General features: G+C 50.6%; 54 protein-coding genes, 2 tRNA genes and 5 pseudogenes (1 of these 61 running past the window's edge). 43 read left to right on the top strand and 18 right to left on the bottom strand.

Annotated features, from left to right (window positions below; translation table 11 throughout):
* A protein-coding gene (locus tag NWF35_RS00410) for a multidrug effflux MFS transporter (RefSeq protein ID WP_301237136.1) crosses the window boundary here: on the bottom strand, positions 1-548 show its beginning. It extends 658 nt beyond the left edge of the window; only the first 548 of its 1,206 coding nucleotides appear in the window; its start codon is at positions 546-548; the stop codon falls past the left edge of the window.
* A 258-nt stretch (positions 549-806) separates the two neighbouring features.
* Between NWF35_RS00410 and NWF35_RS00405 the strand changes: the two are divergent.
* Positions 807-1,402, top strand: a pseudogene (locus tag NWF35_RS00405) (DsbA family oxidoreductase).
* A 762-nt stretch (positions 1,403-2,164) separates the two neighbouring features.
* Positions 2,165-4,213 (top strand): thioredoxin domain-containing protein, encoded by a 2,049-nt coding sequence (locus NWF35_RS00400; RefSeq protein ID WP_301237135.1) that lies wholly within the window; start codon positions 2,165-2,167, stop codon positions 4,211-4,213.
* A 185-nt stretch (positions 4,214-4,398) separates the two neighbouring features.
* On the opposite strand, the gene NWF35_RS00395 is transcribed toward NWF35_RS00400, so the two are convergent.
* The gene (locus NWF35_RS00395) at positions 4,399-5,103 is read right to left on the bottom strand and encodes a glycoside hydrolase family 25 protein (RefSeq protein ID WP_301237134.1); all 705 of its coding nucleotides are present in this window, start codon (positions 5,101-5,103) and stop codon (positions 4,399-4,401) included.
* 195 nt (positions 5,104-5,298) lie between these two features.
* Positions 5,299-5,499, bottom strand: coding sequence for a YhzD family protein (locus tag NWF35_RS00390; RefSeq protein WP_301237133.1), 201 nt, complete (start codon positions 5,497-5,499; stop codon positions 5,299-5,301).
* Positions 5,500-5,705: 206 nt separating this feature from the next.
* Here NWF35_RS00390 and NWF35_RS00385 point away from each other — a divergent pair, with 206 nt between their 5' ends.
* The 5 genes from NWF35_RS00385 to NWF35_RS00365 all read left to right on the top strand — a co-directional run bounded on the left by NWF35_RS00385 (position 5,706) and on the right by NWF35_RS00365 (position 12,311).
* The gene (locus NWF35_RS00385) at positions 5,706-7,016 is read left to right on the top strand and encodes a multicopper oxidase family protein (protein ID WP_301237132.1); all 1,311 of its coding nucleotides are present in this window, start codon (positions 5,706-5,708) and stop codon (positions 7,014-7,016) included.
* Positions 7,017-7,791: 775 nt separating this feature from the next.
* Entirely contained in the window at positions 7,792-7,992 is a 201-nt protein-coding gene (locus tag NWF35_RS00380; RefSeq protein ID WP_301237131.1) for a hypothetical protein, read from the top strand.
* A 160-nt stretch (positions 7,993-8,152) separates the two neighbouring features.
* Positions 8,153-9,457 carry an NCS2 family permease gene (locus NWF35_RS00375; protein WP_301237130.1) on the top strand — a complete coding sequence of 435 codons (1,305 nt, stop codon included), beginning with the start codon at positions 8,153-8,155 and terminating at the stop codon, positions 9,455-9,457.
* A 242-nt stretch (positions 9,458-9,699) separates the two neighbouring features.
* Positions 9,700-10,881 (top strand): MFS transporter, encoded by a 1,182-nt coding sequence (locus NWF35_RS00370; protein WP_363321516.1) that lies wholly within the window; start codon positions 9,700-9,702, stop codon positions 10,879-10,881.
* A 221-nt stretch (positions 10,882-11,102) separates the two neighbouring features.
* On the top strand, positions 11,103-12,311 hold the full coding sequence (locus NWF35_RS00365) for an MFS transporter (RefSeq protein WP_301237129.1): 1,209 nt from the start codon (positions 11,103-11,105) through the stop codon (positions 12,309-12,311).
* On the opposite strand, the gene NWF35_RS00360 is transcribed toward NWF35_RS00365, so the two are convergent.
* Entirely contained in the window at positions 12,297-13,532 is a 1,236-nt protein-coding gene (locus NWF35_RS00360) for an ATP-binding protein (RefSeq protein ID WP_301237128.1), read from the bottom strand. The genes NWF35_RS00365 and NWF35_RS00360 overlap by 15 nt on opposite strands.
* Before the next feature lie 550 nt (positions 13,533-14,082).
* Here NWF35_RS00360 and NWF35_RS00355 point away from each other — a divergent pair.
* The 16 genes from NWF35_RS00355 to NWF35_RS00280 all read left to right on the top strand — a co-directional run bounded on the left by NWF35_RS00355 (position 14,083) and on the right by NWF35_RS00280 (position 26,729).
* A complete protein-coding gene (locus NWF35_RS00355) occupies positions 14,083-14,259 on the top strand; it encodes an H-type small acid-soluble spore protein (protein WP_301237127.1) in 177 nt (58 codons plus the stop codon).
* A 148-nt stretch (positions 14,260-14,407) separates the two neighbouring features.
* On the top strand, positions 14,408-14,554 hold the full coding sequence (locus tag NWF35_RS00350; RefSeq protein WP_301237126.1) for a hypothetical protein: 147 nt from the start codon (positions 14,408-14,410) through the stop codon (positions 14,552-14,554).
* Between the two features lie 160 nt (positions 14,555-14,714).
* Positions 14,715-15,320, top strand: coding sequence for a TetR/AcrR family transcriptional regulator (locus tag NWF35_RS00345; protein WP_301237125.1), 606 nt, complete (start codon positions 14,715-14,717; stop codon positions 15,318-15,320).
* Entirely contained in the window at positions 15,304-16,245 is a 942-nt protein-coding gene (gene paaA, locus NWF35_RS00340) for a 1,2-phenylacetyl-CoA epoxidase subunit PaaA (protein WP_301237124.1), read from the top strand. The genes NWF35_RS00345 and paaA overlap by 17 nt, the downstream gene beginning before the upstream one ends.
* A 250-nt stretch (positions 16,246-16,495) precedes the next feature.
* A complete protein-coding gene (locus NWF35_RS00335) occupies positions 16,496-16,870 on the top strand; it encodes a phenylacetic acid degradation protein (RefSeq protein ID WP_301237123.1) in 375 nt (124 codons plus the stop codon).
* A gap of 15 nt (positions 16,871-16,885) precedes the next feature.
* Positions 16,886-17,680, top strand: coding sequence for a 1,2-phenylacetyl-CoA epoxidase subunit PaaC (gene paaC / locus NWF35_RS00330; protein ID WP_301237122.1), 795 nt, complete (start codon positions 16,886-16,888; stop codon positions 17,678-17,680).
* A 14-nt stretch (positions 17,681-17,694) separates the two neighbouring features.
* Positions 17,695-18,165 carry a 1,2-phenylacetyl-CoA epoxidase subunit PaaD gene (paaD, locus tag NWF35_RS00325; RefSeq protein WP_301237121.1) on the top strand — a complete coding sequence of 157 codons (471 nt, stop codon included), beginning with the start codon at positions 17,695-17,697 and terminating at the stop codon, positions 18,163-18,165.
* 124 nt (positions 18,166-18,289) lie between these two features.
* Entirely contained in the window at positions 18,290-19,618 is a 1,329-nt protein-coding gene (locus NWF35_RS00320; protein WP_301237120.1) for a phenylacetate--CoA ligase family protein, read from the top strand.
* Between the two features lie 42 nt (positions 19,619-19,660).
* Complete coding sequence (locus NWF35_RS00315) at positions 19,661-19,978, top strand: EthD family reductase (protein ID WP_301237119.1); 318 nt, start codon at positions 19,661-19,663, stop codon at positions 19,976-19,978.
* The gene (locus NWF35_RS00310) at positions 19,975-20,835 is read left to right on the top strand and encodes a 3-hydroxyacyl-CoA dehydrogenase family protein (RefSeq protein WP_301237118.1); all 861 of its coding nucleotides are present in this window, start codon (positions 19,975-19,977) and stop codon (positions 20,833-20,835) included. The genes NWF35_RS00315 and NWF35_RS00310 overlap by 4 nt, the downstream gene beginning before the upstream one ends.
* The gene (locus tag NWF35_RS00305) at positions 20,828-21,595 is read left to right on the top strand and encodes a 3-hydroxyacyl-CoA dehydrogenase family protein (protein ID WP_301237117.1); all 768 of its coding nucleotides are present in this window, start codon (positions 20,828-20,830) and stop codon (positions 21,593-21,595) included. Before NWF35_RS00310 ends, NWF35_RS00305 begins: the two co-directional genes overlap by 8 nt.
* 141 nt (positions 21,596-21,736) lie before the next feature.
* The gene (gene pcaF, locus NWF35_RS00300; protein ID WP_301237116.1) at positions 21,737-22,963 is read left to right on the top strand and encodes a 3-oxoadipyl-CoA thiolase; all 1,227 of its coding nucleotides are present in this window, start codon (positions 21,737-21,739) and stop codon (positions 22,961-22,963) included.
* A 47-nt stretch (positions 22,964-23,010) separates the two neighbouring features.
* On the top strand, positions 23,011-24,510 hold the full coding sequence (locus NWF35_RS00295; RefSeq protein WP_301237115.1) for an aldehyde dehydrogenase family protein: 1,500 nt from the start codon (positions 23,011-23,013) through the stop codon (positions 24,508-24,510).
* 11 nt (positions 24,511-24,521) lie between these two features.
* Positions 24,522-24,914, top strand: a complete 393-nt coding sequence (locus NWF35_RS00290; RefSeq protein ID WP_301237114.1) for a thioesterase family protein — start codon at positions 24,522-24,524, stop codon at positions 24,912-24,914.
* A 151-nt stretch (positions 24,915-25,065) separates the two neighbouring features.
* Complete coding sequence (locus NWF35_RS00285; RefSeq protein WP_301237113.1) at positions 25,066-25,893, top strand: Gmad2 immunoglobulin-like domain-containing protein; 828 nt, start codon at positions 25,066-25,068, stop codon at positions 25,891-25,893.
* Between the two features lie 173 nt (positions 25,894-26,066).
* Positions 26,067-26,729: an NUDIX hydrolase gene (locus tag NWF35_RS00280; RefSeq protein WP_301237112.1), complete on the top strand. Its 663-nt coding sequence runs from the start codon at positions 26,067-26,069 to the stop codon at positions 26,727-26,729.
* A 52-nt stretch (positions 26,730-26,781) separates the two neighbouring features.
* On the opposite strand, the gene corA is transcribed toward NWF35_RS00280, so the two are convergent.
* Positions 26,782-27,729 carry a magnesium/cobalt transporter CorA gene (gene corA / locus NWF35_RS00275; RefSeq protein ID WP_301237111.1) on the bottom strand — a complete coding sequence of 316 codons (948 nt, stop codon included), beginning with the start codon at positions 27,727-27,729 and terminating at the stop codon, positions 26,782-26,784.
* Positions 27,730-27,953: 224 nt separating this feature from the next.
* On the opposite strand from corA, the gene NWF35_RS00270 reads away from it, so the two are divergent.
* Both NWF35_RS00270 and NWF35_RS00265 read left to right on the top strand, forming a co-directional pair.
* Positions 27,954-28,039 (top strand) — tRNA-Leu (locus NWF35_RS00270).
* Between the two features lie 792 nt (positions 28,040-28,831).
* Positions 28,832-28,908, top strand: a tRNA-Pro gene (locus NWF35_RS00265).
* Positions 28,909-28,964: 56 nt separating this feature from the next.
* On the opposite strand, the pseudogene NWF35_RS00260 reads toward NWF35_RS00265, so the two are convergent.
* Positions 28,965-29,181 (bottom strand): annotated as a pseudogene (locus NWF35_RS00260) (tyrosine-type recombinase/integrase); the annotation flags it as partial.
* On the opposite strand from NWF35_RS00260, the gene NWF35_RS00255 reads away from it, so the two are divergent.
* Complete coding sequence (locus NWF35_RS00255; RefSeq protein ID WP_301237143.1) at positions 29,136-29,450, top strand: hypothetical protein; 315 nt, start codon at positions 29,136-29,138, stop codon at positions 29,448-29,450. The pseudogene NWF35_RS00260 and the gene NWF35_RS00255 sit on opposite strands and share 46 nt — an antisense overlap.
* 329 nt (positions 29,451-29,779) lie before the next feature.
* On the opposite strand, the gene NWF35_RS00250 is transcribed toward NWF35_RS00255, so the two are convergent.
* From NWF35_RS00250 to NWF35_RS00225, 6 genes are all read right to left on the bottom strand, one after another.
* Complete coding sequence (locus NWF35_RS00250) at positions 29,780-29,971, bottom strand: hypothetical protein (protein ID WP_301237110.1); 192 nt, start codon at positions 29,969-29,971, stop codon at positions 29,780-29,782.
* 17 nt (positions 29,972-29,988) lie between these two features.
* Positions 29,989-31,980: a ferrous iron transport protein B gene (gene feoB, locus NWF35_RS00245; protein ID WP_301237109.1), complete on the bottom strand. Its 1,992-nt coding sequence runs from the start codon at positions 31,978-31,980 to the stop codon at positions 29,989-29,991.
* Between the two features lie 23 nt (positions 31,981-32,003).
* A complete protein-coding gene (locus tag NWF35_RS00240; protein ID WP_301237108.1) occupies positions 32,004-32,231 on the bottom strand; it encodes a FeoA family protein in 228 nt (75 codons plus the stop codon).
* A 570-nt stretch (positions 32,232-32,801) separates the two neighbouring features.
* Positions 32,802-32,933 (bottom strand): hypothetical protein, encoded by a 132-nt coding sequence (locus NWF35_RS00235; RefSeq protein ID WP_301237107.1) that lies wholly within the window; start codon positions 32,931-32,933, stop codon positions 32,802-32,804.
* Positions 32,934-33,141: 208 nt separating this feature from the next.
* Positions 33,142-33,780 (bottom strand): YcnI family copper-binding membrane protein, encoded by a 639-nt coding sequence (locus NWF35_RS00230; RefSeq protein WP_301237106.1) that lies wholly within the window; start codon positions 33,778-33,780, stop codon positions 33,142-33,144.
* On the bottom strand, positions 33,777-35,366 hold the full coding sequence (locus NWF35_RS00225) for a copper resistance CopC/CopD family protein (protein WP_301237105.1): 1,590 nt from the start codon (positions 35,364-35,366) through the stop codon (positions 33,777-33,779). Before NWF35_RS00225 ends, NWF35_RS00230 begins: the two co-directional genes overlap by 4 nt.
* A 272-nt stretch (positions 35,367-35,638) precedes the next feature.
* On the opposite strand from NWF35_RS00225, the gene NWF35_RS00220 reads away from it, so the two are divergent.
* Positions 35,639-36,463 carry a sensor histidine kinase gene (locus NWF35_RS00220; RefSeq protein WP_301237104.1) on the top strand — a complete coding sequence of 275 codons (825 nt, stop codon included), beginning with the start codon at positions 35,639-35,641 and terminating at the stop codon, positions 36,461-36,463.
* Positions 36,464-37,108 (top strand): response regulator, encoded by a 645-nt coding sequence (locus NWF35_RS00215; protein ID WP_301237103.1) that lies wholly within the window; start codon positions 36,464-36,466, stop codon positions 37,106-37,108.
* 247 nt (positions 37,109-37,355) lie between these two features.
* Here NWF35_RS00215 and NWF35_RS00210 read toward each other — a convergent pair whose 3' ends face one another.
* Entirely contained in the window at positions 37,356-37,832 is a 477-nt protein-coding gene (locus NWF35_RS00210) for a hypothetical protein (protein WP_301237102.1), read from the bottom strand.
* 378 nt (positions 37,833-38,210) lie between these two features.
* Here NWF35_RS00210 and NWF35_RS00205 point away from each other — a divergent pair.
* Positions 38,211-38,378: pseudogene (locus NWF35_RS00205) on the top strand (DeoR family transcriptional regulator); the annotation flags it as partial.
* A gap of 66 nt (positions 38,379-38,444) precedes the next feature.
* On the opposite strand, the gene NWF35_RS00200 reads toward NWF35_RS00205, so the two are convergent.
* From NWF35_RS00200 to NWF35_RS00190, 3 genes and pseudogenes are all read right to left on the bottom strand, one after another.
* Positions 38,445-38,636 carry a hypothetical protein gene (locus NWF35_RS00200; protein WP_301237142.1) on the bottom strand — a complete coding sequence of 64 codons (192 nt, stop codon included), beginning with the start codon at positions 38,634-38,636 and terminating at the stop codon, positions 38,445-38,447.
* Positions 38,637-39,333: 697 nt separating this feature from the next.
* Entirely contained in the window at positions 39,334-39,819 is a 486-nt protein-coding gene (locus NWF35_RS00195) for an Hsp20/alpha crystallin family protein (RefSeq protein ID WP_301237101.1), read from the bottom strand.
* An 80-nt stretch (positions 39,820-39,899) separates the two neighbouring features.
* A pseudogene (locus NWF35_RS00190) lies at positions 39,900-40,880 on the bottom strand (glycerophosphodiester phosphodiesterase family protein).
* 183 nt (positions 40,881-41,063) lie between these two features.
* On the opposite strand from NWF35_RS00190, the gene NWF35_RS00185 reads away from it, so the two are divergent.
* The gene (locus tag NWF35_RS00185; protein ID WP_301237100.1) at positions 41,064-41,357 is read left to right on the top strand and encodes a hypothetical protein; all 294 of its coding nucleotides are present in this window, start codon (positions 41,064-41,066) and stop codon (positions 41,355-41,357) included.
* Complete coding sequence (locus NWF35_RS00180) at positions 41,341-42,765, top strand: FMN-binding glutamate synthase family protein (protein ID WP_301237099.1); 1,425 nt, start codon at positions 41,341-41,343, stop codon at positions 42,763-42,765. The genes NWF35_RS00185 and NWF35_RS00180 overlap by 17 nt, the downstream gene beginning before the upstream one ends.
* A gap of 149 nt (positions 42,766-42,914) precedes the next feature.
* Here NWF35_RS00180 and NWF35_RS00175 read toward each other — a convergent pair whose 3' ends face one another.
* The gene (locus tag NWF35_RS00175; RefSeq protein ID WP_301237098.1) at positions 42,915-43,751 is read right to left on the bottom strand and encodes an HAD family hydrolase; all 837 of its coding nucleotides are present in this window, start codon (positions 43,749-43,751) and stop codon (positions 42,915-42,917) included.
* Between the two features lie 538 nt (positions 43,752-44,289).
* The gene (locus NWF35_RS00170) at positions 44,290-44,952 is read right to left on the bottom strand and encodes a B3/B4 domain-containing protein (RefSeq protein WP_301237097.1); all 663 of its coding nucleotides are present in this window, start codon (positions 44,950-44,952) and stop codon (positions 44,290-44,292) included.
* Between the two features lie 110 nt (positions 44,953-45,062).
* Between NWF35_RS00170 and NWF35_RS00165 the strand changes: the two genes are divergently transcribed.
* From NWF35_RS00165 to NWF35_RS00110, 12 genes and pseudogenes are all read left to right on the top strand, one after another.
* On the top strand, positions 45,063-46,766 hold the full coding sequence (locus NWF35_RS00165) for an ABC-ATPase domain-containing protein (RefSeq protein WP_301237096.1): 1,704 nt from the start codon (positions 45,063-45,065) through the stop codon (positions 46,764-46,766).
* Between the two features lie 15 nt (positions 46,767-46,781).
* Positions 46,782-47,216, top strand: coding sequence for a ribonuclease HI (gene rnhA, locus NWF35_RS00160; RefSeq protein WP_212774295.1), 435 nt, complete (start codon positions 46,782-46,784; stop codon positions 47,214-47,216).
* A 350-nt stretch (positions 47,217-47,566) separates the two neighbouring features.
* Entirely contained in the window at positions 47,567-48,706 is a 1,140-nt protein-coding gene (queG, locus tag NWF35_RS00155) for a tRNA epoxyqueuosine(34) reductase QueG (RefSeq protein ID WP_301237095.1), read from the top strand.
* 68 nt (positions 48,707-48,774) lie between these two features.
* Positions 48,775-49,320 carry a methylated-DNA--[protein]-cysteine S-methyltransferase gene (locus tag NWF35_RS00150; RefSeq protein ID WP_301237094.1) on the top strand — a complete coding sequence of 182 codons (546 nt, stop codon included), beginning with the start codon at positions 48,775-48,777 and terminating at the stop codon, positions 49,318-49,320.
* 133 nt (positions 49,321-49,453) lie between these two features.
* Positions 49,454-50,398, top strand: a complete 945-nt coding sequence (locus tag NWF35_RS00145; RefSeq protein WP_301237093.1) for an amidase domain-containing protein — start codon at positions 49,454-49,456, stop codon at positions 50,396-50,398.
* A gap of 67 nt (positions 50,399-50,465) precedes the next feature.
* Entirely contained in the window at positions 50,466-50,930 is a 465-nt protein-coding gene (trmL, locus tag NWF35_RS00140) for a tRNA (uridine(34)/cytosine(34)/5-carboxymethylaminomethyluridine(34)-2'-O)-methyltransferase TrmL (RefSeq protein ID WP_301237092.1), read from the top strand.
* A gap of 135 nt (positions 50,931-51,065) precedes the next feature.
* A complete protein-coding gene (locus NWF35_RS00135) occupies positions 51,066-51,290 on the top strand; it encodes a glycosyltransferase (protein ID WP_301237091.1) in 225 nt (74 codons plus the stop codon).
* 180 nt (positions 51,291-51,470) lie between these two features.
* Positions 51,471-52,316 carry an MTAP family purine nucleoside phosphorylase gene (locus tag NWF35_RS00130; RefSeq protein ID WP_301237090.1) on the top strand — a complete coding sequence of 282 codons (846 nt, stop codon included), beginning with the start codon at positions 51,471-51,473 and terminating at the stop codon, positions 52,314-52,316.
* A 27-nt stretch (positions 52,317-52,343) separates the two neighbouring features.
* Positions 52,344-53,066 (top strand): HAD family hydrolase, encoded by a 723-nt coding sequence (locus tag NWF35_RS00125; protein WP_301237089.1) that lies wholly within the window; start codon positions 52,344-52,346, stop codon positions 53,064-53,066.
* A 545-nt stretch (positions 53,067-53,611) separates the two neighbouring features.
* On the top strand, positions 53,612-55,510 hold the full coding sequence (locus tag NWF35_RS00120; RefSeq protein WP_301237088.1) for a PrkA family serine protein kinase: 1,899 nt from the start codon (positions 53,612-53,614) through the stop codon (positions 55,508-55,510).
* Between the two features lie 40 nt (positions 55,511-55,550).
* The gene (yhbH, locus tag NWF35_RS00115) at positions 55,551-56,699 is read left to right on the top strand and encodes a sporulation protein YhbH (protein WP_301237140.1); all 1,149 of its coding nucleotides are present in this window, start codon (positions 55,551-55,553) and stop codon (positions 56,697-56,699) included.
* Positions 56,700-56,882: 183 nt separating this feature from the next.
* Positions 56,883-57,461 (top strand): annotated as a pseudogene (locus NWF35_RS00110) (glycosyltransferase family 39 protein); the annotation flags it as partial.
* Positions 57,462-57,671: the final 210 nt, after the last annotated feature.

Here is a 57,671-nt window from a genome sequence, read left to right as displayed (position 1 = left end):
ATACTTATAATCCCCAGTACCAGAAACACCCCGTGCCAGGAGGTGATGCGCAACAACTGCCCACCGATCACCGGGGCCAAGATGGGTGCCAACCCGTTGACCAGCATCAAAAGAGAGAAAAATCTGGCAATCTCAGAACCTGAGTAGAGATCACGCACGATGGCACGCGCGATCACAATACCACCGGATCCCGTCATCCCTTGGGCGAAACGAAGGAGAATAAGTGCCCAGATCGAGGGGACCAACACGCACAGGATTGAAGAGGTAGCGTAGACAACCAGTGATGTGATCAATGGGGTGCGGCGCCCGTTGATATCACTGATCGGTCCCATCAACAGTTGTCCGAACGCCAATCCCAACAAGCAAGCAGTCAAACTGAGCTGGGCAAGGGAGGTACTGGTGTGCAAATCGTTGGCGAGAGCGGGTAATGCAGGCAAGTACATATCAATAGACAAAGGTCCAAGTGCAGTCAACATGCCAAGGATAGCAGCCAACCCAAAACGATGTGAGGGTGTCAACGTCTGTGGTTTTGTATTGACGGCATCCATATATCGCTTTCACGACTCCTTTCTGTGATTGGATCGCAATTCAAAAGAGAGTTCTACAATAACCGGTGCGACAGATCACACCAATCCGTTCGTTGACAGGACAGACTAATTTCAGTAACATATTTATGATAAGCCGGTAATAAATAGTAAGTCAATTGTTTTTAAGCAGGATGTCGACAAACGTTCAATTTTCAATTAAATGATATGGTACCACAATATCCTTGCATGCATGGAAGCGAGGATGAAGGAGAATCCAATATGTCGCTTACAATAAAAGCGTATTTTGATTATGTCTGTCCTTTTTGTTTTTTGGGGGAATCCCAGCTGAGGGAAGCCGTCAAAGGAAAAGAGGTGAAAGTGGAATGGATGCCGTTTGAATTGCGTCCCTACCCGAACCCTCCTATAGATCCATGGAAGGAACCGGGCAAATTGGAAGGCTGGAAGACCGTGATCCGTCCCTATGCTGAAAAATGGGGAGTAGAAATGAAGCTGCCGCCGTTTTCCCCGCATCCTTATACGCGTTTGGCAATGGAAGGACTCCAATATGCCAAAGCACATGGAGTAGCCGATGCGTACCATCAACGGATATTCACGGCGTTTTTCCAAGAGGGGCAAAATATCGGGGAGATTGATGTATTGTCAAAATTGGCAGGGGAAGTGGGTTTGGATGCCGCTGATTTTCAAAACGCGTTGGAAACGGGCAAATACTGGGAAGCCCATCTGGTCGCCCTTCGGCATGCTTACGAAGAAGCCGACATTCACGCGGTACCCACTTATGTATAGGAAAAAAAGTAGTTCAGGGGATACGAAGCAAGGAAGAGTTGGAAAAGATCATCGAGCAGGAAATGGCTTGAGCGAGGTGAGTGAAGCCTCGCTTTTTTGTGCCTCGCTTTTATGTTATGGTGGGATTATCTAAAACAAAAGGCCTCTAACGGAAATTCTCCCTGAAACACGTTATTGAACTATACTTAACAAATAAGATTTGGAGGTTAGAGAAGTTTATCGAAAAGTCTATAATGGCGCTCCTGTTGACACTCCACACGGCAAAAGCGTGGGATTCTTGAGTGGTTAACGCCCTCAGTCCATTTCTGTTTCGGGCAACCCTCAAGCTAGGGGTGTGTCATCACCCCGTCCCATATGGTTCTGTGCGACCGGGCACATGTACCCACATGGGCGGCGTACCTGTTACCAGTACGCTAGTTCCTTTTTCTCACTCTCATGGTTTTACCCAGTGGGAGAGATTAGTTCGCCACTGGAACCTCATACCATGACGTACACAGGAACAAACCCACTACCAGTGGGATGAGCACCGCTCATATGTTCGATTATACAGCAAATTGGTTGCTCTTGCCATCCCCAAAAGGGGATGCCGAGTAACACCGCCTTTCATCCCACGATTGAAACCGTGGGCTTTCAGGCGGCTTTATCTGTAAAAGACCGAAGCAAATTGATACCGAACTCAATGAATCATATAAACCAGTAATGGATCACATTGTTTGGAAGAGAACAACAGAGGATAGACTGGAGATAATCATAAATTTCATGTAAGGGACCATTGTGTATAAAACCTGTAACCCGCAAGTTAGTCATCCATATGAAAGGTGGATGAAATATTGATGAAACGAAAACCCAACCGCCTGATCAACGAAAAATCCCCTTACCTTCTCCAACACGCATACAACCCGGTCGATTGGTACCCGTGGGGGGATGAAGCATTTGAGAAGGCCAAGCGGGAGGACAAGCCGGTTTTCCTCTCCATCGGCTACAGTACTTGTCATTGGTGTCATGTGATGGAGAGAGAATCGTTCGAAGACCCGGAAGTAGCGGAGGTGCTCAACCGGGACTTCGTCTCGATAAAGGTGGATCGGGAGGAGCGCCCCGATGTGGATCACATTTACATGACTGTGTGCCAAGCGATCACCGGCCATGGTGGGTGGCCGCTGACGATCATCATGACACCGGACAAGAAGCCGTTTTTTGCCGGGACGTATTTTCCCAAAGAGTCGCGGTACGGTCGCCGTGGTTTAATGGAGATCCTGCAACGGATCGCATTGGTTTGGAAGCAGGACCGGTCCAATATGTTACGGGCCGGGGATAAGATTACGGAATTGCTAGAGAAGAATCTGGACCCCGTGGCGGAAGGCGAATTAACAGAGGAAGTGTTGGACCGGGCGTTTGAACAGTTTCGTTCTCAATTCGATCCGCGTTGGGGCGGGTTCGGTGATGCGCCCAAGTTTCCGCGTCCGCACGATTTCCTCTTTTTGTTGCGCTATTGGAAACAGACAGGAAACCGGCACGCGTTGGAGATGGTGGAACGGACGCTGACGATGATGCACCGGGGTGGTATCTACGATCATCTGGGGTACGGGTTTGCCCGGTATTCAGTGGATGAACGATGGCTGGTCCCGCATTTTGAGAAGATGCTGTATGACAACGCCTTGCTGGCGTTGGCCTATCTGGAGGCGTACCAGGCGACGGGCAAGGAGCTCTACGCACAGGTGGCGCGGGAGATTTTTACCTACGTCTTACGGGACATGACCGATCTCGAGGGTGGCTTCTATTCGGCAGAGGATGCCGACTCGGAAGGAGAGGAAGGCAAATTCTATGTGTGGACGTCGGAAGAAATCCAGGACATATTGGGCGAAGCGGACGGAGAATTGTTTGCCGAGTGCTACGGGGTGACGCAGGAAGGAAACTTCGAGGGCAAAAACATTCTCAACCTCCTCGATGTCTCTTGGGAAACGATTGCTACACGCAAAGGGATGACGCTGCATGAATTGGAACGGAAAATGAGCGAAGCGCGGAAACAACTGTTTGAGGTGCGGGAGAAGCGGTTTCATCCGCACAAGGACGACAAGATTCTCACCTCATGGAACGGTCTGATGATCGCGGCACTGGCCCATGGCGGTCGCGTGTTGGGAGACGAGCGCTATATTGCTGCAGCGGAAAAGGCGGTGTCGTTCATCTGGCAGCATTTACGCCGGGAAGACGGCCGTTTGATGGCCCGATACCGCGACGGTGAGGCGGCCTATCTTGCGTATGTGGACGATTATGCCTATCTTACGTGGGGATTGCTCGAGCTGTACGAGGCTGGATTGGATGTGTCTCACTTGGAAAAAGCGATCGAGCTGACCCATCAGATGCTGGATTTGTTTGCGGATGAGAAGAAAGGCGGGTTGTTCTTCTACGGACGGGACGCGGAACAGCTGCTCACCCGTCCCAAGGAGGTTTATGACGGAGCCCTGCCGTCCGGCAATTCGGTGGCCGCCTGCAACCTGATCCGATTAGCCCGGATGACAGGGGATCCAGAGTGGGAAAGCCAAGCAGAACGCCAGTTGCGCGCTTTTGGGGAAACTGTGAAACATGCGCCGATCGCTCACTCTTTCTTTCTGACGGCGGTGCAATGGGCCCTCGGTCCCACCAAGGAAATCGTGATCGTGGGCAAAAAAGATGCAGAAGATACCCGCCAAATGATTCAACAAGCGCACCGGACATATCTGCCGGATGCGGTGCTGTTATTCAAGCCGGAAGGGGAACCGACGGAGACACTGGACACGATCGCGCCTTTTACCAAGGAACAACATACAGTGGACGGACGGGCCACCGTATACGTTTGCGAGCATCATGCATGTCGTGCGCCCGCTACGGAATGGCCGTTGGCTTAAGGAAAGAGTGGGCGAGTCCGCTGACAAAAGTGTAAACCCCGATGCGAATGTGGGAGCGACTCCTATTTCCCGTCGAGCGACTCAGGCTGTCGCCACGGAGCGGAGACGGGAAATAAGAGTCGCGTGACTTTGTCAACAACCTGGTGCCTTCTTCCTCCTAAAACGGAGAGGACTTACAGATTTTCTCATCTCGCCATTTCCCGTCGAAACGCGTTGATATCTCCGTAGAAGGCGTTAATATCCACATAGGTGGGGATACCGTCAACTCGGCCACGGTTGGAATACTGCCACAGGGACCAAGACCGTTCATCCAGCGAGGGCGGTTTGAGAATATCCCGGATCCAGATGCGACAATCCTGAAAATCACCCCTGATATAGGTGTTGTAGGTATCATAGGTGACATAGAGGATCGGCTGTTTGTCGTAATGTTGCCGCAGCCGGGTGGCCATGGTCCTCAGTTCCTTTTTGACGCGTTCCCGATTGTGACCGAGATGGATTTCCACATCGATGACTGGCGGCAAGCTGTCTTTCTCTTTCGGAACGATTCGGATGAAATGAAGCGCCTGCTTTTCTCCTGAACTTCTCATCGAAAAGAAATGATAAGCACCGACCATGATCCCCTGGCGCTTTGCTTCGTTCCAATTGTAGCGGAAACGGTCATCGACGAAATCTTTCCCTTCAGTCGCTTTGATGTAAACGAAATCATATTCCTTTTCCTCTTTTACCTTGCGCCAGTCGATCTTTCCTTGATGATGGGAGACGTCCAGCCCTTTTACTTCATATTGCCTTGCAAACCATTCGTTATGCCAAATGATTCCCGTATATTCCAAAATGGCCAAGAGCAAGATGACTGCGATGCCCAAGCCAGCGGTTATGAGCTTTCGCTTCACGGAAGATCCCTTACCTTCGCGAGGTTTTCCAACCAGTCAACTCCTCCGTTCGAAAAAATTGACATGTGATTTGCATGCTTTTATGATTTCAATGCTATTTCTCACTTCTTCACTAACTTCTCTCTAAATAGGGAAAATTTTTTATTTTGACAGAAAAATAACCGCTGATCAGCGGTTTATCTTGAATCGACTGGTTTATCCCGTAATCTTTCCCTTGTGACTTTGAAATGCAATCAGTCGCCCGGATGTGTGAAAGATCCGGTGTGGGTGTTTTTCATAGTGATGCTGTTTGAGCCATTCCATTCCTTTGATCCGGGCTTCCAAATCATGATCGGCTTCCAATGGGGTATCGTGCAGTTTGTTTCCGTCTTGATCATAAACCGTCAGATGATACATACCGGATCCCCCCATCTTTGGATAGTCTATTTTGATTATCAATTATATTATACCGATTTCCACACGCAAGTGTTGAGTTTGGAATAGAAAAGCTTGCGAAGAAACAAGTAGATACCAATTATTTGGAGGGCAAAATGGGTTGACATGAGAATGATTATCAATTACGATTAATAGCGTTATCATGAGTTGGTACGGAGGGAACACAGATGTGGTGGAAACGAACGGCGATGATGATCGCCCTGCTTGCCTGGGTGGTGACAGGGTGTTCTGCGGGTGCGTCCAAAGCAACTGACCATCAGGCGAAAAAGCCGACCAAGGTATTTCATCTATATGCCGCGGATGTCAATCAGGAATTGGCTCCCGGCAAAACGCTTTATTCCTGGGGTTTTGGGTTGTGGGACCCCAAAAAGAATCAACCTGCTTCTCCCGCTACCGTTCCTGGTCCTGAATTGCGAGTGACAGAAGGGGATCATGTCAAAGTCATTTTCCACAACCGGCAAAAAGAGCCGCATACGATCCATTTCCACGGTGTGGACAATAGCTTCCAAGGTGATGGTACGCCGGGCGTCAGCCAAAAAGAAGTGGAGCAAAACGGCACTTATACGTATGAGTTTGATGCCCCGGCACCGGGAACTTATTTCTACCATTGCCATGTGGAGCCGGACCGCCATCCGGAGATGGGACTGTACGGCGCTTTCATCGTAGAGCCGAAAAAGAAGCCGCATTATGACGGGGAATTCGTCTGGATGTTGAGTGAACGCGATCCCAAGTTGAGCTTGGCGGAAGGAACAGAAGCCGGCAAATACGTCGGAACTGAAGCGGAACACGAACATCTGGATGGCGGCGATTACGATACAGTGGACCGCAAACCGAAGTTCTTCACCATCAACGGCAAAATCGATCCGGCCATCCCGCCGGTTCAGGTGAAAAAAGGTGGAAAATACTTGATCCGTTTGATCAATGCGGGTTCCGACGTTCACGTGATTCACACACACGGACATCATTTCCAAGTGATCGCCAGTGACGGGCGGCCGTTGACGAAACCGCTGACGAAAGACACCATCACGATCGGACCGGGAGAACGATACGACTTGGTTCTGACTGCCAACAACCCTGGCATCTGGCCGGTACATTGTCACATCGGCCCGCACTCCACACACGGCATGCACATGCTGATGGTGTACAAAGGGTATGAAAACCGCCTGCACATGCATGAAGGCCGCATGGGCAAGATCATGCAAGAGCTGGCGGAGATTAAAGAATTCTATCACGAGAAAAACGTGGACAAAATCAAGGTTGAATTGGGTGAGCTTTCCACCAATTATGACCAAGTGCGCGGCATCCTGGCCCAAAAGGATGCACAGCTGGCTAATAGCATCCAGCAGAGCGGTCAGGCGATTGCTCAGCAATTGACGTCTTCAAGCCCCAATTTTGATCAGTTGGGCAAACTGATCACCCAACTGGAAAATCAGCTGAACCAAGCGCAGGAAAAGTTGGGCGAAGAAGCAGCCCACTGAACCTGATCAATCTCCTCCCAATAAAACCTGAAGGCCGCATTTCCACAAAACAGCGGAGATGCGGCTTATTTTATAAAGAGCGAGCGGGAAAACCTAGCCCGAATTTTGGTACAATCTACTTAAGTGCGAGAACACTTAAAACTACTATACGAGCGAAAACTCGTTAAACTAAAATCACACTCAGGCTTGGACGAAGCCATCGTGGATGGATGTGGGTTGCCACCCAGATGAAGCGAGAAGCTCACGGCGACCTAAGGGAGTGCCTCTGGTGCTTCAGCCGTGTGGAGCAAGTCACAATAAAAACACTCGATCTCCAAATGGGATCGAGTGTTTTTTTGGGGGTTGGATTGGATCGGATCGAGCAAAGGTTGAAGAGAAGGGTAAAAATCTATTTCATCACCATAGGGTGGTGTTTACAGGAACATTCGCAAAGAGAGGATCAGCAACATCCACAGCGGCAAACTGATCGCAGTTGCATTCATGATTCCGATGACACCATTCATGGTGATACACCTCCAAATGAGATCATATTTTTCCGTTCCTCGCATCGTTGTTTACATTATAGCGCAGGGAAAAAAGATTTTGTTGAAATCAGGCGATTTGTAACCCACTTGTAAGGTTGGGTTCATCTTTGTAACAATCGTGTAACGGAAGATATTGCGAGGGTGTCGATTTTCCGATGTTTGTCGTCATTTACTTCAATATGACGAAAAAAGAGGTTTTTTCCAAATGAGGATTGGGTACAAGTGTAGAAGGAAAAAAAGGGGGAGTTTGGATGCAGACCGTCAAAAATGATCTGGCAAACCATACCGCGGAAGAGTTGAAGGATATGCTGAGCGGATTAGAGGAAGCCATGATGAAGGCAACGGAAGAAGAGTTACCTGCATTGGAAGAAAAATATGATCTGGTGGTGGAGTTGTATTACGAAAAGGTCATCGAACAAGCCGCCAGCAAGCTGTTTCAAAGGGGAGCGTAAACGAGGAGCTCCCTATTTTCAGAGTGAAAACGTTTTATTTGGCCCATACTGAAAATGGGCCTTTTTTATTGTTGTGATTTCTTGCTTTCACTCAAAAAACCGATTATTATAGTTGTTGTTGGTATAAATGTTCGTTTTTTATGCTATCAGGAGGGGTATTATGGACAAATTTTTCGGGTTCGAGGAGAAGGGAACCAATGTCCGAACGGAAGTCCTCGCGGGTCTCACCACTTTTTTGACGATGGTGTATATCGTGGTGGTCAACCCGGCGATTCTGCAAAAAGCCGGTATGGATTTTGGCGCCGTGTTTGTGGCTACGGTGCTGTCGACCGTGCTGAGTACTTTGATTATGGGGTTTTTCGCCAACTATCCGATCGCTATCGCGCCGGGGATGGGGATGAATGCCTATTTTGCTTTCAGCGTAGTGGGACATCACGGTGTCAGCTGGCAAGTGGGATTGGGCGCGATTTTGGTGGCGGGCATTTTGTTCCTGCTGTTGAGCCTCACCCAGTTCCGTGAAGGGTTGATCCGGGCTATTCCTGACGGTCTGAAACACGGCATCTCTGCCGGAATTGGTCTGTTTATCGCGTTTATCGGGCTGAAATCTGCAGGTATTATCGTTAATAATGAAGTCAATTTGGTTGGTCTGGGTGATTTCCGCCATCCTCTGACAATCCTGAGTTTGTTTGGACTGTTTGCAACATTGGTCCTGATGACATTGCGCGTCAAAGGGGCCCTGTTTATCGGCATGGTGTTGACTGCTGTCGTCGGCTGGGCATTCGGCTTGATGAAAATGCCGGCACACTGGGTTTCTGCTCCGCCCAGTATGGCGCCGACATTTGGTAAGGCCGTCGCTACGTTGCCTGAAGTGTTCCATCATGGTCTGTATGCGGTGATCTTCTCATTCTTGTTGGTGACGTTGTTTGACACGACGGGTACGATGATCGGCGTGGCCGAACAAGCGGGATTGATGAAAAACGGTACATTCCCCCGTATGAAGCAAGCGCTGTTGGCGGATGCGATCGGGATGTCCGCCGGTGCAGTGATGGGCACAACGCCGACCAGTGCCTACATCGAATCCTCCACAGGTGTTGCCACGGGCGGTCGCACCGGGTTCACCGCCGTGGTGATCAGCTTGTTGATGCTGGGGACGCTCTTTTTTGAACCGTTGGTGGAAGCGGTAGCAGGTTTGCCGGCGATCACAGCACCGTCGCTGATCATCGTCGGGTGCTTTATGATGGCCGGGTTGGCCAAAGTTCGTTGGGATCAATTTGATGAGGCGTTTCCCGCTTTTATCGTCATGTTGAGTATGCCTTTGACGTTCAGCATCGCGACGGGAATCGCGTTCGGGTTCATCGCGTATCCGTTGCTGAAGATCGTCCGCGGGCAATTCCGGGAAGTTCATCCATTGATGTACGTGTTTATGGTTCTGTTCATTTTGCAATTGGTATTCGTGCCCGCGTGATTTGATCAGGGCGTGACTGGTGATTCGTCGATCCAAGAGGAGGCAATTCAGGAACGAGAGCACATCCGGATCGATGATGATTTGACCAGACACGCCCTTTTTCTGCTGATAGACAGTCCACTTTCTGCGCTATCCTACTGTATTGCTCCTTTAACGCAGTTGCTTGAAGCCCGGTTTTTCCGTGCGCTATACTCTCCCTTGATAAATGGAAAAGAAAGAAAATAGGATGGAGTGGGAGAGTCATGGTGCAGTCGTGGTCGGAAAAACGGTTTCGCATCCTGGTGGCGATCGTGATGGCCGCCGGTTTCACGCAAGGGTTGCTCATCCCGCTGTTGTCGACACTGTTGGAGCAGCAAGGGGTGAGTTCCAGCATCAACGGGTTAAATACAGCAGCGCTTTATCTGGGAATCCTGTTGTTTGCCCCGATCAGCGGTTGGTTGGTGCCCCGATGGGGTTACCGCAAAGTAATCGTGACGGGTATTGTGATGACGACAGTGGCATTTTTCCTGTTTCCGTTGACGACGAGTATGATGGCTTGGGTGTTTCTTCGTTTTATGGTCGGTTCCGGTGATAGCATGTTGCATTACGCGACTGGATTATGGATCACCTCCACTTGCCCGTCCGGAATTCGCGGGCGGCGCATCTCCCAGTACGGTTTGTCCTACGGTCTTGGATTCGGATTGGGGCCGTTGGGGATGAATTTATTGTCGTTTGGCCAATGGGTCCCGTTTGTCGTGATGGGGGTGTTGCTTGCTGTCGTGTTGGCATTGACCATGATGCTGGAAGCAGGTGCTCCTCCGACGGAGAAAAAGGAACATAGGGAGCGGGCTCAATTGGGAGAAATTTATCGGTTGGGCTTGGTTGCTTTGTGTCCTGCTATTTTATACGGTTTTTTGGAAGCGTGTCTCTCTGGGAGTTTTCCGGTGTACGGTTTACGTGAAGGACTCTCTACGGCATGGATTTCCGCGTTGTTGAGCGCGTTTGTTTGGGGGAGTTTGTTGTTTCAAATTCCGCTCGGCATTTTGAGTGACCGGTTCGGTCGCAAGCAGGTTTTGATGACCGTTTGTACACTGGGTGCTGTCGGTATGAGCCTTGTCCCGTTTTTTATGGGTCGGCCGACCATGCTTCTGGTATTGTTCGCGCTGACCGGAGGGTTGATCGGGTCGCTCTTTTCATTAGGACTGGCCTTTTTGTCCGATATCTTGCCGGCCTCCCGTCTGCCGCAGGCTAACGCTATTGCCACGGCGCACTTCAGTGTTGGCAGCATGGTAGGACCGTATATTGGCGGCACCCTGATCCAATATTGGGGCGGCGGTAGTATGTTTTATTTCCTCGCCTTTACTCTGCTCGGGTTTGTGCTGTTGGCCTTGTTTTACCGTCCGAGTGATAAGACGGGTACACCTGTCACCTCTAAAGTCGCCTGATAGAGGAACTTTCATAAGAAGGTACAAAAAAAGCCGTTTGTTCGACCTCAGACTGTAGAGTAAATCCGTGAAACAGCCGTCTTCCGACTTAGATTGACTTGGTCGGGGGACGGCATTCGTTTATTTGCCCTACAGGATACCGCTCCTTTTTTCGGCTTCTCATCCCGTGATACAATATTGCCATTGGTGATTGATTGCTCAGAGAGAAAGGGATGACGATGATGCCGGTCCGTTCGGGGACGGTGTCCCCCTATCAGCGAAAAACGCTGTCGGATTCGCCGATTCGGCTTTTTTTCATCTGCTTGTATGCAGGTTTCGGCATTTTATTTCCGTTGTTAAGTGTGTATTTGCAGCAGGAAGTAAGGTTGTCCGGTACGCAGATCGGCTTGCTGATGTCGATCGGTCCAATCGTCATGATCATCGCCCAGCCGCTGTGGGGAGTGGTTTGCGATGTGACGCAACGTTCCAAGGCTGTCCTCATCACGACAATGATGATGACAGGCTTGAGTGCTGTTGGTTTTTTCCTCACCCGCGACTATCCTTTCATGTTGGGGATTATGGCGCTGTTATCGTTTTTTCAGGCCGCCCTGGTTCCTATATCTGACAGTATGACCATGAGTTACGTGCAAAGGACGGATGGCGACTATGGCCGATTCCGGCTGTGGGGAGCGGTCGGTTTCGCGGTGGCGGCCTATGTGATGGGCATGGCGGCACAATGGTGGGGCGTTTCGGTGATTTTTGCCGCTTTCGCTTTGACGATGGGAATGGGCGCGTGGATGGCGGGATATATGCCGGACGAACGCGTATCCTTGAAATTGAATCTGCGCGAAGGCTTATCCCGGTTGTTGCGCAACCGGCGCTATGTACTCTTTTTGTTGGCTGCTTTTTGTATCATGGGTCCCATTCAAGCCAACAACGCGTATTTCTCTTTGCTGATCCAGTCATTGGGGGGGACGATGGCGGCCAGCGGATTGGGATTTTTGTTGGCCGCCGGTAGTGAAGTGCCTTTTATGCGCTGGGCACAGACATGGATCAAACAGCATGGGATATTGGCCGTGGTATTGCTGTCGGCGCTGGTGGCGGGGATACGGTGGGGGTTGTATTTCATGGAACCACCTCTTTGGCTGGTCTACGCGTCCACACTCCTTCAAGGCGTTTCCACCGGTTTGTTTATCCCCGCCGCATTGGCATATGTTGTTGACATTACCCCTCGGGATGTGCGGTTGACAGGAGTCGCTCTGTACACCAGCATGGGTAACGGTCTGGGCAATTGGTTCTTCACATTCTTGGGTGGTGTGATAATCGACCGGTTCAGCGTCTTTACCGCCTATCTGTTTTTCGGTTTGTTAACGATGTTCGGTGCGGGTGTGATCTGGACCCTGCGAATTGCCGATCGACGGGAATTCGAGGGAGATTCAGCCCGTGGATGAAGGGGGGATTTGTACAGGCAACACAATGTCTACGCGAGTTCCCTGACCGGGTTGGCTGGTGATGGTGAGTTTGCCCCGATGGTTTTCAACGATGCGGTGGCTGACGACCAATCCCAACCCGGTGCCTTTTGCTTTGGTTGAAAAAAAGGGTTCGCTGATTTTTTGTAACTGTTCCTCAGGAATGCCGCATCCCTGATCGGTGATGCGAATCAGAACGGATCGTTCCCGGATCATACGGCATCGTATGTCGATGATTCCCCCGTTGGGCATTGCCTCGATCGCGTTTTTCAGCAAGTTGATCAACAGTTGCTTCAGTTGGTTTTCTTCTCCCATCATGGTCGGGATCTCCGAATCGAACTCGGAGATGACGATTTCTACATTGTTCATGATCGCCTGTGTATTGATCAACATGATCACCTGTTCCAGCAAACGAAGCAGATCCACCGGTGAAAATTGAATCGTTTGCGGTTTGGACAGGACGAGCAGTTCACTGACGATTTGGTCGATGCGCTCCAACTCCGCCAGCATGATGGACAGATGTTCATCCGATTGGTTGGAGTTGTGGCGTTGCAATTGCAGAAACCCTTTCAATGCCGTGAGCGGATTACGGATTTCGTGGGCTACGCCCGCAGCCAATTGGCCGACGGCTGAAAGCTTTTCGGATCGCTGCAACAGTTCGTCTGTTTTTTTATACTCGGTGATGTCTTTGGCAATGCCGTAAATGCCTGCGATACGATTTTCCTTGATCATGGGTAGATAGGAAACCTTCACTTGGACGATTTCCCCATTCTTTCGGACAATTGCTGTCTCAAAATGTTGGGGTTCCCCCTTCAACGCCCGCCGGACATGGTTCTTCACCCGTTCATAGTCTTCGGGAAGCACCCAATCTGATAGCGTCATTTGCATCATTTCGTCTACGGAATATCCGGTTAGCTTTTCACATGCGGGATTGAAGCTGGTATAGCGGCCCATGATGTCTTTGTAGTAAATAGCATCCGGGGTGCGTTCGAAAAGGGTTTTGTATTGCTGTACGCTTTCGCTCAGGGTTTTGGTTTGGTAATGAAGGAAGCTGTCGATGATGCAACCGAGAACCAAAAATGTAACAACCATCGAATAGAGCAGTCCAGAGGAATGAGGACAAACGGAAAAAAAGGAGACGATGATCGCAAATGCGAAAAATGTGACCACCGGAAATGAATACGAACGAATGTTGGAGTCCATGTGACTTCCCTCACCTTTTCACCCTTCATTCATTTCAAGGATAACAATATAATTCTACCAGAAATTTGCTATTCTCAACACATTTTTTTCGACATGATCATTTCGAAATTGCGAATCGTGTCGATTGTCGCTGCGTGACGCCATTGAGATAGGCAATCATACTTATGTAATGGTTGTATTGAGTATCATGCGGTGAACGAAAGATTTCCCGGTCAATAGGGAAAGGGATGGCGATGCCAATTCGACAAATGTGGTTTCGACAGTATGTAATACCGATAATTTAGAAAAAGATATTTCATTTTATCAGAAGTTTACGGGGAACGGACAATCCTCCATTTTCACTATCCCCCTGTCTGGTGGATGATCTGCAGAAGGCGAAAACGGTGTTGTTGCACCAAGGCCCAATTGATTGGTCGACGAGATGGTACATACGGGTGTGTCATCCGGGCGGTATGGTTGTCGAATATGTTCGATGGCGTTGAAGAAATCTCTCCGTTATGCATATTTGTCCACAGACCATCCCACAATACCTTTCAGAGGAGGGATGGTCATGGATGTCAACCGAGCCAAACAGATCGTGGAATCTCCCAAGACGATTGAAGTCCGGTATCGTGGTAAGCCGGTTTGGATTCAGCACGTAAATGACGACGGTACTGCCCGTGTGTACGAACAACAAGAGCCCGAACGGGAGATGACCGTTTCGGTTGGAGAATTACAGGAAAACTGATACATCCTCAATCTTACCGGTTCCTTTGAGAACCGGTTTTATTTTTGAACTTTTCGTTCCAAGCGGTAGGGAGATCCATTTGTTATAATACAGAGGTTTACAAACTGAGTTCTGTTATATTATAATACACTCAACAGGAGGGATTCAGATGAATCAAAAAATAGAGGAAATGGTCGACACGATTGCTGTTTGTCAAGTGTGTGGGGAAACGATTGATGATGCGGGTGACCAAGCGTTAAGCAGCTGTTGTTCGGATCAATGGGTGAACGCGCGGATCAATGACAGCTACTTCTGATGAAACGTGATTCAGTACTGCTTCACCTCCCCGTTCAGGGTGAGGTTTTTGTTTGCCCTTCATTCACTATTTCTATTTTCTTACTCTTGACAAGATTTCATCATGGGCGGTAAGCTATAAACAAGCAAGCGCTTGCTTTAAGTGGAAAGGAAGAACCGTCATGCCCAAAGTGGGACGTAAAGAGGAAATTCTGGCTCATGCCCGCAAGCTTTTCAGCGTCAAAGGATACCACGGCACAACCATTCGGGACATATCTGAGCGAAGTGGCATTTTGTCCGGTAGCCTGTATGCGCATATCCGTTCCAAGGAAGATTTGCTGTTCGACATCACCAACCGCGGAGCGGATGCTTTTTTGGAAGCGCTTACCCCAATCGTGGAAGGAGAAGACTCCGCGATCGATAAATTGCGCAAAGCATTGATCGCCCACATCCGGGTTGTGGCCAATCATTTGGATGCAGCGACGGTTTTTTTTCATGAATGGAAAGCGCTTTCAAACGATCGCCGGGCGATTATCCAATCCAAACGGGACACATATGAATCGATGTGGAACAGGTTGCTGGAGGAAGGTGTTCAACAGGGAGAATTGTCCTGTCGTGATCTCAAATTTACCCGCCTGTTGATCTTGTCCGCAGGTAACTGGCTGTACCAGTGGTATCGACCTGACGGTGGACTGAGCCCGGAAGAGATCGCCGAACGTTTTATGGAAGTGATTTTGCACGGTATCGCCGCGCAGGGAGGAGGGATCGAGGATGATCGGGCAAGATGAACGATATGCGCGCTTTATGGAGCGCATTCACCGAGGAGAAAAAATCGAGGCGACGGATTGGATGCCGGACGAATACCGACAATTGCTGATCAAACTGATCCATATGCACGGTGTCAGCGAAATCATGGGAGCGTATCCCGAGAAGGAGTGGGTTCCGAAAGCTCCTACCTTGCGTCGTAAGTTAGCGATCATGGCCAAGGTGCAAGATGAAATGGGGCACGGGCAACTGCTGTTACGCGTGGTGGAGGATCTGGCTGCCCCGCTTGGCAAAACACGGGAGGATCTGATCACGGATATCTTTTTGAGTCGGGTCAAATTTCATAATGTGTTTCATATGCCGGCAGAGACTTGGGCTGATGCCGGGGTGATCGGCTGGCTGGTGGACGGCGCGGCCATCATCAATCAGGCGGCCCTGCTGGATACGTCCTACGCGCCTTATGCCCGGGTGCTGAAGAGGATCTGTGCTGAGGAGAGCTTCCATATGCAGCACGGGGAGAACATCATATTGGCTCTTGCACAAGGGACGAAACAACAACGGGACATGTTGCAGGATGCGCTCAATCGCTGGTGGGAGTCGCTCTTGTTCTTCTTCGGACCGGTGGAAGTGACACCAGCTGCCCAACGCATGTTGGATTACCGGATCCGGACCAAGACCAATGAAGAACTGCGTCAAAAATTCTTCGACAAGTATATCCCGCGGATTCGCTCCATCGGGTTGACTATTCCGGATCCGAAATTACACTACGACGAGAAGCGGGGGCGTTGGATGTATACGGAACCGGACTGGGACAAATTTGCCAGGATCGTGAAAAACAACGATGGGCCGAAATCGCGGGAACGGATTGACTTGCGCAGGATGGCGCATGAAGAACAACGATGGGTGCGGGAAGCGATGGTGAGATCCAGGCAGATGGCGGCGGTTTGACACTCCGCACGGCTAAAGCACCACAGATACTTTCTCTGGTCGCCGCGGGATCCTTGGGTAGTTGACGCCCTCCGTTCATTTCTGCCTTCGAACGGCTCCTCAGTTCAGGGGTGTGCCATCATCCCGTCCCATATGGTTTTGCGCCAAACACGGAAGGTTTGATCGCGAGCCATTTTCTTTTCAATGAAGCGTGCATCGCAGGCTACTGGGATCAACCGGACGGATCAGGCGCATCAGGGGGGTGATTAAAATGACTGTGAAAAAGACACGGCCCGAATACGGTGTATACGAAGTGTTTGTGCAAAAGACGCAGATGGATCATCACGTGCATGTGGGAAGTGTGTTGGCTCCGTCTCCCGAGATGGCTCTGCAGACGGCACGGGAAAATTTCTTGCGACGAGATCGCGCGGTCAATTTGTGGGTCGTGCCGAGGGAGCACGTGTATGCGACGCCGTATGAAGGGGATTTTTTCGCCCGGGAAATGGATCGCAAGTATCGCGAAGTATCCGGTTATACGGAAAACGGACGTCTGTGGCGCATGTTCAAAGAACGGGCCCTCTATCTGGAAGACATCGTGCGTCACGTGGGGGTAGAGGAAGCCAAAACAGAGCAATCCAAGCGTTGACTGGGGTTGAAGAAGATGCGAATGGAAAACGCAGAACAAGCCAAACAATCGGAAACTTACCGTGCAGCACTGGTCGACTTGTTGTATCAGCTGGCCGATGATGAGCTTTGTCTTGGCCATCGGGATTCGGAATGGCTGGGATTGGCTCCGGATATCGAAGAGGATGTGGCGTTCAGTTCCATTGCGCAGGATGAAGTGGGTCATGCCACCTATTATTTCAATCTGTTACATGATTTGGGCGAGGAGAACCCCGACCGGATCGCTTTCGCCCGTGAGGTGAAAAGGTGGAGAAATGCCGTGTTGTTGGAACGCCCCAACGGAGATTGGGCTTACAGCATCGCCCGCCACTTACTGTACGACGTTTTTGATGACATACGATTGGAAGCGATTACACATTCCGGTTATCGTCCGTTGGCGGAAGGTGCCCGTAAAATCCGTCGGGAGGAGACGTACCATTTGCAGCATTTCCGCCTGTGGTTCACCCGTCTCGGACAAGCCGGCGGGGAAGCGCAGGAACGGTTGGTACAGGCGGTGAACCGGTTGTGGCCGGATGTGGGGGGATTGTTCTCTCTCGGCATGTATGAAGCTGCTCTGATTGAAAACGGCATCCTCCCCATGAACGGAGAAGAGATGAGACGTCGATGGGAAGAACGGATTCGTCCGGTGATGGATGAGGCGGGTATCCCTTGGCCGGGTGAAATATCCATCCCCCGTGTCAACGGACGCCTGGGGGAACACACGGACGATTTGTCTGAAATGCTCGACACCATGAGCGAAGTGTACCGGTTGGACCCCAACGCTGTGTGGTAAAGGAGGGTCACGTCATGCCGACAACGGAACAGACGCTGTGGTCCGTCTTGGACGAAGTGAAAGATCCGGAGATTCCCTCGATTAGCATCGTGGAGTTGGGCATGGTCAACCGGGTACAGTTGGACGACGGTTGTGTCAGGGTGGAGATGACGCCGACGTTTGTCGGTTGTCCGGCGATCGGCATGATCCGGCAAGCGGTGCAGGAACGATTGGCCGCTCTGGATGAGATACGGGAAGTGGAAGTTGTGGTAACGATGGACCAGCCCTGGACGACGGACCGGATCACGCCGGAAGGCAGAGAGAAGCTACGGGAGTTCGGTATTGCTCCCCCTGTTGACGGCAGATCGGGTTCGCTGGTGCCTGATTGCCCCTATTGCGGTGCGGACAACGGTGAAGTGCACAATTTGTTCGGACCCACAGCCTGTCGGGCCATTTTCTACTGCAAACGATGCCGTCAGCCTTTTGAAGGAATGAAACCCGTCTAAGTCTCATGATGAGATGGCTCATCCGTAGCATACGGATTTACCAACTTGCTTTCGACAGTAAGGATCCAGAGTGAAGAAGATGACTTTCGCAGGATGGAACGCGCGATAGAAGGGAGGAGCCCCGATGTTTCAACCGGAATGGGAAGCGATGCCGCGTGATGAGTTGCTCCGTCTACAGTCGGAGCGACTGCGTCAAACGGTGGAACGGGTGTATCACCGGGTGCCGTTTTACCGGCGTCAGTTAGATGAGCGTGGTATCAAGCCGGAGCAGATTCGAAGCGCGGAGGACATCACCCGGTTGCCGTTTACTCGCAAACAGGACTTGCGGGACCAATATCCATTTGGATTGTTCGCCGTTGATTTATCGGAAGTCAAACGGCTCCACGCTTCTTCCGGCACCAAAGGGAAACCGACGGTGGTGGGGTATACCCGCAGAGATTTGGACAACTGGGCTGATTTGTGCGCACGGTCCATCGTAGCTGCAGGTGGACGTCCCGGTGACGTGTTTCACAATGCGTATGGCTATGGATTGTTTACAGGCGGATTGGGTGTGCATGCCGGAGCGGAACGACTCGGTGTGACACTGGTGCCGGCTTCCGGCGGCAACCGCTCCCGACAGGTAACGCTGATCGAGGATTTCAAGCCGCGGGGCATTGCTGGAACCCCATCGTTCATCCTTAGTTTGGCGGAAACAATGGAGGAGATGGGCAAGGACCCGGCGAGCTCTTCCCTGGCGTACGGCATTTTCGGCGCGGAACCGTGGTCAGAGGGGATGCGGCGCACGCTGGAAGAAAAATGGGGCATCCATGCCGTGGACATTTACGGTTTGTCCGAAGTGTTGGGACCGGGGGTCTCCATCGAATGTTGGCAAGCGAAGAATGGGTTGCACATCGCAGAGGACCACTTCTTGGTCGAGGTGATCGATCCAGACACGGGAGAGCCGTTGCCAGACGGTGAGACGGGAGAGTTGGTTTTTACCACCCTGACCAAGGAGGCGATCCCGGTGATCCGTTACCGGACGGGCGACATCGCCGCCGTGTACCGCGAGCCGTGCGTTTGCGGCCGTACCCACGCTCGCATGTCCCGAATCAAGGGGCGGGTTGACGACATGCTGATTATTCGCGGGGTGAACGTCTTCCCGTCCGAGTTGGAGCATGTCCTCTTGCAAGTGAAGGAGGTGACACCCCACTACCAAATCATCATCACACGGGAAGGGACATTGGATCATTTTACCGTGGAAGTGGAAGTCTCGGAATCTTTCGAAGCACGAATCGGTGACCGTCCGTTGACGGAGCACGCGGATGGAGTACGGCTGATCGATCGTTTGTGCCGCTTGTTTAAAGACAATTTGGGCGTGACGACGCAAGTGATTTTGCGCAGACCGCGTGAAATTCCTCGTAGTGAAGGGAAAGCGGTGCGTGTGATCGACCGCAGAGTGCCGCAGTTGGGATGAGTAAGATGGAAATCTTCAATTTCTATAGAAAGAGGGATCCACATGACCAAATTGATCGCCATTTACCGTCAACCGGAGGACAAACAAGCATTTGACGAGCACTATTTTAAAGTGCATGCGCCGCTGGCAAAAAAAATGCCGGGTTTAAAGAAGATCGAAGTGACCCGGTTTGTCGGCACACCGATGGGAGGGGAGTCCCCGTATTATCTGATGGCGGAAATGGTGTTTGAGAATCGGAAAGCATTGGACGAAGCAATGGTTTCTGCGGAGGGGCGTGCTGCAGCGAAAGATCTGATGGGCTTCGCTGGCAAATTGGTGACGATGATGATCGGTGAGACGACCAGCGGTGATGAAAAGTGACGGTTGAACCGATTGTGCGGACGGCCGTGGTGGGTGCGGGTACGATGGGCAACGGGATTGCAGAAGTGCTGGCGACGGCGGGGAAGCGGGTCGTTTTGGTCGACGTCTCCTCATCCGCTCTTGAACGCGGCATGCAGGCGATTCGTGACCGTTTGCGCCGGCGTGTGCAGAAACAGCGGATGACGGCGGAGGAGATGAAACAGGCGCTGAACCGGATCGAGTCGTCTGGCGACCTGTCTGCTGTTGCCGAGGCCCAGTTGGTGATCGAAGCGGTGGTGGAGCGTCTGGACGTAAAAAAGTCGTTGTTTGCCCAATTGGATGAGATCGCCGACTTGGAAGCGATTTTAGCCACCAATACCTCTTCTTTGTCGGTGACGGCGATCGCCTCGGCCACGAAGCATCCCGAACGGGTGATCGGCCTGCACTTTTTCAATCCGGCTCCCGTCATGCCACTGGTGGAAGTGGTCCACGGGCCGCTGTCAGAACGGGAAGTGGTTGATCAGGCGATGGCGTTTGTCAAGGAGATCGGCAAGGATCCCGTGAAGGTGACCGACACCCCTGGGTTCTTGGTCAACCGTGTGGCGCGGTCGTTTCACAGCGAAGCATTCCGTCTTGTCGGGGATCATGTGGCGGAAAAACAACAGGTGGATCGCATCCTACGTGCGGCTGGTTTCCCGATGGGACCATTTGAATTGCAGGATCTGATCGGCATCGACATCAACTATGCCGCCTCATGCTCCGTCTACGAAGGGTATTTCCACGATCCGCGTTTCCGTCCCCATCCGCACCAGCGGCAACTGGTGGAAAGCGGTGCGCTCGGCAAAAAGACGGGAAGGGGGCATTACCGCTATGAATGATATCGTGCTGATCGGTGACGGACCTTTGGCGAAAGAAACATCGGATCTGTTCAACGAACGGGGCTGGACCGTATGGCCATTGGACCAATTAGATCAACCGTTGTCATCGTCTTGTGCGGTGGTGGACACGGTTACCGGACCTGTGGAAGAGAAAAAGCGGTTGCTGCGCCGGGCAGCGGAGCTCGTGCCGATCGATGCCCCGATCTGGACAAATACGCTTCATGTGACCGCGACGCAGGTCGCCTCCTGGATGCCGCACTCCGAGCGGGTCGGCGGTTTCTCCCCGTTAATGATCCAGCAGATGCCCTTGGTGGAGGTTTGTCGTCCGCTACAGGCGGAAGATGAAGACGTGTGGGACAAGGCCCTGCAACTGTGGCGGCATGTAGGCAAACAAGTGGAAGTGGTCGGGGACGAACCGGGCTTGGTCTTCCCCCGCACTTGGGCGATGCTGGTCAACGAAGCCGCATTTGCACTGACGGAAGGCGTAGCGAAAGCGGCCGCCATTGATCTGGCGATGAAAAAAGGGACCCGTATTCCCATGGGACCGTTGGAATGGGCCGACACGATCGGGGTCGACCAGGTGGTGTGGATTTTATCCGGTTTGGTGCGCGAGCTGGGAGAGGATCGCTATCGTCCGGCTCCCCTCCTGCGCAAAATGGTGTACGCCGGTTACACCGGACGTGCAGCCGGACGTGGTTTTTATCGGTACAACGCTGACGGGAAGCGGCAATCCTCTGAAATTAGCAAGGTCAGTATGTAGGGTGTTCCGGTTATTCGTTGTTCATCTGTAAAAGAGTGGCCGTCATTCTGTCAAGCGATCTTTGCAGAGCGAAGACGGTGCGAGACGGGAAAGCGAAGCCGACCAATACATCGAGCACGCTCTAGGAAAAAGAACGGACATATGAGCAAAGGGGGAGAAACCGTGCGCGAAGCTGTCATTGTGGATGCGGTCCGAACGCCATTTGGACGGTATAAGGGAACACTGAGCCGCGTGCGCCCCGATGATCTGGCCGCCCATGTCATCCGCGCCTTGTTGGAAAGAAATCCGTCGGTCGACCCCGCGCGCATCGAAGACGTCATTTTCGGTTGTGCCAACCAGGCCGGGGAAGACAACCGCAATGTGGCCCGCATGGCTGCGCTGTTGGCGGGATTGCCCGAGGAGACGGGCGGCGTGACCGTCAACCGTTTGTGCGGGTCCGGCCTGGAAGCGGTCAATCAGGCGGCAGCGGCCATCGCGGCTGGTTGCGGCGACATTTTCATCGCCGGTGGTGTGGAGAGCATGTCAAGAGCCCCGATGGTGATGCTGAAGCCGGAGGAACCGTTTCCCCGCGGCAATCAGACGTTGGTGGACACCACGCTGGGCTGGCGGTTCGTCAACCCGAAAATGACGGAGATGTTTCCGCCGCTCAGCATGGGGGAAACGGCTGAAAACGTCGCCGAGCGATACGGTGTGACCCGTGAGGACCAGGATGCTTTCGCTCTGCGCAGCCAACAGCGAGCCGCCCGTGCATGGGAAGAAAACCGTTTTGCTGACGAGATCGTTCCCGTGATGATTCCGGTTAAACGCGGAGAACCTGTGGTGTTCAACAAGGATGAACACATGCGTCCAGACACCACATTGCAAAAATTGGCATCCCTCCGTCCGGCATTTCGCGAAGGCGGCACTGTGACCGCCGGCAACTCGTCGGGAATCAACGACGGTGCGGGTGCGCTCCTGATCATGGAACGGAGCGTCGCCCAATCATTGGGACTGAAACCGCTGGCCCGCATCGTCACCTTTGCCGTATGCGGCACCCATCCCAACTACATGGGCATCGGGCCGGTTGGGGCGACGAAAAAGGCACTGGCACGAGCCGGGCTGTCCGTCGCCGATCTGGATCTCATCGAATTGAACGAGGCATTTGCCGCTCAGGCGCTTGCCTGCATCCGTGAACTCGGTTTGGATGAGGAAAAGGTGAATGTCAACGGGGGCGCGATCGCGTTGGGCCATCCGTTGGGGGCCAGCGGTGCGCGGATTATTGGCACAATGGCCTATGAATTGCGAAGACGAGGAGGCCGGTATGGTCTGGCCACGATGTGTATCGGCGTGGGACAAGGCATCGCCACCATCGTGGAACGGGTGGAATGAGTTTGGTGAAGGGTAAAATCATATGAAATCAAAGGGGAGGAGCACTGATGCTGAAAGAGAAGATCGCGTTGTTGCAGGATGAGTATCATCTGTTGATCAACGGGGAAAAAGTGCCGAGCAGTTCCGGGGAATGGTTTGAAACGTTCAACCCGGCCACGGGGGAAGTGATTGCACGGGTAGCCAAAGCGACACGCGCCGATGTGGACAAAGCGGTGGAAGCGGCGCGTCATGCATTGGAGCAGGGAAAATGGGCAAAATGGCCAGCCTCCCGGCGCGGGCAAATTCTTAATCGAATTGCCCAGATCATGCGTGAACGCTTCAACGACTTGGTGGAACTCGAGGTACTCAACAGCGGGAAAGCCATTTCCGCCGCCCAGGGTCAGGTGCAGCAGGCGATTGAGGATTTTGAGCTGTATGCAGGTGCCGTAACGACGATTTCCGGCAGTACCAAACCGGTACCCAACGGCTTTTTTCACTACACAGTCAAGGAGCCGGTTGGGGTTTGCGCACAAATCGTGCCTTGGAACTATCCGTTGATGATGGCGGCTTGGAAAATCGCCCCGGCGTTGGCGGCGGGATGCACCATCGTGCTGAAACCCGCGTCGCTCACGCCGCTGACCGCGCTCGTATTGGCCGATATTTGTCACGAAGCGGGTGTCCCGGCTGGTGTGATCAACGTCATCACCGGCAGTGGTTCTGATGTAGGTGCTTACCTGATCGAACATCCCGGTGTGGATAAAGTGGCCTTCACCGGTGAAACCACGACGGGCAAAGACATCATGGCCAGAGCTTCCGACACCCTGAAGCGGGTGACGCTGGAGCTGGGCGGCAAATCGGCTAATATCATCTTTCCGGACGCCGATTTGGACGCAGCGGTGAACGGCTCCGTTTTCGGCATCTACTACAATACCGGTCAATCCTGCGAAGCGCGGTCCCGTCTGCTGGTGCACGAATCGATCTACGACGCATTTTTGGAAAAGTTTGTGGAGAAAACGAAGAAACTGAAACTGGGGGATCCGTTCAGCAAAGAAACGCATGTTGGCGCCGTCATTTCACAGGCACAATGGAATGTGATCGACTCTTACGTCAAATTGGCGCAGGAAGAAGGAGCGCGTGTCCTTTACGGCGGCAAACGGCCGGAAGGACCAGAGTTTGAGAAAGGGTATTGGTACGAACCGACGGTCATTGTGGATGTGACGAACGATATGCGTGTGGCTCAGGAAGAGATTTTCGGACCGGTCGTTGTGGTCATCAAATTTTGTGACGAACAGGAAGCGGTCCGCCTGGCAAACGACACCATTTACGGACTGGCCGCCGCACTGTGGACCCAGGATTTCTCCCGTGCACACCGTGTAGCCGGGCAACTGAAAGCGGGTGTCATCATGATCAACAACCCGTTCTCCGCCTTCCCCGGACTGCCGTTCGGCGGTTACAAACAATCCGGATTTGGTCGTGAGCTGGCCATCGAGTCGATCGACCTGTATACGGAAACGAAGAGCGTCCTCTCCTATATCGGGACCAAACCGCTGAATCCGTTCGGCGTGTGAGGTGTTTTTCGGTGAAACCGGGATTGCATCCGGGTCACAAGGAAACGATGACCGTCACGGTTGCGGAGGAAATGGCGGCTTCCTTTGGTGGAAAGATGATTCATCCGACGCTCTCCACTGTCACCATGGTGTACTACATGGAATGGGTAGGCAGGAAAGTGATCCTGCCCTTCCTGGAGGACCACGAAGAAGGGGTAGGGGCGGCGATTGAGGTGAAGCACCGCGCCCCCGCTCCTATCGGCAAGGTGGTCACATTTACCGCCGAAGCGGTGGAAGTAAGGTCCAACAAAGTGGTGTGTCGCGTAACGGCGGAACACGATAAGGCGTTGGTCGGGGAGGGAACGTTTATACAGGCGATTCTCGCGCGCCAACAAATCCGAGAGCGACTCGAAGCAATGCGGTGAATCAAATTGCCCCGATGGGTCACCATCGGGGATTTTTGTTGTTGAACAAAAATCACGATCTGGTCCGCTGATGAGGGGTAGCAAGGTGATCAACCTGCATATATTACAGCGATGTTACATTCCGATGGAACGAAAGGCAAGTGAATAGGCCATGCGCGGAAAATGGATGGTACTGTGGTTGAGTTTCGTGTTGCTGGCAGGGTGTTTCCAAGCGACCTCACCGAGTCCGCCAACGTCACCAGCCAACGACGTTCAGTTGGATCAGACATTGGTGATCGCGGAGAAAAACGGAAGCGTCACTTTCGACTTAAAGTTAAGGAATAACGGAAAGAAGAATGTTCGGCTCATGTTTTCAAATGAACCCGTCTCTTTTACCATTGTCCAAAAAGGAACCGAGATCGCTCATGTGGAAGTAGATAGTGGTCCAAACGAGAATCACGAAGTGATACTGGCCCCGTCGGAGCAAGTTCAATGGCGGAGCGTTTGGGATCTTCAAGCGGCAGGCCGGCGTGTTCCGGCGGGAACTTATGAAGTGGAGGTGAGGTTGATGCCGGACAAGGTAAACGGAGAAGCCCCACAGCCGCATCAATTCCTGGTAAAAGGTACGTTTGAGGTCCATGCGGCATCGACACCGGACAGGAAACCGGTAATACCGGAGCCCAAGCTTGAAAACACAGCGTTCCGTCAATTGCGTGTCGTCGGAGGCGAAGGAACCTATCGCGTGACAGGGGAAGCACGTGTGTTTGAAGGAGTTTTCAACTATGCAGTTACCGATGGACACCGATATCTGACTCGTGGTCGTGTACAGGCGGAAAACGGAGCTCCCAGTTGGGCACCGTTCACCTTGGAAATCTCGATTCCGCGTGATCAATTGCCATCCAACGGGACATTGATCCTCGAACTGTATAAAGAAAGTTCAAAAAACGGTTCACGTTTGCATCAAAAGGAAATCGTGCTGGAAGAGTTCCGTCCGGAATGAGATGCTCCAAATGACAGCCGCGGAGGTGTAACGCGGCTGTTTGGCATGTCTAAGATAAAAGGAGGGTACCTTTGACGATACCTGTCTGTTTGCAAAATATACCCAATCAAATCTGTGTACGGGTCCTTCCAAATCCGATCCAACTTCCAGCCACTTTGAGACGGGAGATCTCCGTGCATTGGGATCGCTTGAAACAGGAAGGAAAGACCTTTGAGAATGGCACCATCTTTACCATCCGGGATTGGTACCATGAGCCCGACAGACTGGACGTCACATTGATGCGCACTCGATATGACCATTATCTCTATTCCATACACCATCAAACGACAAATCCATGGGCCTGCCGTGTGATGTATGCTTGTGCTTTGACGGAGACGTCCGACGGTTATTGGGTAATCGGAGAAATGGCGGATCACACGGCATCCCCAAATCGGTTGCAGTTGGCGGGTGGCGGGATTGACGAATCGGATGTGAAAGGAGATCAGGTGGATTTCCTTCACAGTGTCATCCGTGAGGTACAGGAAGAGCTGGGGATCGACCTGTTACAGATAATGGACGATGTCCAAATCCAGCCTTTGTATCTGAAAACAGGGGGAGAACGTCATTCTGTCACACTCATTTATCGTTTGGGTCTGCCGATGACAGTAGAAGACATGCGACAACATTACGCCGCATACCTGCATCGCCTGCGGGAGGAAGGAATAAAGCCGGAATTTGCTTCTCTCATATGGATCAAAAAGGAAAAATCGGAAGTCACCCGTTTTTTGCAGTACGATCGGCGCCTCCGCGTCGATTATCTCACTCCGTTGTTGACCAAGCTGGTTGAGAACGAGTGAAATATACGAAACCGCAGGCATAGGGGATGAGTGCCTGCGGTTGAGTTTGGATTCACTCCAGCCATCCTTTCTTTTTAAACCAGATGTACATGGAGACGCCGACGGTAGCCATCAACCCCAAAACGGCAAAGTAGCCGTAACGCCATTTCAGCTCGGGCATGTATTCGAAGTTCATCCCGTATATACCGGCGATAAACGTCAACGGCATAAAAATGACTGTGAACACTGTCAATGTCAGCATGATGGAATTCATCCGGTCAGCCTTAATCGACATGTAGTGATCGCGCATGTCGGACGTCAGCTCCCGATTGGCTTCGATCATCGCCGTCAATTTCAACAGGTGGTCGTAGATATCGGTGAAATACAGCTTCAAGCGCTTGGTTTCCTTGAGAAAATCCATATTGAGCATGCGATACAGCATTTCACTCGTTGGTACGATGGTTTTTCTGAGCGCGAGCATGTCACTGCGGATGCGGAATAAACGGCGCGTGATCACGCGATGGGGTCGGTTGGTCCCATCATCTAATTCGTTGATACGATCCTCCAGATTGTACATGGCGGGGAAATATTGGTCTACAATCCGATCCATTACCGAGTACAGTACATGCATCGGCCCCAATTGGATCGATTGGGTATCAGCGGACACCGCCTCCCAGGCGGAATCAATTTCGTTCAGACGGGAAAAATGAAACGAGACCACATACCGGTCACCGACAAACAGATCCAGCTCTTCGGTCTTCAAGGTGTCCGGATTCAGCGAATGTAGGACATAAAATTGATATCCTTCATATAAGTCCAGTTTGGGGCGTTGTAGAAAGTGAAGACAATCTTCGATAGCCAAGGGATGAAAATGAAAATGATCGTGTAACAGCGCGGATTCGTCTTTGTTGGGTGCTTCAAAATCCACCCAATACCAGGAAATATCCGCACGATCCAGTTGTTCCAACGGCAAGTCCCGTTCCAGCGTGCCGTCCGCTTTGACAGCCAATGTGCGAATCAACCGTATGCCTCCCTTGCTCCCATTGTAGTATTTCATGTCGGACAACATTTTATTCGGTTTCTGATTAGTGGATCCTCTTTTCATTTCAATGATAATCGTCCTTTAAATGTCGGAAAAATAAAATATCAAAAAGGCTGTTGACAGTTCGTCCGATCCGTTATAGAATTAAATTCGTCACGACGCGATCGAAAATGAGAGAGACAAAAACGAAATCAAAGCATCATGCCGAAGTGGCGGAATTGGCAGACGCGCACGACTCAAAATCGTGTGGTCTCTGACCATGTGGGTTCGACTCCCACCTTCGGCACCAAAAACGTTGTGGTAACGGGGATTTCCTATGATGGAGTCCCCGTTATTTTTATTTCATTAGAGACCAAAATAGTGCGTACTGAGTCTTACACGAGGTTCGGGGGCATGCGCACGATTCAAAACACAGGAGGATGACCCGTAATTTGGGCTAGTATCCCTTACACTCATGACTAAGGCTGCATATGAGTATCGTGGGAGCTAAAAGTAAATGAAAGGGAGTGTAGGTTTGGGTGTATTTTTCATACAATTTAGATTCTTATAGTCCGTATTACAATCTCAATGGCGTAGGTGTCGAAGAGTACCCGTGTGTCGTTGGGTACGAGATCGATGGGGCAACCGGCGACGAGTTTGCCGATGGGTTTGGCGTTATAGGCTCAGACACAGATGGCCCGTACGAGCTGAAGAGGCCGAAGGGATATAAGGACCCGAAGGACACGGAATGGCAAATGGCCGTTCATTTTCAAAACGTTGCCGTATTCGCGGCAAAACACCCGTATGTGACTCAAAAATCGTGTGGTCTCTGACATGTGGATTGACTCCACCTTCGGCACCAAACGAGAAAACGCAGGCTCATGATAAGAGCCTTTTTTTGTGGATAAAGTGGAAAAGTCATTGATTTGGCACACAACCTCTGGCAAACTTTTTGATAAGTGTTTCCCTTCACGGGAAATCACATGTTTAATGCAGGAAAGTATGAATCGGCAAAAATGAGGTTGACTTTTTCTCGCGTTCCGCTTATAATATCTTTTGCCTGTTTCACAAACTATTTATGAGATGAATAATGAATCATTGTCGGGGCGTGGCTCAGCTTGGTAGAGCACCTGGTTTGGGACCAGGGGGTCGCAGGTTCAAATCCTGTCGCCCCGACCAGTACGGACGGGCTTTTCACGGCCCGTTTTTTCTTTTACTGGCCGGATTGCAAACCTTTATCTTGATAAAGTGCTTTTCCGGTCCATTTGAAGCACTTGGTCAATTGCTTCTGCTGCTTCTCTTTGCATGGGAATCACATGGGAATATATATCCGGGTGATTCCGATCGAAGAGTGCCCTAACCGTTCAGAAACGATTTTCGGGTGAATCCCTTGTTTTAGGAGAGCATTGTGGCGTGGGTGTGCCGGTGATCGTGGAAGCGGATCTTGGGAACGAAGAAAAGCTGCTGCGAAACGGGAAATTCCTTATGGGTTGGCCCAAGCGATCGCGGCAGGTGTGGCCTCCACGTTTGGCCTGAAAAAGAAAGCCGCACCGCAACCCGCTTTTAATCCGCAACCGAAATCGCACCCGAAGCCGATGCATCGCGTTATCGATGACGGTAAGGCGGTGATCAATTCCGCTTATGATGAAAAGATTCTTGCAGCGGTTGAAACGGCACTGAAGAATAGGGCGAAAAGGGTATTGGTGGGAGAGGTTCGATGATTTAGAATAATTGTTGACCAAGATCTTTAGAAGAAGCCGTGTTGGTTTCTTTCAGGTTTCTAGAAGTCATTTTAAGATTTGATTCACGTCAAAGGATCAGTGCTAGCCGTGGGCTGTCAAATAGATATCTCTGTAAGGTATTAGTTGGAGAAACGACCGTAACGTCGCTGCATCAACCGTAGCAAAAGCAGACGTAGACCCGTCCTTAAATTTGAAAAAGGACGGGTCTCGATAATTTGGCATGTTAAATTTTCGCCGTCGTATTGTTCTGGCGGGCGAAACTGATAGACAGGTACCAACTTCTGTAATAGAGACATCCCGAAGAAAATTTATGGCACTTGTGACGGCGTTTGGTGCCCTCCATCTTTTGTAGCTATGTCTTGTACTTTGTATTTTTTCAGCGAACAATCGCAGCCGGCACAGTCGCCAGTCGAGCAACAGCCTACGTTCATACGGCGCACAAATTTATAGAGCTGCCAGCTGGCAAAACCAAGCACGGCCGTTATCACCACGTAGATCATGGTAATATCTCCCTTACCTAAAAGATTAGCTGACTGATATGATAGACCACAAATGCCACGACCCAGGCTATTGCCACGCTGTAGCCAACCGAGATCAGCGTCCATTTAGAGGATCCGGTCTCGCGCCACATCATCACAACGGTAGACACGCACGGTGTATAGAGTAGAACAAAGAACAGAAACGCTAGTGCCACCGGCTGGGTAAAAGTATGGTGCAAGAGATCGCCGAGCTTGCCATCGTCTCCGGCACCGTACACGATGCTCATTGTGGACACAACGACCTCTTTTGCTAGGAAGCCAGTCACGAGAGACACACCTGCCTGCCAAGTAGCAAAGCCGAGCGGCGCAAACAGCGGTGCGATCAAGCCGCCGATCGCGGCGAGCCAACTGTGCTCAATCGGGGCAAATCCGTGCCAGGAAAAGTGGCCGAGGAACCAGATCAACACCGACATCCCGAAGATAATGGTGCCGGCCTTACGGACAAAACCTTTGGCTTTGTCCCAAGTATGCAGGAACAGGCTTTTCAGCATCGGTGCACGGTAGGGTGGTATCTCAAGCAAAAAGGTACCTTCTTCGGCGTGCACAAATTTTTTCAGCAAAAACGCTGTCAGAATCGCCACCACGATCCCAGTGACGTAGAGTGTGAATACCACGGCCGCCCCGCCGTGTTTGAAGAAAGCGGCTACGAATAGAGAATAGACCGATAGCCGTGCTGAGCAGGACATGAATGGTGAAATCAGGGCAGTGATCAGGCGACTTTTTGGATCTTCCAACGTGCGAGTCGCCATGATTGCCGGGACGTTGCAGCCGAAGCCGAGGATCAACGGAATGAACGCTTTACCATTCAGTCCGATCATTGACATGAAGCGATCCATCAGCACGGCTGCCCGTGCCATGTAGCCGGAGTCCTCCAAAAAAGAAAGGCAAAAGAACAGAATGCCGATCTGCGGCAAGAATACGAGCACTGAGCCGACACCAGCCAGCACGCCGTCCGTCATCAGCTGAGTGAACCAGTCCGGACTGCTCATCGCGGTGAGACCAGCCTTTAACCAGTCCGTAAGTGGGCCACTGATCCATTCGTCGAGCTGGTCAGACAGCGAAGTGCCGATCCAGCTGAAAGTGATTTGAAAAATGAGATACATAAATCCGAGAAAAATAGGAATCCCGAGCACGGGATGCAGAAGAAGGCTGTCGATGCGGTCACTCCAGGTGCGCCCCGCCGGGTTCTGGCTTTGCTGTGTCACCTCGCAGATGATCTTTTCGATGAAGTCGTAACGCGCGTTGCGGATACGATGCTCGATAGCTGCAGGATAAGCAGCGCGTACTGCCTCCATTTGCTGAATCAACTCGGCCGGCAACTGGTGACGTAAGATTTCTTCTACTGTTTCGTTTCCTTCCAGCCACATCAAGGCCAGCCAGCGACGGCTTGTGCGAAAATTCCACGGAGACGAGGCAAGCAGAGTGTCCAGATCACGGATGGCCGCTTCAACCTCGGTGGGATACGGTACGGTCAGTGTCGCGTTCTGCACGCCCTCGCGGAGCAGATCGATTAGTTTGTCGTGCCCATTTGCCTTGCGTGCCACCATTGGAACGACAACGGCTCCCAGTATCTTCGCAAGGGCGGGGATGTCGATCTGCAGACCACGGTCTTTGGCGATATCCATCATGTTCAGACAAATGACGCTTGGCAGACCCATTTCAAGTAGCTGTACGGACAGGTAGAGATTACGCTCCAGGTTGGAGGCGTCTACGATGTTGATCAGCGTGTGCGGAGACTCTTTGAGCAGGTAGGTGACTGCTAGCTGTTCTTCCAGAGACTGAGCGGACAAACTGTAGATGCCAGGCAGATCGACGAGCACATACTCAGGAAGTTTTTTGATCAGGCCTTCTTTTTTCTCTACCGTTACGCCCGGCCAGTTCCCGACATATTGCCGTGTTCCGGTCAAAATATTAAAAAGCGACGTTTTGCCTGCGTTTGGGTTTCCTACCAACGCCAGTGACTTGTTCATACCCATTTCCTTCTTTCTACAGCTCACGAGACAGACTCGATCTCGATGTTTTTTGCTTCGGTCATCCGGATGCTGACCTGATACCCACGCAATTGTACGACAATCGGCCCGCCAAACGGAGCTTTCCGTACGATCTGTACTTCGGTGCCCGGAAGCATGCCAAGATCGAGAATGCGCTTTTTGTATGTAGGATTTACCATAAGGTCAATCACTTTTGCTTTTTTTCCTGGAATGCAATCGGAGAGACGCATCGGCCCACACTTCCTTTTCTAATACACTTTTCCACCACAAATGATAACGTTTATCATTTTCATTGTCTAGAACCTTTTTCTGGGGTGGTAGCGAAAGTGTATATCACTATCTTCTTGGCAACGGGCGTCCCTGTGTGGACCCTGTGATGCTCCCATTCATCATGATTACGATTTTGAAGCATTGTCGAGCCCTAACTACTTCCATACCGCCAGGCAACCGGTTGAAATTCCGAAGGGAACGCCGATACCCACTGTACATCTTCAAGTTTACAGGGATCCGGAATTGGGTTGGAACCTCCATGAACAATCGACACATATTCAGTATGCACCCAAACATGTGAATGACCCCAACCGGATCGGGGAGGGCCAGGAACTCATCAGCATGCCCCCTTATGTCCATAACGGCAAGAAAATTGAAGATACTGCAATGGAAATAAAGAGTAGCAAGCGGGGGAAAGGCGCATCTTGGTGAAGCATTTTTTTGATTTCTAATCTATGGGTAATGAGCTACGCCGAAGACAGGGCGTGATTCCAAACGTTACACAAGGTGACTTGATACGATGATGTACGTCACGTGGATGATTTGAACGACCAGCGCATTTGCGAATAAAAACGGCGATGGGCGATGGCGGCAAAGATCCCTTGCTCTTTTAACGGTCGCTTAACGTGCGCTTCACGATCATTGTCATTGGAACGATCCAATTTCTTACGTTCTTCTCCGTGACTAACAACCATCTGAAGGTTGAATTTGTTCTTGTTTGCGTTCGCCAAACGCTGAGTCCGTATACATTTCTTTCCCCGCGATCAGTCCGTTGTTGGCTTCGGGATGAATGATAAGTCGATGGTAATGTCGTCAAAAAAGACTGCTGACAAAATAGTATGTCAGCAGTCTCAGGAACTAACATATACTTTATGCATTTGGTTTTTTACGGAAAAATGAAATGAGAGAAAGAACGAATGCCAGTCCAGCTAGAACAATCGAGATGATGTTGAGAGTAGAACTCGAAGAGGATGTGGCCACAGTTGTATGATTGGATACCATTGGCTCATGTTGCATAGTGCCGGTAGAATTAGCTTGATCTGAAGTTTTGATGGCAGTGACGGATGCCGGAGTGTCTGAATCAGGGGCTCCGGTCCAGTGAACGACGGATCCATCCGCGTATGTTTGATCTGCTCTCCAAGCAATCGTTCCTTTGGTTTTCGGATTTTGAGCGACAAAGGAGAACTCCATAAACTCGTGCGGTTTAATTCCGCCATTGGTTGCAGTCCAAATCAAAGCGATATCTTTTCCATCTTTCCCTTTCTCAAATTGATAGTTCCAACCCGATACCGGCATGACTGATTCAACTTGCACTCCTTGCGGGAATTCCAAGCGCACTTTTGTTGTATTGACATTTTTCTCACTAGGAACCCGTACCGTGTACTTCTCCCAAGTACCGGTGATAGATTGTTTGGGCCAAACGGTTACGTGTGCTTCAGCAACCGTTGTAAAGGTGAGAATAGACCCGGCAAATAACAATACTGCGATCCATTTCGTAATTTTTTTCATGATCCTTCTCCTCCCTGAATTTCAACGTGATCTTTCCATTCGTTGTAAGTTCCATCCGGATATTCGGCTTCAATCTCGATTTGCCAATCACCCGAAAAACTAAACGGAACAGAGCCTACATATTGATGAGGTTCCTCCTTTTCTTTTAAAACGATGGAGGGCAACCTCACTTGTTTATCTGGAACGGAAAGTTGAACAGTCACCCGTTCCGGAATGGGGCTGTTGAAAGGAAATTGGACCGTGATCGGTTGATGACCCACTTGCAAATGTGCGATTTCGACTCGAATCGTTTTCTGTTGACTGATGAGTGTTTTTTCATAATGTTGAACAGGTATGGGAAAAGTAGAGTGACTGAGCCAAACGCCTGCAAAGAGAACCAGAACTCCGATCAACCACTCCAGTTGCAGCAGAAAACGGTTGTAGGTTTGTTTGATTCGCCCCATCATGGTTTGCACCAATGCAATCAACAACATGACCATGAACAACGTGATTTTGACCCATAACAGAGAGGTCCATACAGTGAACGTGCGGATGACCTTGTGCCAATCGCTTTGTACAGACACCATCCATAATCCCGTGATGAAAAGAATCATCGCAGAAGACGATGCCAAAAAAAATACATCAGAATAGAGAAGCTTTTCATCCGGGAATGCGTTCTCTTTTCTTTTCCAGCGATACAAAAGAACAAGATAGGTCAGAATCCCCAGCCAAAGGGCGATTGAGACAATGTGCAGCTCGCGTAGCAACCACGCCGCCCAGAAATGGGATGTGCCCCAGACATGTCCACCCATGGCAAAGGACAAAATGAGCAACAGCCATATGGCCAAATACCACCCTTCGATCATGTTCGGAAGGGCTACAAGCATCAGAAGAAAAAGTTGCACCAGGATCATTTGGATGTAATGAGAATCCATTAAGGCGATCCATGTCTCGCTTGCGCCCCATCGAAGAGAAGGCAATGTCTGTACATAGAGAACACCATCAATCAAGACAATGCAGAATAGAAACCAATTTCGGATCGTCTTTCTTTGAACGAGTGATGACAAGTCAGGAAGTCGATGGCGAGAAAACCACTGCGCAACCCATTTCAACCCGCCGATCAGGAGGATGGCCGTCTCGGAAAGAAAATGCCAAACTGTTGAAAGCCAATTGATGAAATGAGAACTTGTTGAGAAAGTTGGATTGATTTTGGTATCAGAAGGATGTCCAACTGAAAAAGTAATCGCCCCTCCCACAGGATGACCGTCCTCGGAAACCACATTCCAAGCAATAGTGTAAGTGCCGTTGGGCAAAGAAGAAATCGAAGAAACAACACGAGTCGGATCTTTTGTATCCAGATGTGGTTCAATATCGATCTCTCTGCCTTGTGCATCAAACAATCGAATCTGAAACAATCCTTGCTGCAACGGTTCGCTAAAACGTAACCAAAATTGAGAGGGTGAATGTGCAAGAACCTGCTGATCTTTAGGATTAGACTCTAATAAAAAGGCATGTGCCCAACAGTTGGTTCTTGGAACAAATAAAAGAGCAAAAAGCAGGGTGACTAGAAAAAATGCTTTTAACCCACGTGGTTGCAGCCATTTCATTTTTCATCATCCATTGCAATGGATTTGGGATCGTACCCGCTCCCCCCCCCACATGATATCCAATCTCATCAAAAGAACATATAGCTCTATTGAGCCATTTCTTCTAAGCGAGGGTTTTATGCTAAAAAGTTGATGGGGCATTTTTTCTGATTGAAGGGACAAAGAGGAGATGAGGCTGCTCTCTTCTTAGAGGGAGTTTTCAAATCAAATGCAGGAGGCGCAGACATGAGCAGCTATCAGACGACAAAAAGGAACTGAAAGGAAAGATTAGCATGTCATACAAACAAATCAAATGGCTGATTTTAATTATTCCTACCGTTGTCATTGGACTATGGGAATATATTCGTCATGAATTTTTACTCCCTTATATTTCCATGGAATTGGGAAATTGGCTTTCTCCTGTATTCGTCTTCTTAGTCACCATCACGTTTCTAGTTCGGCTCTTTGCGATATACGAGCAATTACAGGAACAACTTAAAAAGGAACAAGAGGAAAAAGCGGTCTTGCAGGAGCGAGAGCGGCTTGCACGTGAGTTGCATGATGGCATTGCGCAATCTTTGTTCTTATGTTCCGTACAGGTAAATCAAATGAAGCATAAGCAACCAAGCGATCAAGAATGGGAAGACTTGGATAAAAGTTTGCGTCAAATCCATGACTATGTCCGTTATTCGATTTCGAATTTAAAAAGCCCTCCTTCTACGACTCGTACTGTCGCGTGGAAAGATCGTATTCAAGAGTTGGTCAAACAATTTCGTTTCAACACTGGCATCTTGACTGATCTGCAGATGGATATGGAAGAAAACCAGCTGACGAACAAAGAGAAGATTGAACTGTTTGCCTGTATTCAAGAGGCGCTGACAAACATTCAAAAACATGCCCATGCTACAGAGGTTACCATCATACTAATTACGACAAAAAACGGTTGGTGTTTGAAGGTGGAGGATAACGGTCAAGGATATAGTGGAAACCCATTTCAACAACCTCAACGCTTTGGATTACGGATTATGCAGGAACGGGCAATCGAGCTAAACGCAACCCTGAGCCTTTCACGACAACAAGGAAAAACAAGATTAGTCATCTGCAAAGGGGAAAGTTAAATGAGTGCTCCATATCGAATCATTATTGGTGATGATCATGAACACGCTCGAAAAGCGATACGAATGATCATAGAGAGTGATCCCGATTTTGAAATTGTGGGGGAAGCCACAAATGGACAGGAAGTGATCCAGCTTACCGAAGAAACCATGCCGGATCTTATACTGATGGATATCAATATGCCGGTGCTCAATGGTCTTCAGACTACAGGAATCATTAAAGAGCGTTTTCCATATGTGAAGATCGTGATTATCACAGTTTCCGATGACGCTTCAGATTTATTTGAAGCCTTGAAAAAAGGGGCACAAGGATATCTTCTCAAAAACTTAAATTCTAAGGTTTGGCTGGAGTATTTACACGCATTGGTAACCGATGAAGCTCCCATGCCTCGTGAAGTCGCTTACCGCATTTTAAATGAATTTAATCAGATTTTAGGCTCCATGCAATGTAGTACGCTCACCAAAAGAGAGCAAGAAATTTTAACATTAGTTGCCAAAGGATTGAGTAATAAAGAGATTGCTTCACAGTTAACTATATCTGAGTATACAGTGAAAAACCATCTAAAAAATATTATGCAGAAACTACATCTAAGCAATCGTGTTCAACTTGCACGGTATGCCTATAAGAACGGTTGGATCGAGTCATAATGTACTACCCCGATTAAATCCAGGGCATCTTAGATATAGTGGCAGTTTTTGATGTCGTTTCGTCGATCCAAACAGAAAGACTCGGAGCACTCTAGGAGATTTTTGATCTGTCTTAACTTCGCCGCCACCCTTGACCTTTTTTAAAAATCGGAAGCTCTCTGGCGCCGAACATCATAGGGGTAGATTGGTGTTGTTACTGATGAATATAGAGCCCACTACCCCTTTTTTGGGTATGTGGGCTCTTATCTTAATCAGTGGTCTGTTTTGAGGAAGTTGAATGTGGGTCAGAAGAAACTGAGCGCAGGGTTTCTTGTTGGATAAGCCGAAGGAGGAAGAGCATGATCACGATAAAAACGACATTCATGAATCCGACAATGAGCACCGGATTCTCCGGGGCGACCATTACCCCAAGCATTACCCCCATCATCCCCCCCATAATCCCGTGCAACATACTATCCAATGAGGCGAGAAGTTGAACAGGCTTTCCTATAAAATACCCCACAGCCATCCCTATGAGTACGGAATAAATGGTCGGTGCCGTCATCTGTTGAAAAAGTACGCCTAAGACTGTGCCTATGAGGAGACTGACCATCATTGTAGATCCCATGGCGATCTTCATCCCGATCGTTCGTGACAAAGTATTTCGACGACGATAAACCGAATTAAAGAGGTAGGTGGTGAAGCCTAAAACAGAGAGAACACTGCTAACGAGAACCAGCACCAAAACGATTCCCCCTTTCTTTTACTTTTATTCTCCATGTTTATTTCATGTATGGAAAGAGGGAGTTATTCCCCCCACACGGCTTAAACCGTGGAATGTTTGGGTCGTTAGCGTCTTCAGTTCGTTTCCATTTTGGACAACGCTCAAGTTCAGGGATATCACGGTAAAGTAAATGGAATCAGACGAGTCCACTGTGGGACCGGATTTTTCCCCACTACCTTCCAGAATTGATTTCTATTTGCGTGAAAAATCCATCAAAACGGCACGATATTATCACATACTCTATTGCTTTTGTTTTTTAGGGATTGATACACTGTTCTTAGTTATGTTTTGTGTGAATATGTTATAAACATAACAAAGTAGTCGGGGGAGGGATATCTAATGTTGCCCACAGAACGAAGAGAACGTATTCGCCAACTGATCCAAAAAAGAAAGTACATGAAGATTTCTGAACTGAGCGAAATACTGGAAGTATCTGAGATGACCATACACCGGGATCTCAAACCGTTGATTGAAGAAGGATGGGTAACAAAAACCCACGGTGGAGTGACATGGAACAGGGAAGTAAATACTTCGACCCATACTGGATGTGTGCTCTGTGGTCGTCAACCAGATTCACGCTTGATCTACCGCTTGGTATTGACCGATCAACGGATTGAAACAGCTTGTTGCAGCCATTGCGGGTTGCTCCGTCATCGACAGATCAAAGAAGAAGTCTTTCAGGCCATGTGCCAGGATTTCTTTACGAATACCACGATCAGTGCAAATCGGGCTTGGTATGTCATGGATACCGAAGTCGATTTCCATTGCTGTCATCCCCAGGTTTTGTCTTTTGAACAGAAGACCATAGCCGAGAAGTTTGTGAAAGGATTTGGCGGTATAGCGCTATCGTTTTCCGAAGCAATCGACCGGATTCACGATCAAATGAATCGGAGCTCGGGATGCGGACGCAAACATTCTCATTAAAAAGGAGCGTGGAACCATGTTGTGGAAACGGATCATTTTCAGTATTGTTGTGGCATCGTTGTTTCTGTGTTTGACCGCTTGTGGCGGAGGTCAACATCATGATCATCATGAACATCATCAGGGATATGGAGAACCTTCTTCCTCTATTATCTTGTAAGGTTTCCAATCCAATATAAACCGTTCGTAAGACCCAATGTACACACATCTAACCTACATCGAGGAGAGATCTCCATGTCCGTTACAGAACTGATGACAAACGAAAGAAGTTTGTTGCAGCGTATGGTGAACCGACGATACATCAATTGTGGCGATGAACGGATGGTAGAAAACATAAACGAAAGGAGAAAGTATACAGATAACACATGAAGACTGGTTCCTATCACAAGGAACCAGTCTTCTTTGAGTAAGTATTTTCTCAAAGCAGGGGACCGATCAAGTTAGTGATGTTCGCCATTGGCTTGCAACTGTACAGTAAGACTCGGGGTGATTCTCGTAAGTATGTTTCTCCGCCACGGTACACAGCCGAAAATATTGTACGTTACGTGTTACTGAAGCGGGTTATCGTCCCGGATATCAATCTGTCGGGTGTTTTGGTTTGATCTTTGGGAATCCGGATGTAGAGGACGCCGTTGCGTCTTTTCGCCGTAATTCCCTGGGGATCAGCGTTTTCCGGCAAGGTGAAGGAACGGTGGAAAGCACCGTAGCTGCTCTCCATGACGTGAACACGCCCCTCTTTTTCCCGTTCGGTTTTGCGTCGTTTTTCCCCTTTGATGACTAATGTGTTTCCGTGTACCTCGATGTTCACATCCTTGACATCCATTCCCGGAACCTCCACTTCCACCATATAGTGATCCTCATGTTCCTCCACATTGAAAGTGGGCATGAAAGTCCCGCGCTCTGCGAGGAAATCACCGTCGGTCAAGAAAGGCTGCCCGAAAAAACGTTGGAATGTCCGATTCAACTCATGGCGAAAATGGGTGATCGGGATGCGGTCAAAAGGATCAAACCGTTGGAGCCAAGCCACTCATACCACTCCTTGTACAAAGGCTTCAGTGTGGCTTATCCCCAACGGTTTATTCACAGACCTATCGAAGTTTATCAAGCCTATCTTTTGTTGAATAAGGGAGCCATTCGATCAATGCAATTGGTCCAGATTCCACCCGTGTAATGGTCAGGTAGGCGCTTGATATCCTCCATCCGATCAAACCCATCGGAGTAACCTCCCCCTCCTGCCACAAGTATGACACGGGTGTCATGTTCCTCCATCCGATGAAGGAAGCGATGGGGCCACCCCCAAAGCCAAGGCCCGATTTTTTCAGGGATATGTAATTGTGTATGGGAGCATGCATCCGGCGTGTAACCGGTCCATCCGATTGCGAAGTACGGAATGAGGCAAGCCTTTATTGTGGCTTTTGACATGACCCGTAAGTCGGGGAGGCGTTGATGCAAGGTTTCAACTGGCTCATCTCCACCATATACCGTGATTTTAATCAGGCGATCCTTTAGCAGTTTCGAGAGATAGGCCACAAGTTGAACACCTTCATTCGGATCATTGCTTTTGATATGAATCAATAGTGACTGATTGGGAAAACGCTCCATCACTTCGTCAAGAGACGGCATCAAACCAATTCCTTTCCCCCGGAAAGGAAAAGTTTTCCCACCATCGGCGGTGTAACCATATCCAATATCGAGTTTCTTCAGTTCGGCTAAAGTATGATCTCTCGTTACGCCTTTTCCGTTCGTTCGACAATCGAGCGTCCAGTCATGAAATACAACGAACTTTCCATCTTTGGTCGGTTGAATATCCAGTTCGACCATATCAGCACCGGCCTTGAACGCTGCTTGCATGGAGGAGATGGTGTTTTCTAGATAGGGATGTTCCGGTGAATGAATACGTTTTGCCGTACAAGTATCATCTGTTAAGCCTTCCGTGTCAAAGGTTTGAGCAAGTCCGCGATGAGCGAGGAGAAATGGTTACCCACTATCCTCCTTTGTAAACAGTGAACTATTATTCAAATAAATGAAAATAAGGATGGCGAGAAATAACCAGATTCTTTTCCGTTTCAACCGCTTCAGTTTGAACATGTTTTCGGTGACCTCCACATAAACGGAAAGTTCAGCATTTCTTCCATGAGTTTCTATTCAAAAGGAAAGCGTAAGTAGTGTCTATCACATGTCTGAATATTTTTCGCCGAATTGTGCCCCCCACGAATGCGACAACTCCGATTGGGGGAAAGATAAGAAAAACATCTTGGAGTGATGAACCCTATGGAGAACGTGCAGGATCTCAAACACACACTTTCCTATATTCATTCTGAGCTGAATCGGATCGAGACCATGGCCGGGACTCTGTCGTCCATTGAACGGGATCATTTCAACAAATTGACGAAGTTTGATCATCGGGAATTGGTGGACATCGCAGTGGAGGAACAACATGCGGCCCGTCAACTCGGGACGATTAAGCATATTTGTTTATCAATGGCACAAAAGATCGAGGACATCCGAAATACGATCGAGCGTGGCGAACCAGGGGAGCGTACGCACCATGATAAGATTCATTGAGAATCTGATCCGATCCGCTATCAATGATACGGTGGACAAAGCGATTACGAGAGCCATCCGCGACCAGTACACGGAAAATCTGTTTGAAATGATGCCCACCACCCAGAAGGTCGGGTTGACCAACCTGATGGAGATCGCCATGCGGGCGAACCAGGGAACTCCCATATCACGGCCGCTGGGGAGTCCGATTCACATGTCGCCGTGGGAAAAGATCTTATTCAACCCGTGTCATCTGTTTCGATTCCCTACCCCGGAAAATGTGGGCATTCACACACCAGTCACCATTGGACATCGTGCCAAAAAACCGTTGACGATCTCCATTCCGATCATGATAGCCGCGATGTCCTTCGGTGGAGCATTGAGTAAGAGTGCCAAAATCGCATTGGCTAGAGCGGCGACCGCTGTCGGGACAGCGACCAATTCCGGTGAGGCGGGTCTGTTGGAAGAGGAAAGGGACGCGGCACAACTTTTTATCGGGCAGTATAACCGGGGCGGTTGGATGAATGAACCGGACAAATACCGACGTTTGGATGCGATCGAAATTCAATTGGGTCAAGGGGCCCAAGGTTCGGCTCCACAACGGACGACCGCCAAGAATATCGGAGTGGACTACCGAGAAGTTTTCGGTTTAAAAAAAGGGGAAGACGCTTGGATTCATTCACGTCTTCCCGGAGTTCAATCCAAAGAGGATTTTATCCGCTTGGTTCGCCGGCTTCGAGACGAAACCGGTGTCCCGGTCGGATTGAAAATCGCTGCGACGCATCATCTGGAAAAGGAATTGGCAATCGCAGTGGAAGCCGAAGTGGATTTTGTAACGCTAGACGGCGCGGAAGGCGGTACGCACGGTGGCTCCCCCACTTTGCAGGATGACGTCGGATTGCCCACCCTTTTTGCCATCTCCAGGGCAATGGAGTTTTTCGCCAAAAAAGGTGTGATACGCGACATCAATCTGATTGCAACAGGCGGGCTGGTCACGCCGGGACAAATGCTCAAAGCGATCGCCTTGGGAGCGGATGCTGTGTATATCGGTACGGCGGCGCTGATGGCGATGGTCAGTGAGCAAATGGTCAAAGCTGTTCCATTTGAGCCGCCCACCAGTCTGATCGTCTACACCGGCAAAATGACGGATCGGTTGGACATCGATCAGGCGGTCATGAATTTGGTTCGGTATCTGAACGCTTGTGTTCATGAAATGGAGCAAGTGGCGATGACACTGGGCAAAACGGCACTGACGGACATCACGAAGTCGGATCTTTGCACACTGGATCCTTTCTTGGCAAAAGCCACCGGTATCCCACTGGGAACCGTCTCACCCGAGCATCAGGACCGTTTTTTTGAAGAGGTCACACCGTGGTTTCAACCCGAACAGCATTCGGTACCGGAAAAAGAAAATATACACCCGCACTGAGGATAAAATCGTATCTGATGTGGTATGTGATCCAGCTTGTTCCATCGAGCGAACTCAATTGGAATGCTGGTGCGGATAAATGAACTTGGGGGAATATTTGCGTTACGATATAAGATAAGGGGCGAACATCGCCCCTTGTTTTGTTATGATTATCGAGCCGCCTGTGTTTGTATCTTCATATCTTTTAACAAATGCTGGTGAATGAGATAGGCCACGCCCCCTTCGTCATTGCTGGGGACCACGATATCTGCCGTTTGCAGGACATGGGGATGGGCGTTAGCGACGGCTGCCGACAAACCGGCCATTCGTAACATAGAAAGGTCATTGAGATGATCGCCGATCGTCGCGATTTGACGGCTCGGGATTCCCCGCTCCTCGGCGATACGTGCCAAGGCCGCTCCTTTGGAAATATTGGGCGGCAGGACCTCGAAGTAATGATCGGAGGATTGGACAAACTCCACATCATGGGTGACCGTTTTCGACCAAGCGTGGAGTTGTTTCATTTCTTCATGATCGGCAACAACGACAAACTTGATCCACGGTACCTCCGCCAACAAGTCGAAGCTCTCGATGATCTCCAGATGAAAATCCTCACTGTCCATGCCCGCTTGGGCCAATGGACCGACCTGGGTGGCGTAGACGGCGTCGGAGGTGTAAACAAAAATGTCGATGTTCAGGCGTAATCCTGTCAGTTGCTTCAGCACGTCAGCCGCCACATCCCGCTGCAATACGGCAATCGGAGTTAACCGATCAGAAGACGGGTCATACAGCACAGCGCCATTACACAGAATGACGGGCAGATCCGGGTTTAACAGATTGATGAATCGTTTTGCTTCGGCATAACTGCGTCCGGTGGCTAACGTGAACTGTCCGCCAGATTGACGATACAGGGAGACCGCACGGCGGTTGACATCCGCAATCTCTTTCGCTCTGTTGGCGATTGTACCGTCGATGTCCGATACCAAAAGTCGATAAGCCAGCGTCAAACGCATCATCTCCTTATGGATGCTACGATAACACAACTGCGTTAAGCGCATGTGGGGGCTTTATGAATCATGGGTAATGTTTTCGTCGATGATTTGACAGTATATTAGTCTATCATATCATTTATTCATGAGGGATGGGATAGTCTGAGGCCTGTCTGGTCATTCCGTAAAGGAGCAATGTTTTCCCAAGCGAGAGAAGACTCGGGATGCGATCGCGGGCAATTTCCTCAAAGCGAAGCGTAACTTTGCCCGCGTCCTTGCGCTGATCGGGTCGGAGTGGTCATCATCTTCATCCCTGCAGGGTGCAGGTGGATCGAGTCGGAAAGTGATGTGGACAGTATTCACCAGACAAACCCTAGGCAGCATTTCAAGTAGAGGGAGCCGGGAAAACGTTGCCGACAATATTGATCAGATACTCTCTCGTATTCGATATATAATGAAAAGGCGAGGTCATGAGCCGCGAAAGAGCCACTATCTTACAGGACGCGTCGTATAACCAAATATACCCTGGGTAGTTACGTCTTGAACCTGATTTTATTCACCGGATGACGGATGTATCTGCGATATCTCCCCCATTGAGTTGGACAAACCAACGACTAACCTGTTTAGCGATGGTCAGGAGCTCATCGTCATCCACCTCATGGGCAAAGATGATTTGTAAACAATCCCGCGTCTTCTCCGTCACACCGGTGCGGGTAGAGTCCACATACGGACTGCCGAACGCACCTTGCGCATCCCTGAGCAGGATTTTGCCGTCCATTCGGATTTCCCGGCCGTTCAATCCCTGATACGAATCTTTTTCACCGCCGATGTCACAAACAATGTCACCGTCGATGGCGGACAAATCATAGATGCCGAAGGGAAGGCGGTATTTCAGGGAAAAGAAGTTGTTGGCATCTACTGCACTGTTGACGGTGTAGAGGTTTTCCCCTTTCAACACCCGGCGAAGCAGGGCTTCAGCAGACGGCCGATATCGGGACGGGGAAGTACCGGCCTGTCGAAATGCTTCTCGCATCGCTTGAATGGCGGGAATTTGCCCGATTGTGTCGGTGTCGTTCTCCATACGAAGGTGTTCCTGAAACAATTGGAAGCGACCGCGAAACGGTCCGGTTGAAGGGGCGACGGTGATCCCTTGGTAAACAATGGCAGCCAGTCGAAATCGGGGCAAAATCGATTGGATTTGTGCGCTCAATGTGATCATGTGATTCGCCTCCGAAGAGTTGCGATTTTCTTCAGGTACGGGTTGGTTTTAAGTATAGCATTTGAAAGGCAATACCAAAAGTATGGTGAAATCAACGCGGGAGGGATTCCATGCAACGGTTGCAATCCATATTGAAACGAATCGACGGCAGAGGATACAAGGCCTACAAAGAGATTCAAGGAGAGTACCGTTTCCCGACGTTTACGCTGTTCATTGATTATGTCCAGGGAGATCCGTTTGCCTCTCCCTCGCGTATTCGGGTGCGGATGCCGATGGATGTGGCGCGTTATCCGCACGAATGGTTTGCAGAACCGCACCGGCGAATCGGATTGGAAGATTGGCTGACGCGGGAATGGGCCAAGCACATCGGAAAATTTGCTTTCCGTGTCAGCGGTACAGGCAAAAGCGGGCTGATCGCCATCGACCGTCCCGGACAGGAAATTTTGCCGCGTACTTCTGTCGTGGTAAACGAACGATTTGTGGAAGTACGCCTCAGTGTGGGTTTGCCGGCGCGCGGCCGAACGGTGCTGGGGCAGAAGGCGGCTCAGATGTTGTGTGAAGACTTGCCGCAACTGGTTCAACGTGCTCTCCCCGTATCTTCGTTGGATCGCAGTCGAATCGAGGAACGGATGCAGTTGGTGGACAACCAAAGGGCCATCCGCAGCTATCTGCAGGAGCGGGGATGGATTGCCTTCGTCGCCAATGGCGCTGTTCTGCCAAGGGAAAGCGGTGTGAGCGACCGGCCGTTGACCACCGGAAAAGTGATCCCGTTCCAATCTCCGTCATCGTTGGAGGTAGCCGTGGAAGTGCCGCACGGGCCAGCGATTCGCGGGATGGTCATCCGAGACGGTATCACCCTGATCGTCGGTGGCGGGTACCATGGCAAGAGCACATTGTTGAAGGCGTTGGAGCGCGGCGTGTACGACCACATCGAAGGAGACGGACGGGAATACGTCATCACCGATCGGAATGCGGTCAAAGTGCGTGCGGAAGACGGTCGGCGCGTGGAAAAGGTGAACATTTCTCCGTTTATCACCCATCTGCCGTTCGGGCGCGATACGATTCGTTTTTCCACGGATGATGCCAGCGGAAGCACGTCGCAGGCGACCAACATCATGGAGAGCTTGGAGATTGGCACATCGTGCCTATTAATCGATGAGGACACCAGTGCCACCAACTTCATGATCCGTGACGGCAGGATGCAGGCGTTGGTGGCGAAAGGCAAGGAGCCGATCACGCCTTTTTTGGACAAGGTGCGCCAGTTGTATGAGGAAAAAGGAGTCTCTAGTGTATTGGTGTTGGGGGGATCCGGTGACTACTTCGATGTGGCCGATACAGTGATCATGATGGACGAATACCAGCCGCGCGACGTAACCCGGGAAGCCAAGCAGATCGCACAATCGAGAGCCAATGATCGAAAAAAAGAAGGTGGCGACTCTTTCGGAGAAGTAACTCACCGAATGCCGCTGCGCGAAAGTTTTAACCCGAAGCGCGGCAAGAAAGAAAAAGTGGATGCCAAAGGATTACACACGATCGTGTTTGGTGAGACCTCCATCGATTTGTCGGCGTTGGAGCAATTGGTGGACCCCAGCCAGACTCGGGCCATAGCGGAAATGATCCGATACGTAGGTCGCCGGGCGAATGGACGGCAAACATTGGCTCAGGTAATTGAACAATTGTATGATGAGATAGAACAAAAGGGTTTGGATGTGATATCGCCCTATGCTGGTCAACATCCGGGCGATTTGGCGCTTCCACGTAAACAGGAATTGGCTGGGGCGATCAACCGCATGCGTACTTTGCGTGTCCAGTGACGGAGGAGGAAAACAGTGAAAGAAGTGGTGATTTACACGGACGGTGCGTGTTCCCACAACCCCGGTCCCGGGGGTTGGGCGGCGGTACTGATGTATGGTTCCCGTCGCAAGGAAATTTCGGGCGGGGAAAAAAACACGACCAACAACCGGATGGAATTGACGGCGGCGATCGAAGCGCTTCGTCGGTTGAAGGAACCGTGCCGGGTTAAGCTGTATACGGACAGTGCCTATATGGTGAACTGTTTTCAGCAGCGTTGGTATGAGAAATGGGAACGAAACGGGTGGATCAACAGCAAAAAAGAACCAGTGGAAAACAAAGATTTATGGCAACGATTGCTGGCGCTTACCCGGCATCATCAGGTGGAATTTCTCAAAGTGAAGGGGCACAGCGACAACGAATGGAACAATCGCTGTGACGAATTGGCGCGAGCCGCGGTGCCGAGGGATTGAAGTCAGTGTAGTGCCCAACCATTCCCATTTCATGATCTGGTTGGGCGTGTTATGATGGCCTCCTGAGGCTGATATGAGCGAAGCCGTCTTCCAGCCGAGCGAAGACTTGGGAAGCGCGGGATTGAAATCGCTGGATATTTCCTCAAAGCAAAGCGTACTTTGATCGCGTCCTGCGCTGACGGGTCGGAGCGGTCATCATTTGCTTCTCAGCAGGGCGCAGGTGGAGTGAGCCGGGAAAGCAATGTGGACAGTATTCACCAGATACATCCCAGTCGCGAGGAGGCGGAGGCGGGAGACGGCTGTTTTCGAAAGGAATCAATCGTATCGGGATGAAAAAGGAGGTGAGCGCGATGACACCAGAGGAATTGAAGGAAAAGCTGATTATCAGAGCGAAAGAGCTGCACATTGACAAAATCGGATTTGCTTCAGCTGATCCGTTTACGGAGCTGAGGGAGCGATTGATCCGTCATCGGGAGTTGGGATACGAGTCTGGATTTGAAGAACCCGACATTGATAAACGCACGCACCCGGACCGAATCGTTCCCGAAGCCAAGACGATTATCGCCATCGCGCTCGCTTATCCGTCCAAGATGAACAAACCGCCCCAATCCAAACCGGGTGCCTATCGCGGCATTTTCGCCCGGGCTTCCTGGGGTAGGGATTATCACGATGTGTTGCGGGAGAAGTTGAGCCTGCTGGAAGCGTCACTGTTGGAATGGATGCCTTATGCGAAGACCGAAATCATGGTGGACACCGGTGCATTATCCGACCGTGCCGTCGCAGAACGGGCGGGAATTGGTTGGAGCGGCAAAAACACCGCGATCATCACACCGGAGTTCGGGTCCTGGGTCTATTTGGGCGAGCTCGTGACGGATGTTTACTTGCCGCCCGATCAACCCATCACTGAGCAATGCGGAGAGTGTACCGCTTGTCTCGATGCGTGTCCGACAGGAGCATTGGTCCAGCCCGGCCAGCTCAACTCCCAGGCATGTTTGGCCTACCTGACGCAAACCAAGGGAATCCTGGAGGAAGCGTACCGCGAAAAGCTGGGCAACCGTCTGTACGGATGTGACACCTGTCAAGTGGTCTGCCCTCACAATCGTAAGCGGAATTTCACTCATCACGAGGCATTTACGCCTGATCCCGAACAGGTGAAACCATTGTTGAAACCCTTGCTTACCCTCAGTAATCGGGAGTTTCGCGAGCGTTTCGGTGACATGGCGGGTTCATGGCGGGGCAAAAAACCGATTCAGCGCAACGCGATTATCGCGTTGGCCCATTTTCGCGACCGAACGGCGGTACCGCTTTTGAGTCGTTTGCTGAAAGAAGATCCGCGACCAGTGATTCGCGCCACAGCAGCGTGGGCACTGGGCAAGATTGGCGGGGATGATGCCAAAAACGCGTTAATGCAAGCGGAACGGGAGGAAACAGAAGCAGAAGTGCGCAAGGAAGTCGAAAATGCGATTTCATTGCTCACAGCTGGCGAATAAAACATTCGCACACCGATCGTGGAAAGTGTAAGATAAAGGGAAGAGAAGGAAATGGGGAGGGCTCACTGATGATCCCGGGATCGCGCACGGTTGTTTGGAGTCAGATGGACAGCCCGGTCGGTCCATTGACCTTGGCCATGACAGCCAAAGGTGTTTGCGCCATTGAATTTGGCAAAGGCGATCAAACGTTGGTCGGCATCAAAGTTTGGGCAGAACAATGGGGCCGTTCGGTGAAAATAGAGCGAAACGATCGGACATGTGTTCCAGTGGTGGAGCAGCTAAAAGAGTATTTTGAAGGGAAAAGACAACAGTTTGATGTTCCCGTAGATTTATACGGTACCCCTTTTCAAAAGGCGGTATGGCGTCAGTTGCAGGCGATCCCATACGGACAAGTACGTTCCTACAAGGAAATCGCGCAAGCGATCGGTGCACCCAAAGCGGTCCGCGCGGTAGGAGGGGCCAATAACAAAAATCCTGTCCCCATCATTGTTCCCTGCCATCGTGTGATCGGTTCCAACGGTTCACTTGTCGGATACGGCGGTGGATTGCATATCAAAGAAAAGCTGCTGGAACTGGAAGGCTATCTGCCACCCCAGAAAAACGTTTCCCATTGACGATTATTTTTGGATATAAGATATAAGCAGCGACCGAGCCATTCGTCTCGGTCGTTTTTTGCCCGTCCGTCTGCACATACTGCTTGACCCGCTGACATAAAGATGAGGAAAAAAGTAAAGGAGTCGGGTCGTGATGGAGAGACGACCGTGGCATCAACCGATCGCGATATGGTTTCAAATCCAAAACCGTTTATGGGTGGAAGGAGAACCAGACGATTTATACGAACCGTTATTGACGGACGGAAATGAAGCGTGGATTCAGTTGGAACAAGAACGGCTGCGTCGGTTGCGGCTACAGCAGAGAGAACGGAATTGCCATCCACTGAAGAGTGATACTCGACTGCGGTTGGTCAAAGAAAAAATCCGCTCCGATGAAGAGGCGGATGTGTGGATGATCAGTGAACATCGCATGTTTTACGAGCTCCTCGGAGAAACTTATGAAGAAGAAGAGGCGATTTGTTGGAGGTTCAACGTCCGGTTTGCTGAGGGGAAATGGGGAATTGCTGACGGACGATTGGCGGAGCCTTCGGAGTGGAAGGAACGGACCAGAGTCACCACGATCAGCGAACAGGAGGAACCGACCGGTACCCGAGGGGGATACGATCGGGCCAGAGCTGTGCAGTATGCGGAGATTTGGTGGAACAGTTACAATCCACGTTACCGTCGCTTTGCAGTGGACTGCACCAGCTTCGTATCGCAATGCATGGTGGCTGGCGGCATACCGATGGATTTTGCATCCAGAAGGGATCGCGGTTGGTGGTACCGCGGACCGCACGAACAGTGGAGCTACAGTTGGGCGGTGGCGGACGGTCTGAAAAGGTATTTGTCTACGGGTGGCATCCCCCGGGCCGTGATGGTGGACCGAGCAGACCAACTGTCGCTCGGGGACATTATTTGTTACGATTGGGAAGGAAGCGGACGCTACGATCATAATACGATTGTCACCGCTTTCGACAGCAATGGCATGCCACTTGTCAACGCACATACGGTGAACAGCCGCCACCGGTACTGGGATTACCGCGATTCGCATGCTTGGACACCACGTGTGCAGTATCGGTTCTTTCACATTCAGGGATAGCGGAGGGTCGAGCCTTTCATTACAATAAAAATCGTACAGCATGCGAAAAGGTGGAAAGGAAGGAACCATGTCATTTCACATCGTGCTCGTCGAACCTGAAATTCCCTATAATACCGGAAACATCGCCCGAACGTGCGCAGTGACTGGGGCAACGCTCCATTTGGTGGGTCCGTTGGGATTTTCGATTGAAGATCGGTATCTCAAACGGGCGGGATTGGATTACTGGGATCAGGTCCATGTGCACCTGCACGACTCATTCGCTAAACTGGAAGCGGCGCTCCCCGGCAGGCGCTTTTTTTGTGCCACAACCAAAGCAGACCGATCTTACACCGATTTTCGCTATCGGGAAGGTGATGTGTTGGTGTTCGGTAAAGAAACGGCAGGACTGCCACAAGAGATCTTGGAAAAGTATCGCGACACCAATATCCGTATCCCGATGCGGGCGGATACGCGGTCGCTCAACTTGTCCAACGCTGCGGCCATCGTGTTGTATGAAGCGTTGCGGCAAAATGGTTTCCCCGGGCTGACATGAATATCACGCCACTGTCAACATGAAAGAATCTACATCCAGCGGTGTGCGTTTCTTGCGGCACACCGCTACCAGGGTTGTCCGGTTCTCCGTTTTTCGTCATCGGGATTGCCGGTAGTGCTTCCACGATGTGTGGAGGTGTCGAAACGTTGTACAACGGATAACGCCATCATGGTCGACCCGAGGAACGTGGATGAGCTTGCCGACGGCGTGATTCGTTTGCTGACGGATGCAGCGTTGAGACAATCCTATGGGCGAAAGGGAAGGGAGACGGCGGGACATTTTTCGCGCGACAAGGTGGGGGAAGAGTGGGAACGGGTGATGCACACGGTGGCCAACTCCCGCGGTCGCCATCCTTTCTAACTACCTTTTTTGCTATACTAAGAGTATGAACCGCGGTTCGCGGTTTTTTTGTTGAAATGGAAACAGTTGGCCGGCTTGATGGGGTTTTCGACCCCGTGATATCCTTGAAGTTGGAGATTTTTGTACCCGCCGGTCAAAACCGGTTGTATGGATGATGATCCCGGAAAAGGTGGGAGAACGATGACAGACATTCCTCGTGTTGACTTTGCCATTATCGGTGGTTCCAGCACGTTTTCCATCCGGTTTCCGGAGGATTTGAACCGGGAAGATACGGAAGTGTTGGCAAAGGGGATGGTGTTTGACACACCCTATGGTGAAAGTCCGCAATTCAAGTTGATTCGTGTCGGCGACAAAACCGCGTTGACCTGCCGGATGCACGGTTGGCGCCCGGGCAAGGTGACGCGTGCTGATGCGTCCCGTCAGGTATTTTGGGTTTTTCAGCAAGCGGGTGTGAAAAAGATCTTCGCCGAGGGTGGCGTTGGTGCCATCAATCATCTGCTGGAGTTGCGCGATTTGGTCATCCCCAATGATTATATCGATCATTCGATGCGGCAGGATGTCGGATTTGACGGGCCGTATCTGATGGTGATGCGTGAGCCGATCTGCCCCACCCAGGCGGATGCGTTGTATCAAACGGCAAAAGAGCGTGTAGAGCCTGAGGGGAGACACGTATTTAAACGGGGCATCTACGTCAATACGGACGGTCGGCATTTTGAAAGCAGGGCGGAAGTTCAGATGTTTCGTACCTGGTTTGCGGACATCGTCGGCCAAAGTATCACCCCGGAGGTATATCTGGCCCGGGAAATCGGCGCCTGTTACGCAGGGATCTACATGGTGGTCAACTATGCGGAAGGCATCATTCGGGACTGGGATCACAAGGATTTAAGTGATATTTTCCACAATGAGTCCCATACCATCGGTCATATTTTGCTTGACAGTCTCAAGCGGATCGATGCCGAACAAACCCGGTGCAATTGTTTGTCTCTGCGCAAGGAAACCCTGCTGAAACGTTACGAAGAGGATTGAATGGACGAATAGAAAGGGGCGTTTGGTGTGATCCGCGCTTGTTTGTTTGATTTGGACGGGACGTTGTTACCGATGGATACGGAATCATTTGTTCATCACTATCTCCGGGAATTGGCCTCTCATGTGGCTGATGTCGTCTCGCCGGACAAGCTGGTTCGCTATCTGTGGGAAGCGACGGAGGCGATGATCCGGAATAGTGAAACTCACAAAACCAACGAAGAAGTGTTTGTAGAACACTTCCTCCATTTGGCCGGTGTGTTAAAGGAGGAGATCTGGCCCCATTTCGACCGTTTTTACGAAGAGCACTATCCCAAGCTGAAAGCGCACGTTGAACCAACACCTTTGTCCCGTCGGGTGGTGGAAGCGGCTTTAGAGAAAGGGTACAAAGTGGCGGTGGCAACAAACCCCGTTTTTCCTCGCGTTGCCATATTGGAACGGTTGCGTTGGGCAGAAGTGGCCGATTTGCCGTTTGAATGGGTAACTGTTTACGAGGATATGCATTTTTGCAAGCCGCGTCCGGAGTATTATCAGGAGATCACGGATTGTCTCGGGGTCCGACCGGAAGAATGTGTGATGATCGGTAACGATATGCAGGAAGACATGGTGGCGCAAACGGTGGGAATGAAAACCTTCTATCTGAACCAATGTCGAATCGACCGTGGGCATCCCGTATATCAACCGGATCAGGAAGGAAGCTTGGAAGAATTACTGTCGGCCATCCGCGAAGGAACCGGGCTATTTTCTGATTGAGGAGCTCGCTGGAAGTAGGCATCCTTTTGTTGAATGCTTTGAACGAATAAAGTTGCAGGCATTTAGGGTGTGTCTGGTCATTTGATCAGGCGGTAAGGTTTTCCCGGGTGATTGACAAGAACTAAACCCGACCGAGCGGAGAACCGGAAAAGCTCAGGGATGAATGATGGGTACTTTACCGCGTTCTGAGCTTGAAGGTGCGAAGCGCCCTTGCTCTGCTTCTTTGCAGGGCAAAGATGGAGCGAGCCGGAAAAGCCATGCGGACGATATAAATCAGACACGCTCTAGACGGCTGTTCGCCACTCGTTTTTTCCCCCGTTTGACGGGGGTTTTTCCTTTTTTCAGCGGAAAACCACTTCCTCCTTTTCTTCATAACGGGCAGGAGGAGTGAAACATTGTCCGTCTCAGCGCATAAATATATACCATCTTTCGGGCTCTCTCTTTTCCCCCTTGGAATCATGGAACCGGGGGAGGATGCATAGGTTGGGAATATCTGGTTTTAAGGTGTGCGGGAAGGAAGCGGTGCTGAAGGAGAGGAGGCTTCTATGGACATCCTGAAGCGTATAGCGGAGCACCGGGAACGGGAAGATCAGTTGAAATGGGAAGGGACGTTTGCTGAGTATCTGGATATTGTTCGAGAGCGTCCATATATTGCGCAAACCGCGCATGCCAGGGTGTACAACATGATTGCCAGTCAAGGTGTGGAGACGGACGAAACAGGGAACAAATCCTACTTGTTTTTCAGTCGTGAACTCTTTGGTTTGGACCGGGCCATCGAACGTCTGGTGGAGGAGTATTTTCATTCTGCCGCCAAACGGCTGGATGTTCGCAAGCGGATTTTGCTGCTGATGGGACCGGTAAGCGGTGGGAAATCCACCATCGTCGCCATGCTGAAACAAGGCCTGGAACAATATTCGCGCACGGACGAAGGCGCAGTGTACGCCATCAAAGGATGTCCGATGCACGAGGAACCCCTGCATTTGATTCCACCCGAGCTTCGTTCCGATGTGGAGGAAGAGCTCGGCGTACGAATCGAAGGAAATTTGTGTCCGGCTTGCCGGTTGCGCCTGCAAGAGGAGTTTGGGGGCAGGGTGGAAGATGTCGTGGTGGAGCGGGTGCTGTTATCCGAAGACGATCGCGTGGGGATCGGAACGTTTAGTCCGTCTGACCCCAAATCGCAGGATATTGCTGATCTCACCGGGAGCATCGATTTCGCCACTATCACCGAATACGGGTCGGAGTCCGATCCGCGCGCCTATCGGTTTGATGGAGAATTGAACAAGGCCAACCGTGGGTTGATGGAGTTTCAGGAGATGCTCAAGTGTGACGAGAAGTTTTTGTGGAATTTGCTGTCCCTGACACAGGAAGGCAATTTCAAAGCGGGGCGTTTTGCCCTTATATCCGCTGATGAACTGATCGTTGCTCATACCAATGAATCCGAGTATCAAGCGTTTATCAGCAACAAGAAAAACGAGGCGTTGCAATCCCGGATCATCGTCATGCCGATCCCATACAATCTTCGGGTGTCGGATGAGGAAAAAATCTATCAAAAACTGATCCGTCAGAGTGATTTGGCCCATGTGCACATCGCACCTCATGCTTTGCGTGCGGCCGCCATCTTCTCTATTTTGACGCGGTTGAAGGAATCCAAAAAGCAAGGGATGGATCTCCTGAAAAAAATGCGGCTGTACGACGGGGAATCGGTGGAGGGATTCAAAGTTTCCGATGTGGAAGAACTGCACAACGAACACCTGGACGAAGGGATGGAAGGCATCGATCCACGTTATGTGATTAACCGCATTTCCAGTGCCCTGATCCGCAGCGACGCACCCTGCATCAACGCGTTGGATGTCCTGCGTGCGTTGAAGGAAGGATTGGATCAACATCCGTCAATCACTCGGAAGCAGCGCGAACGATATCTGAATTTTATTTCCATTGCGCGCAAAGAGTATGATGAGTTGGCAAAAAAAGAAGTACAGAAAGCCTTTGTCTACTCCTACGAGGAATCGGCGAAAACGTTGCTTGACAACTATCTGGACAACGTGGAGGCATATTGCAACTGGACCAAGATCCGTGATCCGATCACAGGTGAGGAACTGGATCCGGACGAGAAACTGATGCGCTCCATCGAGGAGCAAATCGGCATCTCCGAAAATGCGAAAAAGGCATTCCGGGAAGAGATCCTCATTCGCATCTCGGCCTATGCCCGCAAAGGAAAAAAATTCGACTACAACAGCCATGACCGTTTGCGCGAAGCGATTCAGAAGAAGTTGTTCACCGACTTAAAGGACGTGGTCAAAATCACCACCTCCACCAAAACACCGGATGAGAATCAATTGAAGAAAATCAACGAAGTGACGGCTCGCCTCATTGACGAGTACGGATATTGTCCGGTATGCGCCAACGAATTGCTCCGTTATGTGGGCAGTCTCTTGAATCGCTGACGCCCTCGCCCATTCGTCAGGAGGGGAGGTGAATCGGACGGTGCAACATCCCCTTTTCATCGTGTCGGAGGAGGATTGGAGCCTGCACCGCAAGGGGTACCAGGATCAGCTCCGGCACCAGGAGAAAGTGAAGGAAGCGATCCGAAAGAACCTGCCCGATCTCATCACCGAAGAGAGCATCATTATGTCCGACGGCAAACAAGTGGTGAAAGTGCCAATCCGCTCGATGGAGGAGTATCGGTTCCGGTACAATCACAACAAAAGCAAACATGTCGGCCAAGGGGACGGCAAAAGCCAGGTAGGCGACGTCATCGGCCGTGAATCGCAGCAAAAACCAGGGCCGGGCAAAGGGCAAGGAGCAGGCGATCAAGCGGGAAAGGATTATTATGAAGCAGAAATATCAGTGGAAGAACTGGAGGAAATCCTGTTTGCCGAAATGGAACTCCCCCGCTTGAAGCCGAAGGATCAGCAGGATATCACCACCCAGGACATCCGGTTCAACGATGTCCGCAAAAAAGGTCTGATGGGCAACATTGATAAAAAGCGGACCATCCTGGAAGCGATCAAACGAAACGCACTCCGGGGTCACCGCCAGTTGAAAGGGATCTCCAATGATGACTTGCGTTTTAAAACCTGGGAAGAAATCGTAATCCCCCATTCCAACGCCGTCGTATTGGCGATGATGGACACATCAGGAAGTATGGGAATATTCGAAAAATATATTGCCCGCAGTTTCTTTTTCTGGATGGTTCGATTTCTTCGCACCAAATATGAAAAAGTGGAAATCGTCTTCATCGCTCACCATACCGAAGCCAAGGAAGTGAGCGAGGATCACTTTTTCAGCAAAGGGGAAAGTGGCGGCACAATCTGCTCCTCCGCCTACCGCCTTGCATTGGAGATGATCGATAAGCGGTATCCCCCCAGCCGATACAACATTTACCCGTTCCATTTCTCGGACGGCGACAACCTTACTTCGGACAATGAACGTTGCATCAAGCTGGTGCGGGAACTGATGAAACGAGCCAATCTGTTCGGCTACGGTGAGGTGAACCAGTACAACCGGCATTCCACTCTGATGACCGCCTATCGCAATCTCGCCGATCCCAAGTTTCTGTACTATATCATCCGGGAGAAAGGCCAAGTGTACGATGCATTGAAGCATTTTTTCGCCAAGGAAGAGAAGAGATAACGATTGATCCGATCACGGTATTCATGCGCATCACAGCATGAATACCGTGATTTATTTTTTTCAGCGTTTATTCAGCTATAGCTCAATCAATGTTCAGTTCACCTTCAGCGGCAATTCAGTTAAAGGATGATGACCGAAGTAAGAGGCCATCAGGACAAGGAATCAATATAAAGGAGTGAAACGATGACGGTAAAGACGAAACCGGGACAGCGTATCGACTGGATCCTGATCGTGATTTCCTTATTGGCCACTTTTTTGAATATTTTCGAAATATGGAACGATCCATATGCCGATGTCTATTACACTGCGGCAGTCACCAGCATGCTGCAAAGCTTTCATAATTTCTTTTACGCCTCTTTTGATCCGGGTGGGTTTGTTACGGTGGATAAACCACCAGTTGTGTTTTGGATTCAAACGCTATTCGCCTATATTTTCGGAGTTCACGGATGGAGTGTCATTCTTCCTCAGGCCTTGGCCGGTGTCGGTTCGGTTTTTTTGGTATATCTTCTGGTCAAGCCCACCTTCGGTCAAACAGCTGCCTGTTTGGCCAGCCTGGTGATGGCATGTTCCCCCATCGCCGTTGCGGTCAGTCGAACGAATAACATTGACAGCATGTTAGTGTTTACACTTCTTCTCGCAACTTGGATGTTGTTTAGAGGGATTCATAATCGGAAGCTTCCTTGGATTCTTGCAGCCTTTGCCATGATCGGCGTCGGCTTCAATATGAAGATGCTTCAAGCTTATATGGTTGTACCGGCGTTTTACAGATAAAGCCGCCTGAAAGCCTACGGTTTCAATCGTGGGATGAAAGGCGGCGTTGCTCGGCATCCCCTTTTGGGGATGGCAAGAGCAACCAATTTGCTGTATAATCGAACATATGAGCGGTGCTCATCCCACTGGTAGTGGGTTTGTTCCTGTGGACGTCATGGTATGAGGTTCCAGTGGCGAACAAATCTCTCCCACTGGGTAAAA

This window comes from Polycladomyces subterraneus (assembly GCF_030433435.1).
Classification (GTDB): Bacteria; Bacillota; Bacilli; order Thermoactinomycetales; family JIR-001; genus Polycladomyces; species Polycladomyces subterraneus.
Note: the sequence above shows the minus strand (reverse complement) of the source record. Positions and strands in the feature narration are given on the sequence as shown.

Bases quoted from the DNA above. Each gene is read 5' to 3' on its own strand.
- feoB (WP_301237109.1), bottom strand. From the start codon at position 31,980: ATGAACAAGTCACTGGCGTTGGTAGGAAACCCAAACGCAGGCAAAACG.
- NWF35_RS00220 (WP_301237104.1), top strand. From the start codon at position 35,639: ATGTCATACAAACAAATCAAATGGCTGATTTTAATTATTCCTACCGTT.
- NWF35_RS00285 (WP_301237113.1), top strand. From the start codon at position 25,066: ATGCGCGGAAAATGGATGGTACTGTGGTTGAGTTTCGTGTTGCTGGCA.
- NWF35_RS00150 (WP_301237094.1), top strand. From the start codon at position 48,775: ATGATCCCGGGATCGCGCACGGTTGTTTGGAGTCAGATGGACAGCCCG.
- NWF35_RS00180 (WP_301237099.1), top strand. From the start codon at position 41,341: ATGATAAGATTCATTGAGAATCTGATCCGATCCGCTATCAATGATACG.
- NWF35_RS00230 (WP_301237106.1), bottom strand. From the start codon at position 33,780: ATGAAAAAAATTACGAAATGGATCGCAGTATTGTTATTTGCCGGGTCT.
- NWF35_RS00370 (WP_363321516.1), top strand. From the start codon at position 9,700: ATGGTGCAGTCGTGGTCGGAAAAACGGTTTCGCATCCTGGTGGCGATC.
- paaC (WP_301237122.1), top strand. From the start codon at position 16,886: ATGCGAATGGAAAACGCAGAACAAGCCAAACAATCGGAAACTTACCGT.
- trmL (WP_301237092.1), top strand. From the start codon at position 50,466: ATGTCATTTCACATCGTGCTCGTCGAACCTGAAATTCCCTATAATACC.
- pcaF (WP_301237116.1), top strand. From the start codon at position 21,737: ATGAGCAAAGGGGGAGAAACCGTGCGCGAAGCTGTCATTGTGGATGCG.
- NWF35_RS00295 (WP_301237115.1), top strand. From the start codon at position 23,011: ATGCTGAAAGAGAAGATCGCGTTGTTGCAGGATGAGTATCATCTGTTG.
- NWF35_RS00385 (WP_301237132.1), top strand. From the start codon at position 5,706: ATGTGGTGGAAACGAACGGCGATGATGATCGCCCTGCTTGCCTGGGTG.
- NWF35_RS00335 (WP_301237123.1), top strand. From the start codon at position 16,496: ATGACTGTGAAAAAGACACGGCCCGAATACGGTGTATACGAAGTGTTT.
- NWF35_RS00185 (WP_301237100.1), top strand. From the start codon at position 41,064: ATGGAGAACGTGCAGGATCTCAAACACACACTTTCCTATATTCATTCT.
- NWF35_RS00400 (WP_301237135.1), top strand. From the start codon at position 2,165: ATGAAACGAAAACCCAACCGCCTGATCAACGAAAAATCCCCTTACCTT.
- NWF35_RS00350 (WP_301237126.1), top strand. From the start codon at position 14,408: ATGAATCAAAAAATAGAGGAAATGGTCGACACGATTGCTGTTTGTCAA.
- NWF35_RS00120 (WP_301237088.1), top strand. From the start codon at position 53,612: ATGGACATCCTGAAGCGTATAGCGGAGCACCGGGAACGGGAAGATCAG.
- paaD (WP_301237121.1), top strand. From the start codon at position 17,695: ATGCCGACAACGGAACAGACGCTGTGGTCCGTCTTGGACGAAGTGAAA.
- NWF35_RS00165 (WP_301237096.1), top strand. From the start codon at position 45,063: ATGCAACGGTTGCAATCCATATTGAAACGAATCGACGGCAGAGGATAC.
- NWF35_RS00215 (WP_301237103.1), top strand. From the start codon at position 36,464: ATGAGTGCTCCATATCGAATCATTATTGGTGATGATCATGAACACGCT.
- NWF35_RS00130 (WP_301237090.1), top strand. From the start codon at position 51,471: ATGACAGACATTCCTCGTGTTGACTTTGCCATTATCGGTGGTTCCAGC.
- NWF35_RS00365 (WP_301237129.1), top strand. From the start codon at position 11,103: ATGCCGGTCCGTTCGGGGACGGTGTCCCCCTATCAGCGAAAAACGCTG.
- NWF35_RS00345 (WP_301237125.1), top strand. From the start codon at position 14,715: ATGCCCAAAGTGGGACGTAAAGAGGAAATTCTGGCTCATGCCCGCAAG.
- paaA (WP_301237124.1), top strand. From the start codon at position 15,304: ATGATCGGGCAAGATGAACGATATGCGCGCTTTATGGAGCGCATTCAC.
- NWF35_RS00145 (WP_301237093.1), top strand. From the start codon at position 49,454: ATGGAGAGACGACCGTGGCATCAACCGATCGCGATATGGTTTCAAATC.
- NWF35_RS00250 (WP_301237110.1), bottom strand. From the start codon at position 29,971: ATGATCTACGTGGTGATAACGGCCGTGCTTGGTTTTGCCAGCTGGCAG.
- NWF35_RS00320 (WP_301237120.1), top strand. From the start codon at position 18,290: ATGTTTCAACCGGAATGGGAAGCGATGCCGCGTGATGAGTTGCTCCGT.
- NWF35_RS00380 (WP_301237131.1), top strand. From the start codon at position 7,792: ATGCAGACCGTCAAAAATGATCTGGCAAACCATACCGCGGAAGAGTTG.
- NWF35_RS00225 (WP_301237105.1), bottom strand. From the start codon at position 35,366: ATGAAATGGCTGCAACCACGTGGGTTAAAAGCATTTTTTCTAGTCACC.
- NWF35_RS00240 (WP_301237108.1), bottom strand. From the start codon at position 32,231: ATGCGTCTCTCCGATTGCATTCCAGGAAAAAAAGCAAAAGTGATTGAC.
- NWF35_RS00170 (WP_301237097.1), bottom strand. From the start codon at position 44,952: ATGATCACATTGAGCGCACAAATCCAATCGATTTTGCCCCGATTTCGA.
- NWF35_RS00360 (WP_301237128.1), bottom strand. From the start codon at position 13,532: ATGGACTCCAACATTCGTTCGTATTCATTTCCGGTGGTCACATTTTTC.
- NWF35_RS00390 (WP_301237133.1), bottom strand. From the start codon at position 5,499: ATGTATCATCTGACGGTTTATGATCAAGACGGAAACAAACTGCACGAT.
- NWF35_RS00200 (WP_301237142.1), bottom strand. From the start codon at position 38,636: ATGGAAATCGACTTCGGTATCCATGACATACCAAGCCCGATTTGCACT.
- queG (WP_301237095.1), top strand. From the start codon at position 47,567: ATGACACCAGAGGAATTGAAGGAAAAGCTGATTATCAGAGCGAAAGAG.
- NWF35_RS00315 (WP_301237119.1), top strand. From the start codon at position 19,661: ATGACCAAATTGATCGCCATTTACCGTCAACCGGAGGACAAACAAGCA.
- NWF35_RS00305 (WP_301237117.1), top strand. From the start codon at position 20,828: ATGAATGATATCGTGCTGATCGGTGACGGACCTTTGGCGAAAGAAACA.
- NWF35_RS00355 (WP_301237127.1), top strand. From the start codon at position 14,083: ATGGATGTCAACCGAGCCAAACAGATCGTGGAATCTCCCAAGACGATT.
- NWF35_RS00375 (WP_301237130.1), top strand. From the start codon at position 8,153: ATGGACAAATTTTTCGGGTTCGAGGAGAAGGGAACCAATGTCCGAACG.